The following is a 57,671-nucleotide window of genomic DNA, read 5'->3' on the forward strand; positions in this document are numbered from 1 at the left end:
TTGTTCTCTTAGACCTTCTTCTAATAAGAAGTATCCATATTCCTGTAAAAAATCTCGTTGTTCCTTGAAAAAATTATATGCAAGTTGATAATGGTTTAATGCCTGTGTATACTCTTCTTTTTGATGATAAGCTCGTGCTAAATTCCATTCAAACTGTGGGTCTTCTTCTCCATATCGTTTACTTTCATTTATAAGGTCAATCACATCATCATATCTTTCGTCTTGAAGAAAGATATGTGACAGTGTAATCGCTGCTTCAATATGTCCAGGGTCGATAGCAAGAGATTCACGTAATAATTGTTCAGCCTCTTCCATTTGACCAGATTTTATAGCTACTTTTCCTCCAAATAAGAAAAGATCTTTATTATACTCATCTACCTTTATTCCTTCTTGTACAGTTTCTAAGCTTTCTTGTAATAATTCTTCATGTTCATAAGCTTTCGCTAAGTATAAATATAATGATGTATAATATGGATCGGCTTCCTTTAGTGCAAGGAATTGTTGAATAGAAGTTTTGTAAAAGCCTCCTTGAAAAGCTGTAAAGCCATATCCAAAAAGAGTATCTGCATCTTCCTGTATGTCTATAGCTTCCTTATAATGCTCCATGGCATCCTCAAATTCACCATTTGCGCTTAAACATTCTGCCAGCCTTTGATGAATATTAACGCCCGAAACTGTAGTATGTTCGTTTACAAGCATTTCGAAGTAAGGAATTGCTTGCTTGTACTTACCCTGATGAAAATAAAGTTCTCCAAGAGCAAAATCAAGAATAGGCTCCTGCGGTAATAACAGCTTAGCTTCTTTTAGCTTTTGTTCACTTACTTCTGCTAGTCCTTGCATTTGATACAAATCTGCCAATAAAAGAAGTGCCTGTGGATAGGACTCATTATCATTCGTGATCGTGTTAAGCAAATCAATGGCTTCTTCCTCATTTTCTAAATCTAATTTTAGTTCAGCTAAAAACAAGGTTACTTGTGTTTCCTCGGGATAAAGGAAATGAAGTTCTTCAACCATTTCATGTGCACGGTCGACAATACCCCATTGATAATATTGATCAGCTAAATGCAGTTTTTCCTCATCATGTAGAGTAGGTGTTATATTTTCTAATAAGTTTAATCCTTCTTCAGTTTGACCCTTATTTACAAGATTAATTGCTTCGGTTAATACTTGGTTAAACATACATTTTCCTTTCTCTTCTAACAATGGTTTATTTATTTCATATATACTCAATCTTTATCATACATCAAAAGGAAACAGTTTGTGGTATAAAACGACCTGAGATTGGGATAAAACATTCTTCCCCGGTGCCAGGCTGGAAGGTGATGTCACCATTAACATTAATGATCTTGCCATGATGTGATGTAAATGCTGGAAAATTCAGTTCATTATTTATCAATGGCTTCCCATCAGTATGATAGTTCATTTCATCTAGTAGATATAAATTATAATTGAGTTGTCCACCTACGCGAATATCGCCTTTCGCAGGATATACTCCTAATCTCATCAAAACATTCTTAGAAAGGGGCACCCCAGGCTCTAAACAGGTATCAATGGATGAAAGGCGATTTTCTTTCATTTGTTTTACCCATTCCTGCAAAAGTTTTTGTTTTTTATAAGATGTTAATTCTTCATCTGCTATATAAGGGATAAGCGTTATTGGATTTGAAAACATAGCATCTCTTATCCAGCCCCATGACTTTGAATCTATCTTATCACCTTTGCCCAGTTCAACAAAAATAATGGATATATTTTGTTGTTTACACTTTCTAATAAGTGATGGGGTAAGAGTTTTTAATGAAAGCTTAACTCCAATATAGTAATCAATTGGCGAGTTAATCATAAGATGCCTTCTTTGCTTTAATTTTGACAACAATCCCTTTTCATAATCAATATCTACCACTGTGAGAAGAGTTGTGCAGCCTTTTGCTAAGTACTGCATAAATGTACGTTTGAATTCTTTAAATGGAAGTAGTGAATGAAGATTAAAATCCAGCATAACATAGCCAGGGGTTAACAAATACGAACTTAAATCCATCCTTACAAACTTTATGTTATCCATAGAATGACGCATAAACTCAATTTTGTCTTGGTTGATTAATAAAGATGTTTTTTCAATTGAATCGTTTTTTAACAACTTTACTTTGTCCATAATATAACACACGATAAGGCGTCCCTCCTTCCATCTCCTTAAGACAAGCTATGATGAAAAATAAGCATTTATTCACATTGTTTCAACTTGATAAAACGCCTTAAAAGAAGAGAAAGAAAGTTTATAAATTAAAAAAGAAAGAGGGGGATTCGAAGACTTGGTCTAAGGAGAACGGGCACCTACAATAAAAAACAATGTTAGTTTTTAATTAACTCAAAAAAAAAAGAGATTGCTTTTGCACCCAAAAGCAATCTCTTTTACTTATTTGCTTAAGCCAGTTAAATGATCAAAAAAGTTAGGATAAGAAACGTCGATTGACTCTGCATTTAATAGTTCAATCGGCTCTTCCGTTATACAAGACGCAATAGCAAGCATCATACCAATTCGATGGTCACCATGACTTGAAACTGTCGCATTTCCCTTTAAGTTTGTTTTGCCAGTAATAATCATTCCGTCGTCAGTAGCTTTTATTGCAGCTCCTATTTTTGTCAACTCACCTACAACTGTATCAATACGATTTGTTTCTTTAACTTTAAGCTCACTTGCATCCTTAATAATCGTTTCTCCCTCAGCTTGAGTTGCTAACAAGGCGATAACAGGAATTTCGTCTATTAGTTTTGGAATTAAATCACCACTTATGGTTGTTCCCTTTAGAGAAGATGTTTTTATAATGATATCTGCCACTGGCTCAAAGGTTTCTTCTTTGCTTGGTATGATCTCCATTGTGGCACCCATCATTTCTAAAACATCAAGGATACCTGTTCTTGTAGGATTAACCCCAACGTTCTTCAAACGAATTTCACTGTTTGGAACGATGGCACCAGCTACAAGGAAGAATGCAGCTGAAGAAATATCACCTGGAACAAAAATATTTGTTGCTTGTAAAGTTTGACCACCACGAACGGTTGCTGATCTTTCATCTTCCTTTACATCAACCCCGAAAGCTCGTAGCATTCTTTCCGTATGATCTCTTGATTTATGTGGCTCAGTTACAGTTGTTTCTTCACCAACTGTGTTTAATCCGGCCAAAAGGATGGCAGATTTAACTTGTGCACTTGCTACTGGGGAGTCATATTGAATACCTTTTAGACTGCCACCTCTAATTGAAATAGGGGTATATTGACCATTTTCTCTTCCATCAATATTTGCTCCCATCATTGTCAGAGGTTTTGTTACTCTCGACATTGGTCTTTTAGCAATTGATTCATCCCCAATAATACAAGAATGAAACGGAGTCCCTGCTAATATCCCCATCATTAGTCTAGTTGTTGTTCCAGAGTTACCAACATCTAATATATCAGATGGTTCTTGTAAACCATCCAACCCCTTTCCTTCAACTGTAACAAGGTCTTTTGATACATCAATTGATACACCCATTTTCTTAAAACAAGAAACCGTACTTAGGCAGTCCGCACCCATTAGAAAGTTTGAAATTTCGGTTTTTCCGTTAGCGATAGCTCCGAACATAACAGCTCGGTGTGAAATAGATTTATCACCAGGTATGTTAATTGAGCCAGTTAAACTAGTAACTTTTGATAATCTTTGAACTTCTGACATAATTCCACCTCTTCGATTATTAGAAAAAACTATGACAAAAACCTTAGTTTTTTAGTCCTGTCATCCATAAAAACTTGTAATTAAAGATCATAAAAATAATTATTTTTTATTTAGATCTACATAATAAATGTTTCATAAGCACAATACTTGTTAATACAGTCAATCGCTAGTTCACGATCTCGTTCTGTCTGAAAGCTTAACCTTAATACCCCATAGATTTCTTCACGTGTTTCAATAATTCGGATATTCGTTAAACTGATCTTTTCTTTTGCCAGATATCCAGTTATCTCAGAAATAACCCCGGGATAATCAGGTACATCAACAAATAAGTCATAAAATGACGGAATAGCTCCCTTTTGCTTCTCTGGCAGACCATCTCGATAATTCTTTGCATATTGAAAATATGAAAATAGATTATCAGCTTCTTCATTTGCAACAAACGCTTTTACACGCTCCATCTCTGAAATCCATTCATCAAATAAGTGTAATAAAGGTTCTTTATTATGGAGAAGAATATCTCGCCACATCGAAGGACTACTTGAGGCAATTCTCGTTATATCTCGAAACCCTCCAGCAGCCAGCCTCTTGACAAGTGGAAATTGCTCTTCATGATTTTTAGCCTGATAAACAAGGCTCGCAGCAACAATATGGGGAAAATGACTAATTACCCCGGTAACTTCATCATGTTCATTTGGCGTCATTTCAATGAAATTAGCTTTCGTTCCTTCAAGAACACTTTTTAATAAATCAACATCATTCTGAGTTACATATTTGGAAGGAGTTAATATGTAAAAAGCATTCTCGAACAAATGTGGTTTAGCTGCTAATATTCCTGATTTATGAGAGCCAGCCATAGGATGACCGCCGATAAACTTAATTTTTCCATTTAAATGCTGATTTGCACATTCAACAATTTTCACTTTCGTACTTCCAACATCAGTTACAATAACATCTTTCTTCAGTTGTTCTGATTTTAATTGTTCTATAATTTGAGTTGTTTGTTGAACAGGGGTTGAGAGAAAAATCATATCTACCGTTGATAGATCCGGGAAAAGCTTGGTGGCAATTTCATCAATGGCCCCAATCCTTTTTGCTAGATTAGCCTGATCTTCATTTATGTCAAAACCTAATATATGTATTGAAGGATCTTTTTGCTTAATTGATAATGCTATTGAGCCCCCAATTAATCCAAGACCTATTATATAAACTTTTTTCACCATAAAATATCACCTTTTTGTCCTATCATAAATTGAGGGTATATATCATTGCCTAAGAAAGAAGGTACTAATAATATGAGAATCAAATCTATCATATAAATTAGTACCCTTAAGATAAAGTTTATTGAACAAATTCCCTTAATGCTTCGATGATTTCTTCGTTTTGTTGACGATCTCCAACAGTTATACGTAGGTGAGTAGGAAACCCAAGAGCATTTCCGGACCTTACGATATATCCTTTTTTCAGTAATGCATTAAAAACTTCGTCAGAATCTCGATTAAAGTCAATTAAAATGAAGTTACCTTCAGAAGGATAATATGGCAGCTTCAGTTCCTCACAGAAAGAGTAAAATTGCTGTAACCCTTCCTTATTTTTCCCCCGACATTCTTCCACAAACTGAGCATCATCTAAAGCTGCAATAGCGGCCACCTGAGCAACTCTGCTTGTATTAAAAGGTTCCCTAGCCGGTTCAATTTTTTGAATTAATTCTGCATTTGCAATGCCATAACCAATTCTTAACGATGCTAAGCCATAAGCTTTTGAGAATGTACGTAGAATCATTAAGTTAGGATAGTCGTTAATGAATTCAACAGTTTCTGGATAATCTTCAGCTAAAACATATTCATAGTAGGCTTCATCTACTACAACAAGCACATGTTTAGGCACTTTATTTAAGAAGTTTACTAAACTGTCTTTAGTAACATATGTACCTGTAGGGTTATTCGGTGTACAAACCCATACAACCGTCGTATTTTCATCTATTTGCAGAAGCATATTCTCTAAATCATGATTACCATCTACTAATGGGACCTCACGGATTTCAGATCCTTCAATTACAGCATTATGCTTATATTGAGGGAATGTTGGTGTGGCCATTACAGTATTAGAATCTGGGCTTAGTAACGCTCTACAAATAATTTGAACAACTTCATCTGATCCATTCCCAAAAATTAATTCTTGTTCTTGAACGCCTACGTGAGAAGCTAGTTTTGTACGAAGTTCAGCACTATATCCATCTGGATAAATCGCGAGCTGACTCAATTCATCTACAATGGCTTGTTTAGCCTTAGGAGAACAACCATATGGGTTTTCATTAGACGCAAGCTTCACAACTTTTGTTAAATTATATTCTTTTTTAACTTCTTCCATTGGTTTTCCTGGCTGATAAGGCTTTAGACTTAATAATTGTTCTTTTACACGCATAAATTACACCTCTTTTAAATAGAGGCTTTGTTAAACTTTACGGAAAATACTAAATTTCTCTTGTATTTATCCATAAGTTTAACTAAGCCATTAATAAGTAAACATTTCTAATGTTTATTATCATAAAGTTTCATTTCATCTAAAGCAATTAAAATTTTGCTTTTCATTAAGAAACAAAGGTACGTGCAAAATTCTTAAATTCTTCTACAGCATCTCTTCGTGAATTCTCATCTAATAAAGAAGGTTGAAGTCGTTCAATTTCTCGAACTAAAGCACTACCAACAACAACTCCATCACACATATGTGCAAGCTGCTCCACCTGTTCCCTTGAAGAAACACCAAACCCTACAGCAACAGGAACTTTACTATGCTTTCTTACTTCCTCTAGAAAGGATGCAATAGAATCATCGAAATTTTTGCGTACTCCTGTTACGCCTAATGATGAAACACAATAAATAAAACCTTCTGCTGCTTCTGCAATCATCTTAATTCTACTAGAAGAAGTTGGAGCTACTAGAGAAATAAATGCAATAGAATACTCCTTACATTTTTCTCGAAGTTCCTCACTTTCTTCAAACGGAATATCAGGAATTAATAAACCGTCTATCGTGTTTTCCCGCAGTAAAGCGAAAAAGGATTCCTGATCTAATTGTAACACAGGATTATAATACGTAAATAGAATTATTGGAATATTCAACCCTTTTTTTCGCATTTCCGGCACAAGTTTGATTGCTTTTACAATATTCATACCATTTTTTAGTGATCGACTTGAGGCCTTCTGAATGACAGGGCCATCTGCAACAGGGTCCGAGTATGGTATCCCTAATTCAATTGCCGATGCTCCAGCTTCTTGTAAGGCAAGGGCTAAATCGATTGTTGCCTCAGAATTTGGATCTCCTGCAGTTATAAATGGAATGAATAATTGATTATTTATAGGTTGCTTAAATAGGGCTGTCATGCTTTTCCAACCTCCTTATAATGAGACATTAATGTGTGGACATCTTTATCTCCCCGACCGGATAAACAAATTAAGATGCTTTCCTCATTACCCATGTTTTTAGCATGTTCGAAAGCTGCTGAAAGGGCATGTGCTGACTCAATTGCTGCTAAAATCCCTTCTTCACGTGCTAAAAATTCTAATGCGTCTAACGCTTCCTGATCTGTCACACTTTCATATTTAACGCGGCCTGTATTAGCTAAGTGTGCATGTTCAGGACCTATTCCAGGATAATCGAGTCCGGCTGAGATGGAATAAGGTTCCGTTATTTGTCCATATTCATCTTGTAGTAGATAAGTTAATGAACCGTGAAGGACACCCCTTGTTCCTTTTGTAATTGTGGCTGCATGCATATCAGTTTCAACACCTTTTCCTGCAGCCTCAACACCTACTAAATCTACGTCTTCAGGTATAAAAGCAGCGAACATTCCAATTGCATTACTTCCACCACCAACACAAGCTATTACTTTAGTTGGTAGACTGCCTTCAATATGATAGAATTGATCCTTTGCTTCATCCCCTATGACCCTTTGAAACTCTCTCACAATATATGGATAAGGATGTGGACCAACCACTGAGCCTATAATGTAAAAATGATCTTCACAATGCTGTACCCAATATCTCATCGCTTCATTTGTAGCATCTTTTAGTGTTTTGTTTCCGCTTGTCACTGGAATTACTTCAGCTCCTAACAGCTGCATCCGAAAAACGTTTAATTCCTGACGGCGTACATCTTCTTCCCCCATAAACACTTTACATTCCATTCCAAATTTAGCCGCAACTGTTGCTGTTGCAACACCATGTTGACCAGCACCCGTTTCAGCAATCACCTTTGTTTTTCCCATTCGCTTTGCCAAAAGAACCTGACCAATGGCGTTATTAATTTTATGAGCTCCCGTATGATTTAAATCCTCACGCTTTAGATATACTTTTGCTCCACCTAATTTTCTTGTTATATTTCCTGCAAAAGTGACCGTTGTTGGTCTGCCAGAGTATTCTTTTAATAAGTATGAATATTCCTCTAAAAAGCTTGGATCTTGCATTGCTTCTTTATGTGCTTGTTCAATTTCAGCTAATGGACTCATTAATGTTTCTGGCACAAAGCGACCTCCGAAATCGCCGTAACGTCCATTTTTATCAGGATATATGTTCATGTTGTAACACCCTTTCCTCTATCAGTCTAATCTTTTCTTTACTTTTTTTTCGGTCAACTTCAATGCCACTAGATAGATCAATAGCCTGTGGATGATAGTTTAAGAGATTAGAAATATTCTCTTCATTAACACCGCCTGCAATAAAACAAATTTTATTATATTTTGCAGCAAATTCAAGGTAAACAGGTACCGCATCCCAGTCAAAACTAACACCGGTACCTCCCCATTGACCCTTCGTTCTTGAATCTACAACAAATCCATCAACTAACTCTACATACTTTTTCATTTCTTCTAAAGTATGGTCATGATGGTGAAGAGCTTTCCAAATAAAACCTGGATATATCTCACGGACTTGATTAATTTGTTCGATTGTCTCATTTCCATGGAATTGAATCACATCAACTGGAACATGTTTTAAAACAGAATGAACTTCTTCTACAGTAGGATTTACGAATACAGCAGCGACTTTCTTCTTTGTATTAACTTCTTTTAACCATTGTCCAACCAAATGTGGATTAACTTTTCTTTTACTTTCTGCAAAAATGAATCCAATGTATTGAGCAATAGAATCTGAGACTACTTGAAGATCTTCAAGACTTTGGACTCCACAAAATTTCAATGCGATCTTAGACATTAAGACTCTCTCCAAATAATTGTTGTACAGCCAACGTTTGATTTTCTTTTCTCATTAACGACTCTCCTACTAGTACAGCTTTAGCTCCGTACTGTTTCACTAAATCTAAATCCTCCTTTGTATAAATTCCACTCTCACTTACCAGTAAAGTTTCTTCTGGAATTGAAGAAGCCATTCCTTCTAATTGTTGAATATTCGTTTCAAATGTTTTTAGGTTTCGGTTATTTACTCCAAGTATTTTTGGAGTAATAACATTTAAAACTTGCTCTAAGTTATGCTGGTCATGCACTTCTACTAAGACATCCAATCCTAATTCATAAGAATATTGATAAAGATCTTTTAACAAAGCGGGTTCAAGAGCTTCGCTTATTAATAATACCGCATCAGCACCTATCCGTTTCGCTTCATCAATTTGGATAGAATCGATAATAAAGTCTTTTCTCAAAACAGGTAAATTTACAGTTTTCTTGATAGCAGTTAAATACTCTCGTTTACCTTGAAAGTAAGGAGAATCTGTCAAAACGGATAAACAATCTGCTCCTCCTTTTTCATATGCAAGAGCAATTTCCACTGGATCAAAGTTTTCCTTAATTAAACCCTTTGATGGCGATGCTTTTTTCACTTCAGCAATTAATGCCATATCCCTGTTAGAGGAAATTAGGGCCTCAAGAAAAGAGTGATTTGGTAAGCCTTCATCTTCCGGCAGAATCAAATTTTTAACTTCTTCTTTTTTTGTTTCAATTATTTTTTCAAGCATAATTTTCCTCCTGCTGATGCTGCAATGATTTTAATTGCTTTAAAGCTGTACCATTTTTAATCGCTTCTTTGGCATATAACACGCCCATATCTAATGATTGAACATGATTTGCAACATAAAGGGCTGCACCTGCATTTAAAGCCACAATATTCTCTGCACTTTCTGGTGCTTCACCTCTAAATATTTTTTCGATAAGCTCTGCACTATCATCTGAATTTTGGACCTGTATCTCATCCATAACACCTTCTACAAGTCCAACATCAGTTGGATGAAGAACGTATCTGGATATATGTCCATTTTTAAGCTCTACGACATCAGTTGCTGTTGTTATAGATATTTCGTCCAAGCCGTCACGTCCTGTAACGAGTAAAACATGCTCTGCGCCTAACCGTTTTAACGCTTCTGCCATTTTTTCTGCATAATTCGTAGAAAAAACACCAATTATTTGACGTTTTGCATTTGCTGGATTTGATAATGGACCAAGTAGATTAAAAACAGTCCGAAACCCAATTTCTTTACGAGGATTCACTGCATGCTTCATTGAAGAATGAAACATAGGTGCAAATAAAAAGCTCATGTTTTTTTCGTCTAAGCTTTTTATCGCTTCCTCCTTTGATGTTTGAATATTAACGCCTAGTTTCTCAAGAACATCTGCACTTCCACTTTTAGAAGAAACAGCACGATTTCCGTGTTTTGCTACCTTCACCTTTAATGAGGATGCAACGATTGCTGCTGCAGTTGAGATATTAAAGGTTGAGGAGCCGTCTCCACCAGTACCACAGGTGTCTACAATATCAAAATCATAGTTAATAGAAGACATGTGTTTTTTCATTGATTTTGTAAAGCCAACCAATTCATCAACCGTTTCGCCTCTTAGACGCATAATGGACACTAAACTTGCGATTTGACTAGGTGTTGCTTGACCAGACATGATCGAATTCATTACTTCCTCAGCCTGCTCCTCAGTCAAAGTATGACCCTCAATACACGTTGCTAGAAGTTCTTTCATCACGTTTCTCCTCCTCAGAAAAGACTTTTTCAGCCAATTGGATTGCTTTTAACATAGCGCTCGCTTTATTACATGTTTCCTTCCATTCAAGTTCAGGTACACTGTCCACAACGATACCTGCCCCAGCTTGAACATATGCTACATTATTTTTGACTGTAATCGTTCGAATCGTAATACAAGAATCTACATTTCCATCAAAACCTACGTAGGCAACACAACCTGCATAACTTCCTCTCGCTGTCGGTTCTAATTCTTGAATAATTTGCATGGCTCGTATTTTCGGGGCTCCTGAAACAGTACCAGCAGGAAACGAAGATAATAATGCATCCATTGGGTGTACTTCTTCTTTTAGTTGAGCCGTAACCTTAGAAATTAGGTGCATCACGTGTGAAAAACGACCAACTTCCATTAACGTAGGAGTATTAACCGTTCCGTAATCAGCAACTCTACCTAAATCATTTCGTGCCAAATCAACCAACATATAATGCTCTGCTCTTTCCTTTTCATCGTTCTTTAATTCTTCTTCGAAAAATAAGTCTTCTTCAACAGTTTTTCCTCTTCTTCTTGTCCCGGCAATTGGATGAATTTCAAGATGTTTATTTTGAATATAAATAAGTCTTTCAGGAGAACTGCCGACAAGCTCTGTGTCATTAATTCGAATATAAAATAAATATGGTGAAGGATTTACGATACGTAAAATTCGGTAAAGTGAAAAACCGTCTGTTGAAATTGGAATTTCAAACCTTTGTGATAGTACTCCTTGAAAAATATCTCCTGCACGAATGTATTCTTTTACCTTCTCAACATCTTCTAAAAACTTGCCTTTTTCATAGTTTGATTGAATTTCATCAAAATTGACATCAAACGAGTCCGAAACTGCTAGTGGTAAATGCTCTGATTGAGGTTTTTGTTTTAGCATGCTTTCAAATTTGTTCAGCTTTGCTTCAGCTAGTTGATACGTAGCCTTTAACCTTGACTCATCTTCGGTACCATTTACTCTTTCGTAGTGAATAAAATAAAGCTGTTTTTCTTGATGATCAAATGCAATAACTGTTTCACAAACAAAAAACATACAATTTTGCTGATTTAAATCATTCGTCTCATGCTTTTTAACTTTTTCAATGATAGAAACTGTATCATATCCAATATATCCTACAGCTCCCCCAACAAAAGGTATCTCTAAATCTGGCAACTTAATGGCTAAATGATCCTGAAGTTGTTTAAAGGTTGTTGTAATGGAATTTGATTTTGATATCGTTTTTCTTTGTTCGTTCAGGATAGAAAACTCTCCGTGGTTTTCTTCTATAAATAAAAATGGATTTAAACCAATAAAAGAATATCTGGACCAGCTAGATTCTGAGTCCTTACTTTCCAGTAAATAAACAGCCTCTTCTTTAAAAAGTTGAAATAATTGAATAGGCGTGAACGTATCCACGATATATTTTTTTACGATGGGGATGGTGCGATAATGCTTGCTATCTTCACAAAAAGTGGAAAAAGAAGAAAAATTCATAGTAACTCACTCCTCCAATATGTTTTGGAGAACGAGTATTTAGGAGGTTATTAAAGGTTGAAGATTATTAAAGCACTTGCCTCTTGACATATATACTTAAACAAGGCTTAGGTGTTGTTAATATTTAACTAACAACATAACCTTTGCAAGCTATATGAATTAAAATAAAAACCCAAAAACACGATGGTTTTTGGGTAGACTTGTGCCTTTACGAAAAAAACCTCAACTAAACTTGACTCATTCTCTGCTACCCTAAACTATTTAACTCTACTCATCTACTTAATCATAATCTTCTACATTATGTTATTATAACTTTCTCTTTACTGTCAAGAATGATATAACACTGTTCCGAATTTTCTAACTACTTTTAAGAGAACCAAATACTGTTAGGACTTTGATAAATCTGGTCTTAACACTGTCGCACCTTCTAAATAAGCATGATAAATTTGTTCTTGCTTTATTGGTGTTTCTACTGTCATCATAATTCTTATGCATTTTTCGAGGCTTCCTGGAACTGGTATTTCTTGCATACACATGACCGGTACATAGACCCAACCTTCAAAATTTCTTAATGCTTTTGCAGGAAATGTTGATATCAAATCATGTGTTACCGTTATAAGGACCTGTGCGACGTTCTCAGGATCTACATTGTTTTTTTGAATCATTTCTTGTAACAGTTTTTCTGTTGCATCAATAACAGTTGGTTCATTATCTTCACCAACTGTTATTGCTCCTCGAATTCCCCTAATCAACGCTCTCCCCCCGTTCCTGCTCTCTCCACTCGTTAAGTAAGCATTGGAGCTCTTCTTTGCTGAAAGTTGCAGAAGTTGTTTCTCCAATACGTTCTAATAAAATCATTTTAATTTGATTAGATTTTGTTTTTTTATCTTTAACCATTTTGGCTATTAATTGCTCGGTTGTATATGAATCAGGGACCTCTACTGGAAAACCAATCGTAGCAAACCATGTTTTCAACTCACGGTATGGTAAGTCAGCTTGTAATAATTTATTACTTAACCAGGTAGCAAATAACATCCCAACTGCTACGCAGTCTCCATGTGAGAGTTTTCCATAGCCAGCCTCTGCCTCAACTGCATGACCTAGAGTATGGCCAAAGTTCAAAATTTCACGTAAACCTAACTCTCTTTCATCTTTTGTTACAACGTCTGCTTTGATTTGAATACCTTCAAGTATCATTCGTTGTAACCTTTCAGTTGTAATGTCTTCTAACTGTTGTATTTCTTTTACCAAAAATTCATAGAAGGATTCACTTTTAATAAGTGAATGTTTAATAACCTCTGCAAATCCAGATCGTAATTCTGTTACAGGAAGACTTTTTAAAAACTTACTATCATATACTACCGCTTTAGGCTGATAAAAAGCCCCAATCATATTTTTTCCTTCAGGATGATTGATTGCCACTTTTCCTCCAACGGCACTATCATGTGCTAGCAATGTTGTAGGTACTTGTATATAAGGAATTCCTCTCATATAGGTTGCTGCAACAAAACCTGTTAAATCACCTACTACTCCTCCACCAAACGCAATAACAACAGATTTACGATCTAATTGCTGCTTTAATGCAAAGGTTTGTACGTCATAAAAAACATCAAAAGACTTAGCCTCTTCCCCGCTATTGATAACATATTTACTGATCGTATAAGTAGGTTTAATCTTGTCTATTAAGAAATCACTATATAAACGATCAACATTTGTATCTGTTACAACAAGTACTTTAGAAGGCTCTAGATTTTTTAGTATCCCTAAGAGTTCATTTATTGCATCTTCACCGACAATAACTGGATAAGTTGAGTCTTGTGTATGGATAACAATTGACTTCATTAGAAATCCCTCGAATATTTTCGCATTTCTTCAACGTTTTCTTTAATAAGATCCATACGATCCAAACCAAACTGTTCAACAATCGCGTTTGCGATCTCCCAAGCAACTACAGCTTCCGCAACAACACTTGCTGCTGGCACAGCACAGCTATCAGAACGTTCAATACTAGCAGTGAAAGGTTCTTTTGTATCAATATCAACACTTTGTAATGGTTTATATAGTGTTGGAATTGGCTTCATAACTCCTCGAACTACAACTGGCATTCCAGTTGTCATTCCGCCTTCAAAACCACCTAATCTATTTGTTCTTCTTGTATATCCTTCTTCCTCATTCCACAGTATCTCATCGTGAACTTGGCTTCCAAACTTCCGAGCAGCTTCAAACCCTATACCAAATTCAACACCTTTAAATGCATTAATGCTCACGATGGCACCTGCAATTTTGCTATCAAGCTTGCGATCATAATGAACATAACTGCCTATTCCAGCAGGTAAGCCCTCAACAACAACTTCAACAATTCCTCCAATAGAATCTCCATTTGCTTTAGCGTTGTCAATTGCTTCCATCATTTTCGTTTCAGCTTCACGGTCATAACATCTAACCGGTGACTCTTCCGTTACTGCTAACAAATCATCAATATCTTGATATTCATTGTTCTCTGCTCTAACTCCACCTATCTCAAGGACGTGACCTACCACTTTAATCCCTAATTCAGCTAGAATTTGTTTAGCTAACGAACCAACAGCCACACGAACTGTTGTTTCACGAGCAGAGGAACGCTCTAAAACATTCCTCATATCTCTATGTCCATATTTCATAGCACCAATTAAATCTGCATGGCCTGGACGAGGACGAGTTATTTGGCGTTTTACCTCTTGCTCTTCTTCTGGAGTTATTGGTTCGGCACCCATAATTTTTGTCCAATGCTTCCAATCTTTATTCTCAACAACAAGGGAGATTGGTGATCCTAGCGCTTTCCCATGTCTTACTCCACCTAAAATTTGAACTTGATCTTTTTCAATTTGCATTCTTCTTCCGCGGCCATACCCTTTTTGTCTTCTTGCTAAATCGATGTTAATAGCTTCCGCAGTTAAATTTAATCCTGATGGAACACCTTCGACTATAGCTGTTAATTGTGGCCCGTGAGATTCACCAGCTGTTAAATATCTCATTTGCTCTCTCTCCCTTCAACGCACTAACGCTTTTAAGTACAAATATATCATAAGTTACTTTAAAAAAATAGCAAGTTTTTACTTCTTTTGATAAAAAAATGTATCTACTGAAGTAAAGTTAAAACGGTCAGCATTAAAAATCTGCTCAGTGCTTCCAACAAAGAAAACCCCTTGAGATTTTAATGCGTTACTAAATTTCATATATAAGCCTTCTTTAGCTTCTTCCGTAAAATAAATTAAAACATTGCGACATACTATTAAGTCAAAATTTGAATCAAAAGAATCTGACAATAAATTTTGCTTTTTAAATTGCACCGTTTTTTTAATATCCTCGTTCACAATATAATTGGTTCCTTCCTGCTTGAAGTGCTTCCGCTTAATATCGTCAGGAACCTCATTTAAGGAACGTTCGGGATAAATTCCAAGCTTAGCTCTTGCAATGACATTTTCGTCAATATCTGTTGCAAGAACCTTTACTTTTGAAAGTGGAATCAATTTAGAAAGAATCATCGCAATTGTATATGGCTCTTCACCTGTGGAGCATGCAGCACTCCAGACTTTCAGATTACTGTTCTTTTCTAATAGTCTGGGAAGAATCTTTTCTTCAAGCACCTGCCATCTTTTATAATTTCGGTAGAATTCTGAAACATTTATTGTCATTCGATCTAAGAACTCAAAGTAAAGCTCGTTTTGCTTACTTATTCCTTCAAAAAACTCTGAGAAGGTTGAAAATCCCCTCTTTTCATAAAGTGAAATCAATCTTCTTTTCATTTGAGCTTCTTTGTAAAGTGAAAGATCAATTCCTGATTTTTTCTTGATGTTTTTAATAAACAGTTCGTAATCTTGATCAACCATGGGCCAACTCTCCTATTACATTTCCTTTTATCCAATAGATGTTTGAAGATCGTTCTAATAAATCAGGGGTTTGTTATATTACCCTGTAATCAACATTATGGGTCTCTATTAAAACTTCTGATTTCAAATACCTTAGAAATAAGAATAATAATTTATAGTATAGCTTAAAATTCAAAGAATTTGCTCAATTTTTATAGAAAAGTGTGGAAACTTGTCAAAATGCGATTTTCTGTCTTAGTGTATATAAAAAGAAGCTGGCATATGCCAGCTTCCATATTATTAATAAATCCAAGTATTTAATGCCTTATCATATTCCACTAGTTCATTGTCTTGGAAAAAAAGTGAGATCTCTCTTTCTGCGCTTTCAGTTGAATCCGAGCCGTGAATGATGTTCTTGCTTACAAACATCGTATAATCTCCTCTTATTGTTCCAGGTTCAGCATCTTTTGGATTTGTTTTTCCCATCATTTTTCTTGATAACTCAATTACATTTTCACCTTGCCAAACCATTGCAAACACTGGTCCGGAAGTTATAAATTGAACTAATTCATCATAAAAGGGTTTTCCTTTATGTTCTCCATAATGCTTCTCAGCAAGTTCAACAGGAATGGTCATTAGTTTTGCACCAACCAATTGAAAGCCCTTTCTTTCGAATCTACCGACAATTTCCCCAATAAGTTGTCGTTGAACCCCATCAGGTTTAACCATTAAAAATGTTTTTTCCATAATAACATCTCCACCCCATAAAAATTTATGTATAGGCTTTCATACCCCAAAAGAATAATATCATGAGAGGTAAAATATTTCAATCATGGGATGGAGAATTTTAGAAAAGATTAAAATTTTCTTTTTCCAATATATTTTGCAATACTTTGTAGAGTCGATCGCGCTCGATTTTTAGGTAATTCGTCTAAAATACGAAATGCCTTATGAAGATATCTTTCACTAACTTGCGCCGATCTCTCTATCACTCCGGAATTTAATATTTTCTCTAGAATTTGCTGTATATCCTCCGGTGTAGTTTTCATTGATATTTTTTCTATATCTCTTTTCATGATTGGGTCTTCAAGTGCAAATAGTACTGGTAGTGTGATATTGCCTTGTAAAAGATCACTTCCTACTGGCTTGCCTAATTCTTCCGCGGTCGAAGTGAAATCTAAAATATCATCGGTAATTTGAAAGGACATCCCAACATAATAGCCGAACCAATAGAGCTTGCGATGTACATCCTCAGAAGCACCTGCCGAAACAGCTCCTAATTGACAACTAACAGCAATTAACAATGCAGTTTTTCTCTTAATACGTCTTAAATAGGTTCTTAGTGTTTGATCAAATTGATACTTGTCTTTTATTTGCTCAATTTCCCCTAAACAAACGTCAACAATGGCTTGAGACAAAATTTTGTGAGCCAATGGATCCTCAATATTTGTCATCACTTCTAATGAACGTGCCAATAAATAATCACCTGTGTACATCGCAATACGATTATCATATCTTGATTTAACAGTTGGTTTGCCCCTTCTTAATTCTGCATCATCTATCACATCATCATGTACGAGAGATGCCATATGTATTGTTTCAAGCGCAACAGCAACATGCTTTACTCGTTGAATGTCATAGTTACCAAACATTGCTGAGAGCAAAACAAAAACAGGACGAATTCGCTTCCCTCCTGCTTGCAGCAACTCCAAATTTGCTTGTCTTAAAAGAGGATACTCTGAAACAGCAGTCTTCTCAAGCTCTTTTTCAATTATTGTTAGATCATTATTTAAAAATGAATACATTGCTTTTAGTTTCATACGTTTTCACCTTAAACCCTGAATTAATGAATTCTCCTTACTTCCACGATATACCATATAAATAGGAATGACCACTATGTTAAAAGAGCAAGCAATATTACTCACATTTCTTAAAACATAAAAGTGGTCATGCCGTATATTTTTTAATTATTTTCTTTTTCCTTGACTCCTAAATGCATAGCAGCAACTCCGCCGGTAAACGCTTTGACTTCAACTTGTTTAAACCCTGCTGCTTCAAACATCTTTGCTAATTCAACCATTCCAGGGAAATCCCGTGCAGATTCTTGTAGCCAAGAATATTCTTTATAGCTTTTAGCAAATATCTTCCCAAACATAGGCATGATATAACGAAAATAAATAGTGAAAAATTGTTTAAAAATCGGTAAGGTAGGTTGGGAAGTTTCTATACATACTGCTCTTCCACCCGGCTTTAAGACACGATTCATTTCCTGTAGCACTTGCATATAATCTGGTACATTTCTTAAACCAAACCCAATAGTCACAAAATCAAAAGAATTATCTTCAAATGGAAGCATCATCGCATTTCCATGAATAAGATTTACATTTTGTAAATCAAGGTCCTTGATCTTTTGTTGACCAATTTTAAGCATGTTTTGACTAAAGTCAAGACCGGTAACACTGCCTTTTGGTCCCACAGCTTCTGAAAGTGCAATGCTCCAATCAGCTGTGCCACAACAAACGTCAAGTGCTTTTTGGCCCGGTTTAACGTTCATCCGTTTCATTGTCTCTTTTCTCCATGCCTTATGGCGCTGAAAGCTTATAACAGAGTTCATTTGATCGTAATTTTGATAGATTTTCTCAAATACTCCATGCACTCTTTCTTCTTTAGACTGATTCATATATTACAAACCTTCTTCCACTGTCTTTTTATCATGTAGTAATGCTTCGTGAAAACGAATTGTATGAAGTCGTTCTATCAACAAAGTTTTTAAAGAAGGAGCCTTTTGAAATCCTTTATCAAGTAGTGATGCAGTTTTCTCGAAGTACATATTACATGCTTCTGTTAAAAAGTGAATAGAAAACGAGGTTTTTTTAACAGAATGATCAAAACCTCCATCTTGTACAAACTGAAATTTCTCATGAGATAGTCTTTTATATGTTAAAAAATGTGTACTGAGCATGTTATAAAAGTCAAGTTTAAAATGATCAGCTACACGTTGAAAAAGACTTGTTTCAACTACTTGAAGACTATTAATAGATGAACTCATTTTTTCTTCATCATGATAATAAAGTCTTATTTTATGTTCATTGATTTCCTTAATAGCTAAGGCTAATGTTCGAACCATCTTAATATCCTTAACTTCTGATAGTAATAAATAATATAGTCCACTAAAATAATCACCTGCAAGAACAGTTAACTGTCTTTGTACAAATTCTCCAGGTTCGATATTAGTCTTTGTCGAAACATCATCATGTGTATCAAGGGCAATCTGAACAAGCATAGCTGTCACTATATAACTTTCTTTTAATTTCTCCGAAAGGTCTATCTCATCAAAAATTGCATAAAAAAGTAGCAATTTATCTTCGTCGATTGTAGGTGAAGGTAAATGTTTTGCTAAATAGGGATGTGAAAGTTTCTCCTCTAGTGCTGTTTTTAATTTTGCTAAATGTACTTCGATGTCCTGCAAATAAATCACCCTTGTCCCCAAAATAACATTCTATCTCTAATTTATTACATGTATTGTTTTCTTAAACTAAACTTTGTACTCGCCTCGTCTAGAAAAGGGGACAATTGCATACTTTTCACTCCACTTTTCTAATTCTGCCTACCAATGTTACTTTATATATTATATATCATTTTTCTAGAAGAAATTTAAGCCTGTACCATTATACCACAATTATAGGCAATTGTTATTTATTGATATGTAATCTTAAACTTCGTTAAACGCAAAGAAAAGCAGGAGAACCTGCTTATTTACGAGAATCACTCTCTATTTCACCAATTCCAGATTGAATTTGTGCTTTACCTCTTATTTTGATTGCCGATGTATGCTCAGTAAATTGCGCAATCATCACTTCACCCTTATCTAGTTTCTCCGAATGATGGAAACGTGTATCAGAACCCCTTGTCAGTCCGATTACATGAACGCCATCTTCAATTGCTTTAATCACAACAAAGTCATTTTTTTGATTCATCCCTGCACCTGCCTATTTACAGAATGTTGTCTTATCTATCATACCATTCCTGTTAAGTAAAACCTATTAATATGTTTTTACTTCCAACCTGTATAGGTACTTATCCTTTTATCAAAGATAGTACCTCTGCTCTTGATGCCTCATCTTTTCGGAATACCCCTCTTACAGCAGACGTAACCGTTTGTGCCCCAGGTTTTTTTATCCCTCTCATTGTCATACACATATGCTCGGCTTCAACAACGACCATTACTCCGTGTGGATCGAGTGATTCATTAATACTATTAGCTATGGTCGATGTAATCCGCTCCTGTAATTGTGGTCGTTTCGCTACTGCCTCTACTGCACGTGCAAGTTTACTCAATCCTGTTACTTTTCCACCTTTAGGTATATATGCTACATGAGCTTTTCCGTAGAAAGGTACGAGGTGGTGTTCACACATTGAATAAAACGGGATATCCTTTACTAATACAAGTTCTTCATGATCTTCCCCAAAAATCGTTTGAAAATGTTCAGATGGATCTTCATTTAACCCGCTAAATACCTCAGCATACATTTTCGCCACTCGCTTTGGTGTATCTATCAAACCCTCGCGATTAGGATCTTCCCCTACCGCTTCAAGAATCAATTTTACAGCGTGTTCAATCTGTTCAAAATTAACTTCACTCATGTTGGGACCTCCTGGACATTCTTTTGTAGAGATTCTAGCATAATCAAAGGATGAAAAGCAAAGTGGATTAACTAAGAGGAATTTGTTTTCTTACAAATGAAAAGCCCCTTAAATAAGGGGCTCTGTGAAGAAAGCTTGTATGTAATAGTAATTACATGACAAATTAAACTTATTTTCCTGCTACTGCATCTTTAAGTGCTTTACCTGGTTTGAAAGCAGGCACCTTGCTTGCAGCAATTTCAATCTCTTCACCAGTTTGTGGGTTACGACCTTTACGAGCCGCACGCTCACGAACTTCAAAGTTACCGAAACCGATAAGTTGTACTTTATCACCGTCTTTTAGTGCATCTAAAATTGTATCGAAAACAGCATCAACTGCTTTAGTTGCGTCTTTTTTAGATAACTCACTAGCTTCTGCTACTGCGTTGATAAGTTCTGTTTTATTCATGCCTTTCACCTCCTCCCAAAGGGATGGAACTCTTATTAGTCTTCATTTCTTCACAGTTTTGATTAATTGTATACATGATATCGTGATATTACTATCAACACGCTTATCTTATACGATTTTTCTACATATTTCAATGATTTTCATCATGAATATTGGTTATTTAGGAAGAATCGACCAATAGAGAAAACAATTTCTTTAAAAAGATTAACACAATCATTCAAGCGAATCAAGCAATTACCGAATAAAAAACCACTTGTATCAAGGATTTACGCTTTTTTTACGAACGTACGTTTTGACACAAGGAGATTTTTGACATTATTTATTTCTAATAAAACAAAAAAAGACCTCTTAGAATAGAGGTCAAATCTTTACAATATGATGGCAATTAATCCGCCAGAGCCTTCATTGATAATTCTTTCTAATGTTTCTTTTAGCTTGTAACGAGCATTTTCAGGCATTAATGATAATTTAGCTTGTATACCTTCTCGTACAATTGAACTTAAACTGCGTCCGAAAATATCCGAATTCCAGATAGAAAGTGGGTTATCTTCAAAGTCTTGCATAAGGTATCGAACAAGTTCTTCTGACTGTTTTTCTGTGCCTATAATTGGCGCAAATTCTGATTCAACATCCACTTTGATCATATGGATGGAAGGTGCAACAGCTTTTAAGCGAACTCCAAATCTAGAACCTTGACGAATAATTTCAGGTTCATCAAGACTCATATCCGCAAGGGCTGGTGCTGCAATACCATAACCAGTTTGCTTCACCATTCGGAGTGCATCAGAAACTTGATCATATTCTGCCTTCGCATAAGCAAAGTCTTGCATTAACTGTAGTAAATGATCCTTACCACGAATTTCAACCCCTACAACTTCTTTAAGGATTTGATCATAAAGATCATCTGGAGCATATAGGTCAATCTCGGCAATTCCTTGCCCCATTTCAATACCAGCCAAGCTTGCTCTATTAATAAAGTCATACTCGCTGAATTGACCTACAACACGGTCTACATCGCGTAACCTCTTAATATCTTTAACTGTATCTTTAACAGCCTCTTGATAGCTTTGTCTTAACCAATGATCCTCTCGTAATACCATAACCCAGCTTGGAAGATTTACATTCACCTCAAGTACAGGGAACTCGTATAGAGATTCTCTAAGTACACTCATGACATCTGTTTCTCTCATGCTTTCAACACTCATTGCGAGGACAGGAATATCATATTTTTCATTTAATTCTTTGCGAAGGGCTTCTGTTTCTGGGTGATGAGGATGAACCGTATTAATAATCATAATAAACGGCTTTCCTACTTCTTTTAACTCTTCAATAACTCTAGCTTCAGCTTCTAAATAGTCATGGCGTGGAATGTCACCGATAGAACCATCTGTCGTAATGACACATCCTAGTGTTGAATGTTCTTGAATTACTTTACGTGTACCAATTTCTGCTGCTTCATGAAAAGGTATTGGCTCTTCATACCACGGAGTGTTGATCATGCGAGGACCATTTTCATCCTCATACCCTTTGGCTCCTGGAACTGTGTAACCTACACAATCTACTAATCTAATATTGACATCAAGCCCCTCATCTACATGAATAGAAACTGCTTGATTCGGGACAAATTTCGGCTCAGTAGTCATAATTGTTTTACCAGCTGCACTTTGTGGTAATTCATCTTGAGCTCTAGCTTTGTCAGATTCATTGTCAATGTTAGGTAGTACGACTAATTCCATGAACTTTTTAATAAAAGTAGATTTACCTGTTCTAACTGCACCAACTACTCCTAAATATATATCGCCACCAGTTCGTTCAGCGATATCCTTGAAAATATCTACTTTTTCCAAGTGATCCCCTCCCGATCATACAATATTGGGATAAAGCTTATCCGTTTTCTTATAGGACACTATATATGTATGACATTGTCCTATTTATTTATGACTTTGTTTCTAAATTTTTTTAGGTATTCTCCAAATTAGTCATTGGTCATAAAAGCGAAAAAAGAAAACCCTTCTTTTAGAGTGTATTCTCCAAAGAAGGGTTCATGACTTATTTTTAAAATTTTTTAAAAAGAATTTATTGGCCATCTGTATCAAAGATCGGTTCCCCAGCATCATTTATTGTATAAGGTAAGGAATAGGCAGGTACAAAAGGTTTCCCGTCTAAAAGAACACCGCGAATATCATCGCCGGGCTTAAAGCTGTGCGTACTATCTTGTAAAGCTTTGGATAAATCGATGCGATAATCCACATAAATTTTTGCCTCTTTATCTATAACTAGAGGTAAATATTCTCCTGAATATGGACTCTCAATCATCGGTGGCTCTTTATACCCTAATTTTTCATAGTTTAATGTATAGATATCATTTGTAATAAGATCTTCAAATGGTGGATATCCGTTCGCTTGACGATAGACATTTAATTTGATCGTCAACTCATGTATCTCCTCAGAAATACGTAAATCAATTAATTTAACAGTAGGATCTTCTTCTACATCCACTAACACATACTGGTAAATCCCACCGCTTTCATAGGCTGTACCAGGTGGCTCAGCCATATATTTAGGTGTTATTGCAGAAAAATCAATAGGATACTTTTGATAAATAGGTGTTGACATATCCTTTGTTTTGATCGGCAGCAACCCACCTGTATCTTGTTGGTATTGATCTACAGACTTCTGCACAGCAGCTATTTGGTCATCATAAGGTACTGTGTTTTTCTGTAATTTCTCTTCCGGGTAAAGACATCCAGATAAAAGGATGCAACCAAAAATCACTAGCAAAATTTTATAGAATTTCATTCTAAATAACATCCTTTTATTAAGTATTATTCCGATACAGGTCCAGTAAAAACAACGAACAAAATAATTAACCCTGCTAGAATCATAAAAAGATAGGCAAAAACTGAAACGATTACTTTAAATATACCTTTTAACTTAAATCGACTTAAATAAATGAGTAAAATTGAGATAAACATAAAAGCCATTGATGCAAATGAAATCCACATCTTCATAAGGGCTACACTCATAAAGACTCCTCCTCATACAAAAAGCTCAGGGAAATATTAAGACTTAAACAATAAAATAAATAATGTCGAACTCCATGGTTGATTATATTATACTTTTAGAGGCTTGTCCAAGGAGGTAAAGTTCATTTAAATACTCTAAGTAAACGTTTAAACAAAAAAGCTGAAGTAAAGAGGGGACGAACTTTACTTCAGCCACAGAACCGACTAAATAGTACCCAAACTATAAGAACAACTCTTATTTGACTACCATGCATTTTATGCGGAAGTATTATGTTTTGTATCATCTAATGCCTAGTTACGCCATTAAACTTTCACTTTAGATAATGTACAGGCTTTTAGGATTAAATTGACAAAAATCATACGATCCACAAACGAAGTAATCATAAACCTTATAGGATATTGTTTCTTTGTTTTTATTTCTTGTTATCATATGCTGATTGATGATTATACGTCACCTAAATTAACGATTCTCCATGATATTTACCAGGTCTTCCATTTCATGAGTTTTAACACGAGCCATTAACGAATCAACCGCTTCTTTTGGAGATTTACCGTTAAATAACACTTCATATAACGCCTCAGTAATTGGCATCTTCACATGGTATTTTTGAGCAAGCTGATAGGCTGCTTTTGTCGTTCTTACCCCTTCAACAACCATCCCCATGTTTTCTAACACTTCGTCCAGGTTATGCCCCTTACCTAAAAGATTACCAGCACGCCAGTTTCTCGAATGAACGCTTGTACACGTTACAATTAAATCTCCAATTCCTGTTAGCCCAGAGAAAGTTAAAGGGTTTCCTCCCATTTTACTACCTAGACGTGCAATTTCGGCCAATCCCCTTGTGATAAGGGCAGCTTTCGCATTATCTCCATAGCCAAGTCCATCTGTAATCCCCGCGGCTAGCGCAATAATATTTTTTAATGCCCCACCAATTTCCACACCGATAATATCTGGATTTGTATAAACACGAAAATTTTGATTAATAAATAGATCTTGTATGTATTCAGCCGCTTTCATATTTTTTGAAGAAGAAGTCACGGTAGTGATATGGCGTTGACTAACTTCCTCTGCATGACTTGGTCCAGATAAGACAACAATATCTCTTAATAGCTGAGATGGCACTTCTTCTTCAATAATTTCTGAAATTCGCAGCAAAGTATCCGGTTCAATTCCTTTACTAACATGAACAAACGTTACGCGTTCTTTTATAACCTTAATTATATCTTTAAGAACTTCACGTATTGCTTTTGTTGGTACGGCTAATATAACAGTCTTTACATCTTTTAAACTTTCTTCAAAATCTGAATAACCAACAATGTTTTCTGGGAGGTCAATACCTGGGAGATACTTTTCATTTCTTCGTGTCGAATTAATTTCGCTTATTAATTCAGGACGATGCCCCCATAACTTTACACGATGTCCATTATCAGAAAGAACGATGGCTAGTGCTGTTCCCCAGCTCCCCGCACCTACTACCGTAATTTGTTCCATGTTATCACACCTTTCAGAACAATTTTAACAAAAAGTAACAGGATTACCTGTTACTTTACCTTTAAAACATTACTAACCCTTGAAGGTAAACAATTAGATTTGGCTATTATTTGCGTTCTCTAGCAAAAATCTTAATAGGTGTACCATCAAATTCAAATGCAGCCCTAATACGGTTTTCTAAAAAGCGTTCGTACGAAAAGTGCATTAATTCCGGATCATTAACGAAAACAACAAAAGTAGGTGGTTTTACAGCTACTTGTGCTGTATAGAATATTTTTAATCGTTTGCCTTTATGAGTTGGAGTTGGATTCATTGCAACAGCATCCATTACCACATCATTTAAAACATTTGTCTGAACCCTTCTTGAGTGATTCTCACTAGCTAGAATAATATGAGGCATTAACGTATGAATTCTCTTTTTAGTTAAAGCTGAAAGGAATACAATTGGAGCATAATCTAAGAACTTAAAGTGATCACGTATATTAACTTCAAATTCCTTCATTGTTTTCTCATCTTTTTCTACAGCATCCCATTTATTCACAACAATTACTACTGCTTTTCCAGCTTCATGAGCATATCCGGCAATATGCTTGTCCTGCTCAATAATTCCTTCTTCTCCATTTATTACGACTAAGATAACATCTGAGCGATCAATTGCTTTTAACGCTCGAAGGACACTATACTTTTCAGTTGTTTCATATACTTTTCCTTTTTTTCGCATACCTGCAGTATCAATGATAACAAATTCTTGTCCTTCATATTTATAAACTGTATCAATCGCATCCCGAGTAGTACCTGCGATGTCACTTACGATAACACGGTCTTCTCCTAAGATCGCGTTAACGAGAGAGGATTTCCCAACATTAGGTCTGCCAATAAGGGAAAATTTTATTGTTGTTTCATCGTAATCGTCAGTCCCTGGACTTTTAAAATGTTTTGCAACTTCGTCTAATAAGTCACCCAAACCTAAACCGTGAGAGCCTGAGATCGGAAATGGCTCTCCAAATCCTAACGAATAAAAATCATAAATATTTGCACGCATTTCAGGATTATCTACCTTGTTAACCGCCAATACAACCGGTTTATTGGATCGGTATAAAATTTTAGCTACTTCTTCATCAGCAGCCGTAACCCCTTCACGAACATTCGTTAAAAACACAATAACATCAGCTTCATCGATAGCTATTTCTGCTTGATGACGGATTTGCTCTAAGAAAGGCTCGTCCCCAATATCTATTCCACCCGTATCAATAATATTAAATTGATAAGTCAACCATTCCCCAGAACTATATATTCTGTCCCTAGTAACACCTGGGATATCTTCGACAATAGACACACGCTCTCCTACAATACGATTAAAGATTGTTGACTTACCTACATTCGGTCTTCCAACTATTGCTATAACTGGTTTTGCCATTAGTTACACCATCCTGACTTATATAAACTCAATTTTTTATCATAAGAGTTACAATTATGGTAATGTTCATATCAAACCCGTTTCATAATACACCACTTTCTTGGACAATTCCCAAAAAAAGCAAAAAGAAAGCAACGATTATAAAAGGCTAGTTAGACATCTTGTTACAAACGTATACGAAAAATTTCTACAAACGTTTCGGTCCATTATCTGATACCACCATTCATTTTCTGATAGTGTGATAAAATTGGACTTAAAGTTAAGCTCATATATGTATTCATTAGCCTATATGGCTAAATATAAACTACCACAAAATACTAAAATAAAATCTCTTATAAAAGAAACCCTTCTGCTTTTAAAGAAGGGCTTAACTTTTATATATTATCAGACATTACTTCATTTCACAACTTAGTGTTTAACAACGACAAACATGTCTTCTCCGATACCATGTGCAATTCCATCTAATATTGCTTCTAAATTTTTGGCGTAAAAGTGCATTTCTTCCTGTGTTTTACAAATAAAAATTGCGGTTCCACCAGCTGCTTTTGTTTTATCAGTTGTAATAATAGCCAATATGTATTTTTCAAGTGCACTCAATTTATTCCCCTCCTTGACGGTTCGCCTTCGCTTCAGATGGCATTCTTATTGCATTTTCAAGGGTCGGTGTATCTCCAATCACTTGTATGGCTTTGTCAACATCTCGATCTTGAGGTAAAACAAACACCCCAAGGCGTCCGTCATCTAAATCTCTTTTAGCTAAGGGCACAAGTGCAGGCTCTCCGGAATCACGAACAACTCCTAATGCAGTGGACACATCATGAAGAATGGCTTGTCGTTGCCCCAAGTTAGCAATGGTTGTTTTTGAGTTGGCATTCTTAGGTGTTAATATAAACCCCATTCCATATTTAAGGATAGCCTGTTGCTTGTCAGGAATACCTATGTTCATAATATAAATATTGTCAACATATAGTCCAGCACCTTCAAAATGAGGTTCTACAAATTTTATGTCTACAAGATCTTTTATTCTACTTCCGGACATGAGTTTACGACAAGCAATGAAGCAAATAATTCCAACAATAATAGCGACATAAATATTAAGGACCAAGTAAGCAAAAGTAGTTAAAAGTGAAGTGAATATGACAAGATAATTTCTGCTTTCAAAAGCAATGGCAATTCCTTCTATATATGTATTCCCTCTAGGGACAAGTTCATAGCCATCTAAAACAGTTAATGTATTTCTTTCCATATTCCTTACATCCCTAAATTGAGAAGCAGCTAAAGTAAGAAACGTAATCGCTGTAAAATCTTCTTCCATTATGGAAGGAACAGCAACTGTCCCTAAGCCAGCTGCAATGAAGCCAAGGGCAACATGGATGATTTTCCCATGCAAGTAAGTGGGGTATTGTCTATAATCAGTTTTAAGCATATGAAGTCTGGTTAATACTCCAACAACAACTCCAAAAAGCACTGGTATCGTATATTCACTCATATTATCCCTGCTTCTCCTTTGTTTGTTTTTGAAATCTGTGTAGTGATTGTTCTACTAATAATGTAAACTGTTGCAAAATGGTCCATAAGTAAATCATTGCACAACCAATTACTATCATATCTAAAAAGGCAGCAGTACCAAATGTTAACTGATCATGGAATTTACTCATAATCAACCAATATAAAAACTCCCCTTGAGAGACTGAAATCAAATAAAATGTAAATCGTTGGGAAGGATCCTTGCCCAAGTAAATAGCAAGTAAGCTGACAATCAGACTTACAATTATGCGGTAATCAAATATAAACCAAACAGGATCATAAATGTGAAATAACATGATACCTGCGTATGCAAATGTTAATGTTAAATTGGTCAAATAAAAAGTAACCAGTTTGCGTTTATTTTTCACGGCTAAATAATATCCTAATAACAAAAACATGATTAATGAACAATTGATATAAAAAGTAGATACAACCAGAAAAACCTTACTTATTAATATTGTTACTAATAGGAAAAACGCTAATTTCACTCGACTTTTGTTTTTTCTCATTATGAAAGTGACCACAACCCACCCTAACCACATAAACCAGTAAAAAATGATTCCTTCCATCTCACTCCTCCTACTATTCCCATTATGTCTATTTCCAATTAGCTTTAATCGAAAATTAGTAAAAAATAGTACTTATGATTAACATGAAAAAGACAAAAGTTAAGGTATACCTTATATAGGGAGGTTATGTAAATGGGAAAAGATCGACAAGAAAAGAAATTAAGAAAAAGTCAACGTGTTGAGTCAGATCGTGATCAATCTTTAACTTATCCTGGTGCAACAAGAGTAGAGGGACCAGAAGCCGCAAGAGAAAGAAACAGATAATTAGAAAAGCTTATACTTTTTGATAAGTAAAATAAAAAGCTGGTCAAGTTTTAGACTAACCTAGTTAAATGAGACACTATAAAACACCTTCGAAATGGTACACTTAAACAAAGTGCTAATTCGGAGGTGTTTTTGCGTGGGCAAAAACGTATATTCAAGTGAAACAAAGTGGGCAGTAGTAAAGGACAAGATGAGTGGTCAGTTTACAAATGAAGAAATTATGAAGAAGTATGGAATAAAGAATGTATCTCAAATTAAAACTTGGATGAAATGGTATCGCGAAAATCAAGTACATAGATTTAATCAGCCTATAGGTAAACAGTATACTTATGGAAAAGGGCCGGATACTCAGAGTGACGATGAAAAGAAAGAGAGACAAATTACACATTTAAAACAGGAGAATGAAATCCTAAAAAAGTATTTGGAACTCGAAAAGGAGTTGAAAAAGAAGTAGTTCTTCAGTTGGTTCTGAAGTTGCGCAAAAAATATACGGTTACAGCCATTTTGGCGGCTTTAAACATTCCTAGGGCTACCTACTATCGTTGGGCATCATCACAACCAAGAGAACTATCTACCAAAGAAAAGGCGATTATTTCACTCTGTGAAGCGACTAAATATCGTTATGGGTACAGAAAAATCAAAAAATTATTAAAGCATAAGTATCGAATTGAGTTAAATCGCAACACAGTTCAACAAATAATGCAAAAACATAATCTACAATGTCGAGTGAAGCCTAAACGCAAATGGAAGTCTCAAGGAGAATCAGTTATAGTCGCACCGAACCTCTTACAACGAGACTTTACTGCATCTATGCATAACCAGAAGTGGGTAACGGATATAACTTATATTCAATATGGTTCATCTACATTGTATTTATCAACCATTATAGACCTATACAATAATCAAATTGTGTCTTACAAACTATATACACATCAACAAACTCCTTTAGTTATAGACACTTTAAAAGAAGCTTTAGAAGTAAGGGGTAATCCCAAAGGAGTTATCATACATTCTGATCAAGGCAGTGTATATACTTCATACTCGTTCCAAAACTTTGTGAAAGAAAATAATTTAGTGAGTAGTATGTCAAGAAGAGGAAACTGTTGGGATAATGCAGTAATTGAGTCATTTCACTCAAATTTAAAATCTGAGGAATTTCAATATATAAAGTTTAACTCAATGTCTCTGGAAAAGGTTAGAGAGCATGTAGATCAATATATGAAATATTACAATGAAGAGCGTATCCAAGAAAAATTAGGCTACCACACACCAATAGAGTTTGGTAATATGGCAGCCTAAGAGGGTGTTTTATACCTGTCTCAAATGACTATGTCAGTCTATTTGACCAGCTTTTTACCTTCTACTATAGGATGATGTTTCGATACCCCTTTCATTTAGCCAATGATGTGTATTTCCACTTATGACAAGGGGAGCCTCCTGAAGCCCTTTAATTGTTTTCACTCCAAGGGCTGTCATGATATAGGTTAAATCTGTATGTATCTGTTTTATTTCTTGAACTAACTCATCATATCCTTTTTCAATAAATATTTTCAGAAAATAACCGGCTACTCCAACAGCAGAAGCACCCAAGCCTATTGCTTTAGCCACATCAAGAGAGTGTCGAATACCTCCAGACCCGATGATAGACATATCATGCTGTCCATGTTTCACCTCAGCAATTGAAGCTGCAGTAGAAATACCCCAAGAATTAAAATAACTTAAAACTTGTTCACGACGCATATTTTCAATCTTAGAAAAGTTTGTCCCGCCAAAACCGCCTACATCTATTGCAGATACGCCAATCTCTGCTAAGTGTGTTGCTACTTCACGATTCATCCCAAAGCCAACTTCTTTCACAATAACAGGTACTTTTACGTTCTTAACAATGTTCTCAATTCTTTTAATAGCATTTGTAAAATCTCGATCACCTTCTGGCATAACTAGTTCCTGAACAACATTTATATGAATTTGCAAAGCGTTTGCTTCAATCATATCAATAGCTGTTTTAGCTTGATCAACTGTAGCCTCACTACCCAAATTAGCTAGTATGATTCCTTTTGAATTAACTTTCCTCATAATCTCATAGGAAGGTCTTTCACTACTGTCCTTGATTGCAGACATTTGTGAACCAACTGCTACAGCGATTTTTGTTTCTGCAGCAGCTTTTGCCAGTGCTTCGTTAATGATAACCGTGTCCTCACCGCCACCACCTGTCATTGCATTTATAAAAAGAGGCGAACTCAAGGAAAGTTCGCCAACATTAGATGATAAATTTATATCATCAACAGACAGGTTTGGTAAGCTTTGGTGAACAAAGGTAACATCATCAAATCCATTGGAACGTTGCTGTCCAGTAGATAATGCATGCTGAATATGTTCTATTTTCCTTTGCGCTCTTTTACTCACCATATCACCGTTTTATTTTAATTTTTTTAATTGATCTCCAATCATTTCACCTAATTGAAAACCCGAAGAAGATTCTTCTTGTGCTGCTTGATAATTTGTCAAATCTTCATTTGATGCTTTTGTCGTTTCTTCTAATTCACGAATACTTAGAGAAATACGTTTATCAGATTCATTTATATCTAGTACTTTTACTTTCACTTCTTGATTTTCTTCAAGAACTTCTTGTGGAGTACCAATATGTTTGTTTGAAATTTGTGAAATATGAACAAGTCCTTCTACACCAGGTTGAATTTCAACAAATGCACCAAACGATACTAAACGTTTAACTACACCATCTAGAACATCACCAGGTTTTACATTATTAGTAACGTTAGCCCAAGGTCCAGGCAGAGTTTCTTTAATTGATAATGATATTCTTTCATTATCACGATCTATTCCAAGAACTTTAACGGTTACTTTTTGTCCTTCTTCCACTACATCAGATGGTTTGTCAATATGACTATGTGATAATTGTGAGATGTGAACCAACCCATCAATTCCACCAATATCAACAAATGCACCAAAATCCGTTAGGCGTTGAACTGTTCCTTCGATTGTGGAACCAACATTTATAGAATCAAGTATTTCTGATTTCTTTTCATTTTGCTCTTTTTCAATTACTGCACGATGCGAGAGAATAACACGATTTTTTTCACGATCTAATTCTACAACAATTAAAGAAAGAGTTTTCCCCATATAATCAGAGAAGTCCTCAACAAAATGAGCTTCGACTAAAGATGCAGGAATAAAGCCTCTGACACCTAAATCAACAACAAGTCCGCCTTTTACAACATCTTTAACTTCTGCATTAAAAACTTCTTTAGATTCATATTTTTGTTCTAATGCATCCCATGCTTTTTCAGCATCAACGGCTCTTTTTGAAAGCACCAACGCTTCTTCTTCCACCTTTAAAACTTTTAATTCTAGTTCATCATTTTCATTTATTACATCAGAAGCCTTTTCCACATGAAGACTAGAAAGTTCGCTGATTGGAATGATACCGGAATGCTTACAATTTTCTATTTCGACAATCACCTGTTTTTCTTCAACCTTTGTTACGATTCCTTTTACAACATCACCAACTTCAGGTGTTTCCACTTGAACACTGTTTAGTTCTTCTACCATCTCAATTACCTCCTTGTCAAAACCTGTGCGACTTTTGATAAAATATATGTATGCTTTCATTTTATTAAAGAATCATAAATTCCCCCAAAAATAAAATGAAAAATACGTCCTACTTAAACTTCTAATAAATGCTACTTTTTGTCAAGTAAGAAGTATTAAGATTTACATTATTTTTGGATAAGTTTACCTATTTCTTCCATAATAATAGATGTCATTTCTTCTGTACTAATTTTTTTCTCACGATATTCTTCCATATTTATTGGCTTTCCGTATACAACTCTTAGCGTTGAAAAAGATTTATATGGTCCTATTATAGCACAAGGAACAACTGCAGCTGTAGAACGAAGCGCAAAGAAACCGGCACCAGGCATACCCTTACCGAGTTTTCCATCTTTGCTTCTTGTACCTTCTGGGAATAATCCTAATACATTTCCTTCTTTAAGAACTTTTAATCCAGCTCTTAACGCTTCACGGTCGCCTCCACCACGCTTAACAGGAAATGTACCAAAATTGTTCAGTAATTGTTTCAAAACCGGCACTTGAAAAAGTTCGTCTTTTGCCATGAACAATACTTTTCTTGGAGCTGTAACCCCAACAACCGGTGGATCTAAATTACTAATATGATTGGTACACAATAAGACCCCGCCCTCTTTGGGGAAATGCTCAAGTCCTTCTACTTTAATACGAAACGTTGGTTTTAAAATACCAGCAACAACTGACCGGGCAAATGGATATAATGACACGTTATCAAAGCCTTTCTTCTAAATAATCTTCTATTTTTCTAACAACATCTTGGATAGACAAAGCTGTGGTGTCAATTTCAATCGCATCTTCTGCCTTCTTCAGAGGAGCAACCTCTCTTTCGGAATCAAGCTTGTCACGATTTGCAATTTCTTGCTTTAGTTGTTCATAGTTAGATGAAAATCCTTTTTTTACATTTTCCTCATGGCGTCTTTTTGCTCTCTCTTCAACAGATGCTCTTAAAAATATTTTTAATTCAGCATTAGGTAACACATGTGTACCTATATCTCGTCCGTCCATAACAACTCCGCCTTCAATTGCTAATTGACGTTGGCGTTTTAGCATTTCTTCTCTTACTAATGAATGCATAGCAACAAAGGAAACATTATTTGTTACTTCATTTGTTCGAATCACATCTGATACATTCTCACCATTTATCATGACAAGTTGTCCGTCTTTTGAAGGATGTAATTCTATTTTCATTTTAGATAGTATATCTGCTACAGCTTTTTCGTCTTTTAAATCGATCCCCTCTTGTAGCGCTTTAAATGTTAAAGCCCTGTACATGGCACCAGTATCTATGTATATATATGAGTAATCTTCTGCAATTATTTTAGCAACTGTACTTTTTCCAGCAGCCGCTGGTCCATCAATGGCCACCGATAATTTTTTTTGCTCCATTATTTCCTCCAAATAGGTTTTTAGTCTAGTAGTCTTTTACGCCTTTGCTGGTGTAAAGAACTTATTTGGTATGAGAACTTAAAGAATTGAATCTGTAAATATAGGGTAGGTAGTTTTTACATATGGTTTTTGCTTAGACTAATTGAAAAACAAATAAATGAAGCAGGCTTGAAGACACCTGCATCATGTTATTGACTAAACGTTTCTAGCCATTCAGTAATGGTTATTTTGTTTACACCTTCATACTGGACAACTCGTGATAAGTATGGTTGAACCGTGGTATTTTGTATAAGTACCTGTACACATACTAGGGCAATGAATTGAATAACAATTAGTTTAATTAAAATTCGCTCAAATCGTTTCAATCCGCTCAACTCCGGTATTTTTTTACTAGTATGCTTAAAAATACCAAAAATTATTCGACTGTTAACCCTTTTCTACGAATGAGTATTTGTTGATTAAAGCAAAAGCGAATTAAAACCTGCCTGGTATCTTCATCGATATTTTGAAACTCAATAGGTGCCTTAACAAACAAATCATGATCTGCAGGAATAAACCGAATGATCTTACCTTTTACTTTAATGTATTCAATTCCTTCATTTTGAAATGGTAGGGAGAACCAAATAACAATTTCCTGTTTTTCTTTTAATTTGATAGATTTCGGAAGAAGTAATGCTGTTCCTCCTGCACTAATGTCAGCTGTAACTGCAGTAAAAGCTTGAAACTCATTTTGCAAAGAATAAATGGCTACATCTAGATTTGCATCAATACGTACAAATTGTCTTCTTTGAATTTTGATTAATTGGTCATCACCAGGATACGTAAGTGAGATCATTGGAATATTTTCTTTTATTCGTCCTGTAACCTCTGTTTGAAAACGAAAAACACTTTCATTCGAAACAAACGAAGCAACAAGTTGTGTCCCTAACATTAAGAAGGCTGAACGGCCTGTCTCTTGGTTTATAGGGTAATCAATATATAGTTTATTGCCCTTTTTTTCTACTAGTTTACATTTTAGTCTCTCTAATTTTGCGCCCTTCGTTTCTAACGAAATAACATCCCCAATTTTTATCACAATATCACTCTTTCTTATTGCTCTCTTTCTTATTAAAGCATGGACATATCCGTTGTGCAAGAGTGCAAATATTTATTCAACATTCTTATAGTGGAGATCAAATTAACTTATAAACATCCTACATGTATTTTGATATTCGTCCAAAACAAAAAATACTCGTTTTAACATAAAAAAGGATACCCAAGTCATAGTAAAAAAAGGGTATCCTTGCTCGTTTACATATTAAACATCTTGGAAGATTGGCTCTGGATTTTTTAATATCTCTACCTTTTCTTCCGTTCCATCTTCTGCATTAATAAAAATCCTGTAAGTATCGTTTTCGATCGTTCCTAAAAATTCGTAGCAAAGTACTTCCTCTTTAAACTCATTTAAAATAAGAGCCAATCGGTCTTCTTGTACTTCTAAGCTAGGATTTAACATTTTAGCTGCTTCTTCTTTAGAAATCTTTGGTTTAGAAATATCACGTTTTTTATGAGCAGCTAAATAATCTCTTGCTGAGAAGCCAATCACTTGACCATCGTCCAACGCTACTTTCATGCGAAGAGCATCGGGATATATTCTGACCCCATTCTCAATAGAAACAAATGAAAATACACCAACATTATCATATTGAGCACTTTCGAAAAGATCTAAATCTTTAAACCCGTGTTCATTTAAAAACTTCCTAGCATTTTCTGTTGCTTGGTTCAAGCTAATTTTCTTTTCCGCAACCTCTCTATTCTGCACTAAGAATATTGGGTATCCACCCTTTTTCGTAATGTCCATGTTTATGTCTACTTTTTGCTGTTTATCATCCATGGAAACACTGAAAAATCCATAATCTGCACCGTCACCATTTTCGGTTACTTTTATGTCAGTTACTTTATTCTCTACAAACTTCTTTGCTATTTTCTCAGCTTCTTTTGCATTTATTTCTTTTCCTTCTAAATTATCAAAACCTAAGTTTTTCTTCATGGAAGTAAGTGATGCACCAAATTGAGATTCAGAGTAACTTTTGACGTTTTCTTCGACTGTTTTTAACCCATCGACAATTGTATTATCCATTTGCTTTTGTCCTGAGGCTAAAGCAAGCTCAACATCCATCCATCTTAAGTTATTCTCTAAAACAAGACTTTGAACTTTACGTAACTCTTTTTGAACATCAGCAGCTTCTGAATACATTGATTTTAGTGTTTTATATTCTTTTTCGGTAAGCGGATCTTTTTCTAAATCACGAACAGCTGCTTTGTAGCTAAAATCGCTAATTCCAGCTAAAAACTCCTCTGTCTTATTGAAAGGTAATAAAGCTAAAGGTAACTGACCTACGTCTGATTGTGCTTCAGAAGTAATTCTCCAAACGTCTGCTAAAGCTGGAGATAACGATTCCCTTGAGTTCATAGCTAGAGTTGCACCGATTCTATCATGTAGCTGATCAACACGATAGGTTAAATCATGAAATGCGCGTTGATAACTATTTTCTGCTTGAATCAATACTGCACTTTTTTCTTGATGTTCTTTGTACCCCCAGTAAGAAGTACCAATCACAGCGATTGATAAAATTCCAATCAAAATTCCACGTATCATTGATCATCACCCCTTCTATTCACAGAAAATATGCTTCCCGATACGTTTAATCTGTGGTCTTCCCCAAATCCAAGAACTGGTTGCTGTATCTGGGTTAAAGTAATACACTGCATTTCCGGTCGGGTCAAATCCATTAATTGCATCTAAAACAGCTTTTTTTGCTGATTCATTTGGAGTTAACCAAATTTGCCCATCTGCTACTGCAGTAAAGGCTCGTGGTTCAAATATAACCCCTGAAACAGTATTTGGGAAAGTTGCACTATTAACTCGGTTTAAAATGACAGCCGCAACAGCAACTTGTCCGATATATGGCTCACCACGTGCTTCTCCATAAACAGCATTTGCCATTAGCTTAATATCATTTTGTGAAAATCCGTTCGGCATGTTTACTGCAGTTGAATCCTTTTGATCTTGCTTCTTTTGCTGCTGTTGTTGCTGTTGATTCTGTTGCACTTGATTCTGTTGTTGTTGTTCTTGTTGCTGCTGATTCTGTTGCTGTTGATTCTGTTGTTGTTGTTCTTTTTGCTGTTGATTCTGCTGTTGTTGTTCTTGTTGCTGCTGATTCTGTTGCTGTTGTTCTTGTTGCTGCTGATTCTGTTGCTGTTGTTTTTGTTGCTGCTGATTCTGTTGCTGTTGTTTTTGTTCCTGCTGATTCTGTTGCTGTTGTTTTTGTTCCTGCTGATTCTGTTGCTGTTGTTTTTGTTGCTGCTGATTCTGTTGCTGTTGTTTTTGTTCCTGCTGATTCTGTTGCTGTTGTTTTTGTTGCTGCTGATTCTGTTGCTGTTGTTTTTGTTGCTGTTGTTTTTGTTGCTGTTGTTGCTGTTGTTGCTGTTGATTCTGTTGTTGCTGCTGGTTATTTGCTTGAGCTTTATATTGCTTTTCTTGCTGAATTCGTCTTTGCTCCGCAATCTTCCTCGCTTTTTGAATTTGCTGCTCTGAAGGTGCAGATTGAATATCTAACGGGACTCCGCCATAATGTGTGAATCTTCTTCCTTGGTTAATTTGTTTGTAAACCCAATCACTATAAAATTTAGTTGATCTTTGTAACATATCCTTTGTTTTTTGTCCAACTAAGCCATCAACTTCCTCTAGACCAAACATATCTTGGAAATTCTTAACTGCCCAATACGTACTCCATCCGTAGACTCCATCAATCGGGCCATGATAATATCCGTTATATTGAAGCCTTGCCTGCAATTCAATTACATCACTTCCCGTTGCACCTCTTTGAATGGTTTGATCTGAAAAAGCATGTGCTACAGAAACGCCTTGTGAAAGAAATTGAAATGTGATAGATGTAAAAGCCATTACCACAACTATCAGCATTATGCGCATGTTTTTCATGTTGCTGCCTCCTCAAGTAGATGTAGTTGCTTAAACGTATTTTTTGTAGTCTTTGGTATTTTATTCATACTAAATAAAGACTTATCCAAAAGAAACAATTGATGGCAGCAAATCCTTTCAAAGATGATTTCTTAAAAACTCTTTAGAATCACAATGTTATCAAAATAAAAAAACTGCCATTAAGGCAGTTTTGAATCAAATATCTTAATTCTTGCTTTTTTGGCTTTGTGTAGAGCGAACCACCAAAGAAACAGCATAAATGGAACCATAATATATTTCCAGTTAAAGTAATTTAATAAAATTGAATCATAAACAGTGTGTAATAAGATAGGGATTGAACAAGATAGAACTATCCACTTTGTTCGATTTTTGATAATTGAAAATTTCCCTTTCCCTAAATAATACCCCATAATAACTCCAAATAGAGCATGACTTGATACCGGTAAAATAGCGCGGCCTAATGCGTATTCGACTCCATTTGCAAATAAATAAATAATATTCTCTAAAGTCGCAAATCCAAGAGAAACAGCAACACCATAGACAATACCATCGTAATGTTCATTAAATTGAACATGTTGATAGATCGTAAAAAATAAGACGAACCATTTGAAAAACTCTTCTAAAAATCCTACAGCAATAAAAGTATATAAAAATTCAGAAGTAAAAACTTTTTCAACTTCTAAAACATATTGAATAAACATTATCGGAAAAACAAGCAGAGCCCCAAAGATAAATGAACGCAACACTAAATAGACCGGCTCTGATTCATACTGATCTCTTAAGTAAAAATAACTTAATAGTGCCAGACCCGGGGCAATGCCCGCAGATATAATTTCAATCATTTACAGGCCTCTTCTCCAAAATATCTTTTTATCTATTTAAAAGATTTTTTTATTCATGTAAGATTAACTTTATTAATCGTATCATGTTATCGTAGAATTGAAAATGACAGAATAAAGCAGAATTTTATAGATTGAAGGAGTTTTCGTCATGTCGAGAAAAAACATACTACTTATTCACACTGGTGGAACCATTTCAATGAAGGAAGACGAAGAAACAGGAGAGGTTAAACCTGGAGAAAAAAACCCTCTAGTTGAACATATTAAAGAGGTACCTGATATTAACCTCATCTCAACAGAACTGTTTCACTTACCTTCCCCACATATTACACCATTAAATATGTTACAAATTAAAAATTATATAGAAGAAATGAAAAAAATAAAAAATATTGATGGGGTTGTTATTACACATGGAACAGATACGTTAGAGGAAACTGCCTATTTCCTTGATGTAACGTTATCTTTATCAATTCCAATCGTTCTTACAGGTGCGATGAGATCAAGTAATGAGCTAGGATCAGATGGGCTTTATAATCTTTTATCAGCCCTAAAAGTAGCTGCATCAGATTATGCCAAAAACATGGGAGTTTTGGTGGTAATGAATGATGAAATTCATACTGCAAAAAACGTAACAAAAACACATACAAGTAATGTGGCAACTTTCCAAAGTCCGCAATATGGACCAATCGGAATGGTAAACAAAGGGGGCGTTTTCTTCCATCACACCCCTATTGTTACTAATCCACTACATGTTGAATCTCTAGATAAAAATGTTTTCTTAATCAAAGTGTTTGCTGGAATGGACGACAGTCTGCTAAATGGGATAGAACAGTTACAACCTGATGGATTAGTGATAGAAGCTTTAGGACAAGGCAACGTGCCACCTATGATGGTGCCAGGGATCAAGAACTTACTAAATAAGAAAATACCGATTATTCTTGTATCTCGCTGTTTTAATGGCATTGCTCAAGATGTGTATGGATATGAAGGTGGAGGACGACAGTTAAAAGAATTAGGTGTTATTTTTAGCAATGGACTAAATGGACAAAAAGCAAGAATCAAGCTAATGATTGCACTAGAAACAACAAAAGATCAACAAACTCTTGAAACGATTTTTGCAACGTAAACACTATAAAAAAACAGGGAGCACGTATCTGTCTCCCTGTTATTGTTTATTGCGGAGTGCTTCATATATTAACTGACCGTGAAATCGTCCATTCTCAATGAATATTTCGTTTGCATTATTTCCAGCTGCAATAACACCTGCAATAAAAATCCCTTCAATATTTGTCTCCATTGTGTCTGGGTTGTGAGTCGGTCGACCACTTTCAGCATTGATTGTTACGCCCATATTTTTGAGAAATTTATGATCTGGATGATAGCCCGTCATAGCAAAAACAAAATCATTCTTTATCTGCTTCTCTTCATCATTCACAATATATTTAACGGATGTTTCTCCAATCTCAAGAACATGTGCTTGAAACTCCATTTTTATTATTTCATTTCTAACAAGTGATTCAAATTCAGGTAAAATCCATGGTTTTACACTTTTAGAGTACTCAGCTCCCCTGTATAAAACAGTTACCCTTGCTCCTGCTTTAACCAATTCTAACGCAGCATCAACACTTGAGTTCTTACCACCTATAACGACGACATCTTTATCAAAGTATGGATGTGCTTCCTTAAAATAATGAAAAACTTTTGGTAAATCTTCACCAGGTATATTCATTAAATTTGGATGATCATAATACCCTGTTGCGATCACAATCTGTCTTGCTTCATACGTTTGTTTATTTGTTATAACTATAAATTTTTGATTTTCATTTTTTTCGATCTTTTCAACTTTTTCAAAAGCATGAATTCTCAGTTGTTTTCTTTTTACAACTTCACGATAATAAGCCAGAGCTTGGTTACGAACCGGCTTACGATTTTCAGTAATAAAAGGTATATTTCCAATTTCTAATTTTTCACTAGAACTGAAAAATGTTTGATGTGTAGGATAGTGATAGATTGCATTTACGATATTTCCTTTTTCTATAACAAGTGGTTTAGTACCAAGTTCTTCTAATTCAATGGCGGCAGACAATCCACATGGACCTCCACCTACAATAATTATTTCTTCCCTTTTCAATGAATTTCTCTCCCAACTTTAAGGGTTATTGTTTAAACATAAATTTCGATACTTACCAAGAAAAATAAAAAAGAGAATGACCAAGTCAGCCCTCCTACTCGAGTTAATTACTCTATTGTGAAGAGTAAAGAGTATGAGCGGCTAGACATATAAGTCACCCTCTTATATCATGTAAGATTTTTCTTAAATCCAGCCTCTAAACCTAGATGCTTCAGCCATCTTTCGTACACCAACCATATATGCTGCCAAACGCATGTCAACTCGTCTATTCTGACTCGTTTCATATATGTTGTTAAATGACTTAACCATTACTTGTTCAAGCTTCTCTTCGACTTCTTCTTCTGTCCAGTAATAACCTTGATTATTTTGGACCCATTCAAAATAAGAAACCGTTACTCCACCAGCACTTGCCAACACATCTGGTACTAGTAAAATACCTCGATCTGAAAGAATTTTTGTTGCTTCAAGTGTAGTTGGGCCATTCGCAGCTTCTACTACAATGCTAGCACGAATGTTCCCGGCATTTTCCTCAGTAATTTGATTTTCAATGGCAGCAGGAACAAGAATATCACAATCTAGTTCAAGTAATTCTTTGTTTGTAATTGTATCATTAAATAATTTCGTAACAGTTCCAAAACTATCACGTCGATCAAGTAAATAATCAATATCTAGACCATTCGGATCGTGAAGACCACCATAAGCATCAGAAATACCTACAATTTTAGCTCCTGCATCATGCATAAATTTTGATAAATAACTTCCTGCATTACCAAATCCCTGTACAACAACACGAGCCCCTTCAAGTTCAATTCCCTTTTTCTTAGCTGCTTCACGAATACAAATAGTTACACCTTTTGCTGTAGCCGATTCACGACCATGTGAACCACCTAATACCAAGGGCTTACCTGTTATAAAACCAGGATTATTAAATTCATCAATTCGACTGTATTCATCCATCATCCATGCCATGATTTGTGAATTAGTAAATACATCAGGCGCTGGAATGTCCTTTGTTGGTCCAACAATTTGACTTATTGCTCGGACATATCCTCGGCTTAGTCGCTCCAACTCTCTAAATGACATATCCCTAGGGTCACAAACAATTCCACCTTTTCCTCCACCATATGGAAGGTCTACTATTCCACATTTTAAGCTCATCCAAATGGATAATGCCTTAACCTCTTTTTCAGTTACATTTGGATGGAAGCGAATTCCTCCTTTTGTAGGGCCAACGGCATCGTTATGTTGAGCACGGTATCCAGTAAATATTTTAACGGAACCATCATCCATTCGAACAGGAATTTTCACCGTCATTAATCTTATTGGTTCTTTTAATAATTCATATACTTCCTCGGGGTACCCAAGTTTATCAAGGGCATTATGTATCACCGTTTGTGTTGATTTCAACACGTCCAATTTATCATTTTGTGCATCGGTGTTTTTCTCGGCTACCATTAAAGTTAACCTCCTAGATCTAATCAGTAAATGAAAGAATGTCCACCTTTCATGACATAGTATACACTCTCAAGCCTCTTATGCAAAGAAGAAAAACGATATTCTTTATAAATTCACAACAACTAATGTAACGTTTACTTCACTTGTTATTTTTAATTCATCCTAATTAAATTAAAGACGTTCTTATCGTTTGTTATTTGAATTATTTCATACAACAAATAAGAAAAAGAGGTGACTTTAGCTAGCAGCCTTTCACAATGACTGTCAGCATAAACTCACCTATATCTTCATAACTTATTATAAAAAGTTATGAATCTCTATTTATTTAACCAAAAGTGGTTGTAAATTTGCTCAATGGCATTATTTTGCATAATTTTTTTTCCATACTCTTTTAATCTATGGACCGTCAAAGTTGATGGACTTCCATACTCTGCTAAGATAGCTACTAAATCATCAATATTCATAGGCTGATCGTCACTTAATAACAAGTAATATCTTTCTTGAAAATAAACGACCATTCCATCTAAGATGTCTTGGTGGTATAAATAATGTGATAACTGAATAATAGCTTCAAATGACTCAAATTCATAAATAACATCGAAGCTTTCATCCACCTTCACTTGCATCTCAATATAATCGTCTGAAAAGTCATCTTCTAGATCATCAGCATCTTTGGAATTTGTAACTATAATAACCATCCCTTGAGCATGAAGTGAATACACCTCAACAGCGATTGGTCCATGCGCCTCAAAGCCCAGCTCAACACTAGCTTCATTCATCATATCTCTAAATAATTGATGGACTTTTAATGAGTCTTTCCAGAGATCTTCTTTAGTTAAACCTCTGTCTCGTAAGTCATCTGTAGTTAAAAAAATTTTTATTTTATCATAGTTTAGTCGCTCTAGCCGCATCCCATACCCTCCTGCCGTGAGACCGCTCAATATACAATCATTGTATGATTTACATACGAGATGGTTCTAATATTTTTTAACAGTTTACACTCTTCAGCAGATTTAGACAAGAAATAACTACTGATTTTTCATACCCAATTTATCCTTTAACCAAGCTTCCCATTGTTGTTTATTTTCTCCAAGTAAAAAGCATTCGTAAGGTTCAAGTATTTGCGGAGTTACTTTAGAGAACGCTTTTCCTCCTATTCCAATTTGCAAGTTATTATATTTTAAAGAAAGCTCATCTACTAGCTCCAAAGTTTTTTTTACATTTCTGACTAAAGTGCAAGATAAGAACAAAAATTCAGGCTTTACTTCATTTAAAACAATATCAATATCTCCTTCAGCGATACTTGCTCCTAAGTAGATAACTTCAAAACCCTTCCTTCTTAAAAATAATGTAAAGATTAAAAGACCTAATTCATGTGATTCTTCCGGTCCGCATACCCCTATTACTTTAGGTAACAAACCATCTACAGGTAATGTATGCAAAATCATCCCTATACGGGAACGTAAGAATGAAGATGCAAAGTGTTCATGTGCTGAAGTTATCTTTCCATTTTCCCATTTGTCTCCAATTTTCACTAACAAAGTACCTAATATCTCGATTACTACTTTATCAACTGAATATATACTGAATGCCTTATTTAGAAGATCATGTGCTTTGCTTTCATCAAATCTTAGGAGAGCATAAAGTAATTCATCCATTAAATCTTCTGAGTAATCAACCTGTTCTCCATCTGTTTTCAACTCAACTTGTTCGTCGTTAATCGATGCTTGGTTCGTTTCTAATAAATTAACCGCTTGACTTATCGTAAAGCCCTTATCAACTTTTGCAATAAGCCACTTTAAGATTTTTATATGCTCATCTGTATATAATCGGTGACCTGAGTCATTCCTTATAGGTGCAATCATATTGTATCTTCGTTCCCAAGCTCGTAATGTTCCTGCTTGAATTCCAAGCATTTTTGAAACTGCCTTTATATTATATTTGCCTTCATAATTCGACATGGTAAATCCCCCAATATGTACTTATATAGAAATTATATAAGATAGATCAATTTGTGTAAACTTTGTATAACAAATGAATAAACCATGCTTAATCACAGCATGGTTTAGTAAAGGTAAAGATAATCGAATCTCATATTCTCTAAAATTTATGGATTTTCACATCTGTATTATTCTAATTCGATGTTAAAACTATATAATTTGCCTCAGCCGGTGCTCCTAATCGTAAAGGTAAAGAAGTTGTACCATACCCATTGCTTACTAATAAATATGAGTTTTCAAGGTTGTGTAATTTTCCTTTTTCATGTAAACCTAGTCCGAAAAACCTTATTTGTCCTCCATGAGTATGCCCACTTAAAATGATAGAAATACCATCTTTTGGACCGATTTTTTTGTAAATGTCAGGGTTGTGGCTTACTAAAATTTTAAAATCAGAGGGTGATGTATGTTCTAAGGCATGATGTAATTTGTCTCTTCTTTTACTAGTATCCTCTACCCCTACTAAGACAATCTTCTCTCCATTTGCCGAGGTGAAAGATGTTGAAGTATTGTTAAGGAATACAATATTATTTTTAAAAAGCAGATTTTCCAGCTCATTTTTTCCTACTTCATAATCATTATTACCAAACACAAAAAAAGTAGGACCCAATTTTCTTAGCAATTTAATATTTCCCTCAACTCTAGAAAACGGAACTCCTGATTCTGTCAAGTCTCCGCCTATAATGACAAGATCAACTTTATCTGGTATTTTTTCCAATAAACGTGAAGAAATTGTTCTTTTATGAATATCTGAAATAAAAAAAATTGAAAGTGATCCAACACTTTTAGGAAAATCATTAAATACTATATGATGCTTTGTTAAATGATTTTTTCGAGCCTCTATATACATGAAAAGTAACAACACAAAAGAACATAATAAAAATAAACTGACTATGATTAATAACAGTTCAATCACCTCTACATAAAAGAAACTCTTTTCTTATAAGAAAAACTTATACTTGTGATAGTATAACAAAAAAACCCTTCCTTTCCAAAATAGAAAGAAGGGCCATTTACTTGCTTTCATGAAACAAGTTTATATCAAATTCTGATTTCATCATTTTATAAACTTCGTGTCTGCTTTGCCATTGAGTTGGTTGCGGCCATAGTTCAGAACTTTTCCTAATAACTTCACATCTTAAATTTTGATATTCGGTTTCTGCTTTATCTTCCTTTTTCTTAAAATATTGCGCTGTTGCATAACCACCGACAATGAGTAAGATCAAAAAGATATGCATTTCGCCGTCAAATAATAAGTGAAAGAAAGCATCAGCCTGGCCGCCAGTTGGTTTAATAATAAACACATAAAGGTACGCTATAAAACCCATTAACAAAATGAAAGTGATAAACTGTGCTCGAAAACACTTGACTTTATACTTTTCAAATTTTCTTTTTTTCTCAACTAAACTGTCAAGCATTTGTTTTGTTGGCTCGTCAGTATGATTCTTTAACTGCTGAATTTTTATTTCAATCGTGGTCACGCCCTCTCATCCACAATACATTTCGATTAATACATTGTATGAGGTCGTCCACAACGTTATGAAAGCAAATATGCTACTTAATAGGGATTTTTAATACCTGTCCTTCATAAATTTCATTCCCCGTTATTCCATTATAGGTACGGATAATTTCCATCCCAGCTTTACTGTTGTAATATTCAATTGCAATAGTAAATAATGTTTCACCAGATGTTACTTTATGTGTTTTGATTTCCTTATACTCTTCAACACCAGTTTCTTCGCTGTTCGTTTGTAAAGTATCCTCAGTTATTTGATCTTCTTGGCCAACTTTTGCTTCATTCTCACTGCTAGAAGTATTAGTTGATACCACTTCTTCACTCTCTAGATCTGAAGAATCTTGTTCTTCAACAGTTGAGTCGCTACTATTTACTTCCTCTGATTCATTAGTAGACTCCTGCCCATTTGAAATAAACACTGTATCTACCCCAACAACTTGATCACCTTGAGTTATTTGAGCATTTTTCCCATTAAAATATACGTTCATAGATAGAATGAAAATAGGTAGTAGAATAAAAAACAAAGCTAAAAGTCTAATAACAGGATATTTCATTTTCACCTTAGCTTTTGTCGACTTCTGCCCTTTATGAACTTCACTCCGGGGCGGATAATCTCCATGCTCTTGTTTATATTCATCAATCATTTTCGTCCGTAAGCCCTCTGCTTGATCTGACTGTCTTTTTTGGTCGTTCATCTATTCTTTCCCCCTCTTACAAATTGCCATCTAATTTGAATAGCAAAGACTAGATCAATTAAGTAATGAGCCAATATGGTTGTAAAAAGGTTAGCTGTTAATTCATAAACATATCCTAATAAAATACTTATAGAAATAACCATTAAAAATAATAGCCATTTCGAGAGGTATCGAAAATGTAGCACCGCAAAAATAATACTAGCGGCCCATAAACCCACATGCGTTTGGATGACTCCTCTAAATAATATTTCTTCTGATATCGCTATAACTGCAGTAAGAAAAAAGATATGTGGTATAGATCTTTTCTCAAAGATCTTCTCATTAATACCACCATCATCAACTAAATCTTTAGGTGCCAATTTAAACACACTAAAATCTACAATGATTACCAATAAAGCTGTTCCGACTCCAAATAAAATAAAATCATAGTTTCTAATATGGAAAAGCCCAAAAAATTCTTGTACATTATCAAAGAGAAAAAAACCTAAAATAACGGAAACACCAATAAGGAGAAATTGTGTGAAATATAAATTTTGTACGATTTGCTTGTCTGTTAATTGATTAATTAATTCATTTTGTTTCTTAAACAAATTTTATTCACTCACCTTGCAAAAGATCAGCCTTAATTCTTCTTCCCAACTTCTATCTTTCTCTTTTATTTCAAGGATAGCCTCCCGTTTATATAACTCATAATCTATTCCACATACGTCACAGCAATTTGTTTGTTTATTATCATATGTTTCATTGAAGTATGAAAGTAAATTTTTTCTTCTACATGTTTCTCCGGCCAGCCACTTGGACATATCTGTTAGTTTTCCATGCTTTAGAGCTACCCTTTTCTCTATTTCCTGCCAAATTATAGCTATTAAGTTTTCAGGTGGAACAGAAAGTGTTCGATGCTTATAAAAAGCATTCTCAACATAACGCGATTGAGTTTCAGTTAAACCAAAAAGCTGCTGAATTTGTTCAATAGTTACTTTTTCATTTTGGAACATATAATGAATTGTTTGATTTAAGGCATCATAACTTGGAAATTCCGACTCAACGAGTGACTTCGGTATTTCATAGTCTGCATCTGTAACTAATGTAATGGCAACACTGTTTTTACCATCGCGGCCTGCCCTACCTATTTCCTGCATATAAGATTCTAATTGTGAGGGAAAATGAAAATGAAGGACAAATCTTATATTTTGTTTATTAATCCCCATCCCGAACGCATTCGTACAACAAACAATCTGTAATTGATCATATAGAAACTGCTGTTGAATTAGAATCCTCTGCTCTTGCTCCATTCCCCCATGATAGTAGGCAACATCTGTTAATCCTGAATCAATTAGTAGCTGTGCTACCTTTTCTGTCCATAATCTACTAGAGCAATAAATAATTCCCGGCCCCTTTAAAGTGCGGACCAAATGGTGTACACGATCAATTTTTTCTTCTAATGAATAGCATCTTTCCACTGAGATTCCAATGTTAGGTCGATTTATAGAAAAAATAAATGTTTTAAAATCTGCATCAAATCGAAGAATATGATAGATATCCTCTAAAACCTCTTTTGTCGCTGTAGCCGTTAACGCTAAACAAGGAGGATTTAAAAGTTCTTCTTTTATTTCACCAAGCTTGGAATAATCTGGTCTAAAATCATGTCCCCATTGAGAAATACAATGTGCTTCATCAACTACAAACAGAGATATTCCAGCATGTCTTAAAGCATTTAATACATAGTCATATTGAAGAATTTCTGGAGAAACATAAATATAGCGATATTTTCTTAATTCTTGTAGAACTTGCCTTCTTTTTAGGAGTGAAATTGTACTATTAAGGGCAACAACTCTTTTTTCTCCTCTTTTCTTGATTTGCTCCACCTGATCTTCCATTAAAGAAAGCAAAGGAGAGACGATCAATATTGGCCCTTTTAGAAAATAACCTGGAAGTTGATAACACAACGACTTCCCGCCACCTGTCGGGAGCATAGCAACTACATCATTGCCTTGAAGAACTGCATCGATAATTTCTCTCTGGCCTTCGCGAAAGTGTTGTAATTGAAAGTGGGACTGTAACACATGTTCTAGACTTTGGATGTTTCTCCCCTCCCAATGAGCGCATAAGTAAGTCTAATTTGAAAGTAACTGTATTCGTTATTTAAAAATTCTCTCACTTTTTTTAACTGATGTGTTTTTAGCTTTGTAATAGCTCCCATTATTTTGTTGTAATCTTCCTCATTCAAAAATGGTGTTGGGATATACTGTTGATCATGTAATGTAATCTCAACAATATGGTCTTCAATTGTACTTTGCTTAAGTCTTCTAACTGTAGCAATTTCAGCAGGATCCAATCCTTGCAGCAAATAAGACCTGGTTATTTTCGTTGAAGAGGTAAACCCTTCAATATGCCATTTATCTTGTATTATTTCGTTTAATAACAAATATTTATCTTTGTTAGTTTGAAGAGACTGAATGATGGAATGAACAACATTCCAAAATAATAAGTATGTGTAAATGGAATCCTCATCATGCTTATATGCTATCTGTTCAAAAGTTAATCCAATTTTTTGACTCGATGTTAATCTTTGAACAAAAATAGTGGCATCCTTGCTTAATTGTGTATTTAATATATCCTTAAGTTCTTTATACAAGCAATTCGTTAGCTCATTATTGGAACGATCTTGCTGTTTCAGGAATATTTTGACCCACTGTAAGTCTTCTTGATTTTTGGTTACAGGTAAGTAGTCTTTTTTTTCATAAGTATAATTTGATAATACTTGAACGAGAAGAGAAAGCCTCCTCCAAAAGACTCTTCCAATATCTCCATAATTCCAACCATTTAATTGCTCAGGAATTGGTTTATTCCCGATACTTTCTTTTAAAAATTCTTTTCCTTCAATTGTTAATTTACACTTATTATCAGGAAGCTGCTCAATCAATCCCTGTTTTAGAAGAGCATTCCATGTTTCATCGCTTTGTATTCTTGATAACTTCGGAAATAAGCTAAAAAGGAAAGTAACATTAAAAAGTTTGCCATCTTGAATTGTTTGTGAAGATTTTTTCCCATTAAGTAAATGATAAATAGCGGAGACAGTTCTTTCTCCATTAAATTGCTCTAAGCAATAGAGCATGACAGTATGGAAATAATCTAGCTTCATTATACCACCCTACAATGTTTGACAATATTCGATTTCCTTTTTTATTTTAACAAATTTATGGACTTTCGTTTAGAAATTAATCAATTTATTCTCATGATAAGTAAGAAACTTAGCGATGAGAACGATTATCAAAAGAGTTTTTTATTGAAATGTCAAAAAAACCGTTTTACAATACAAGATAGGCGTAACAGAGAAAATGAAGTTTTTCGATTTAAGAATCACTCATTTTATCAGTTCTACCATATAATATGGTATGATTTTTATCAGGAGGTTTGTTTAATGGCAAAATATACAATAGTTGACAAGGATACATGCATTGCATGTGGAGCTTGTGGAGCGGCTGCACCAGACATTTATGATTACGATGATGAAGGTATCGCATTTGTTACCTTAGATGATAACCAAGGGGTTGTTGAAGTACCTGAAGCCCTTGAAGAAGATATGATGGATGCTTTCGAAGGTTGCCCAACAGATTCAATCAAAATTGCTGATGAAAAATTTGATGGCGATGCTTTAAAATTTGAATAATAATGAAGAACCCCTCTTAGGTAAAGAGGGGTTTTTTATCTTTATATTGATCTTGTATTGAATTGCAATTGGTTGGTTAACCATAATTTTAGCCTTGAAGTAATAAGAAGTAATATCAAGGTCATAAGTATCCCCTTTATTAAATTAAACGGCATAATTGATGCAACAACAAGTTGTTTAGTTGCCTCAGCAGTCATAGCCGGTGAATTTAAAAACAGTGTATAAGCAGGCATAATTACATAATAATTTAAGACGCTCATAACAATTGTCATAAGTAACGTCCCAATAACTAGTCCTATCAAAAGACCCTTTATTGATTTATAACGTCTAAACATGTACGAGGAGGGTAATATAAATAAAGCCCCCGCTATAAAATTAGCTACCTGACCAACAGGTACACCTGTAGCACTCCCTTGAATTAGGTAATGTAAGACGTTTTTTATCGCTTCAACCATTAAGCCAGCTGCTGGTCCAAAAACGATTGCTGCAATTAATGCAGGAGCATCACTAAAATCGATTTGCAAAAAGACCGGAAATCCTGGAAATGGAAAATCAAGCATCATAAGCACATATGCTATACTGCTTAACATCCCGACTGTCACATGCTTTCTTACCTTACTTTGATTCATTTTACTTCTCTCCCTTTTCTGATCGCACCCGAAAAAGAAGAAGCTCTTAGACTTCGATTTTTGATAAGTTTCTTCCAAAAAAACTCATCAAAAAACCCTGACAATAATGATTCTTTTAAAATCATTATCAATCAGGGCGTTTTTTTGAAAAGTCTAAATAAACGTTTAAAAACTAATTCTTTAAACGTTTGAACCTCCATCTTCTCACATCCAGACTATACTGTCGGCTCTGGAGTCGCACCAGATCCTGCCACTATTACGGCTCGCGGACTTAGAAATACATATTTCATCACCGCCGGTCGGGAATTGCACCCTGCCCCGAAGATTGATCATATTATTTTTTTATACGTATTTATTATATAAGGAAATGAAATATATGTATAGAAGAATGATTTATACAATTTTCTTAATATATCCTTCCCTCATTATCATTTATTTCTAAGTTATAAAATGTTGCACAATTCCCCCCAAGTACTCTTTCTTTTATTTCAGAAGGAAATCTTTCAAGATAACGTATAACAATATTCATTGTTGTCTGATAATCACTGCTAACGGTACAAACAGGCCAATCAGAACCAATCATTACTCTTTTTGAACCAAATGATTCAAAAATATGGTCAAGATAAGGGTAAAAGTCTGTCTCTTTCCAGTTCAACCAATCTGCCTCCGTTACCATACCTGATAATTTACAGTACACATTGCCATAAGAAGCAAGAGTTGTAACATCTTCAGCCCAACCTTTTATGACCTGATTTTTTATATCTGGTTTTGCAAGATGATCCAGGACAAATTTTTGATTAGGAAATTTTTCTACTAATTGGATGGCATTAGGAATATGCTTGGGGAAAATTAATAAATCATAGGTTAAGCCGTAAATTGAAAGTAATTCTATGCCTTTTTGAAAGTGCTTTCTTAGTATAAATTTGTCATCAAGTTCATCATGTAAAACATGGCGAACTCCTTTAAAATATGGATTTTTTGCATACATTTCTAATTGATGTTGTAGAGAAGTGGAACATAGATCCACCCACCCTACTACCCCCTTAACTATATCGCTCTTTTCTGCAAGATCTAAAAGAAACTCATTTTCCTCTAAACACTGCCTAGCTTGAACAGCGATACATCCATCAAAATTTAATTTCTTTATAGCTGGTTCTAAATCTTTTGGAAAAAATGACCTTCTTAACTGGCACATTTCATTTGAAATCCAACTATATTCCAACTCATTATATTCCCAGAAATGCTGGTGTGAATCGATACGCATTTTAAACCTCCATATTTTTTTACTCTATCTTATGATTGTTTTACTTGACTCTAATCAGCCTAATACTCCCTTTTTCAAAATCATATTTGCATACAAAGCCTTTTCTCCAGTTGCTACAATAGCGTAAGCAGTTTTTGCTCGTTCATAAAAAGCAAATCGTTCCATCATTTCTATATTTACTGGTTCACCGTTCTTTTCATTTATTATCTTTTTATATTCTTCCCAAATTGTTGGCTTAACCGAATCTCCTGGCGTAACAGCCATAAGAGCTACTGGTTTGTCAACATAGCTATCTAATGGATATAATTGTAAAATCGCAGTTAATAACTCGGGAATACCATGACCATCACATCTTATTAATTTTTTACTATGGCTCGCCGAAGGGAAATTCCCGTCGGCAATGACTATTTCATCACTATGTCCCATCTCCATTAACACTTTTAATAGCTCTGGTGATAAAATACTTGGAATACCTTTTAACATGATTAAATACCTCCATGATCTGTATTTTTATATCTTAATATTTTACAAAAAGCTATAATTCTACCAATGCTTTAATTACTCTAGATTCTGGTAGTAACCAACTTTCAAATAAATCTACCATTTTATCAAATGTGCAACGATGGCTTATAAATTCATCTGCATTTATCTCGCCTGATTTTAAGACATCTAATACATATTCAAAATCTTCTCTAGTTGCGTTTCGACTCCCCATAAGAGTTAATTCTTTCTTATGAAAATCAGGGTCAGAAAATGTTATGTCACCCTTTACCAACCCAACATATACTAATCTTCCACCATGGGCCACATAGTTAAAAGATTTTGTCATTGAATACAAATTCCCAGTTGCATCGTATACGACTGTTGGGTATTCACCATCTGTTAATTCGAAAAGCCTTTCAAGCGGATTATTGAGTCCATTAACCGTATGATCTACTTTTGCCCATCTTTTACAAAACCCTAGTCTTTCTTCATTAATGTCCATCGCTATTACATTGGCACCTTTCTGTTTGGCAAATTTCATAACTCCTAAACCGATTGGTCCAGCACCAATTACTAAAGCATTTTCACCTTTTACAATCGATGACCGATTTACTGCATGAGCACCTATACTTAGTGGCTCAATAAGTGCAGCTAAATCTAATGAAATATCATTTACTTTAACTAAATGATCAGTAGGAATCGAAACACTTTCACACATGCCCCCGTCTATATGAACACCAAAAACTTTCATATTTGTACAACAGTTTGTTTTTGAATTTTTACAAGCTATACAATTCCCACATTCGAGATACGGAATTACTGTAACTTGATCTCCCTTGACCAAACCTTCTTGGTTTACTCCAATTTCTTCTATAATTCCAGACAATTCATGTCCTAACACTCTTGGATATGTAAAATATGGTTGATTCCCTTTATACGCATGTAAGTCTGTTCCACAGATTCCAATTCTGCGTATTTTTACTAATGCTTCACCGTCTTTAAATTCTGGATTATCTAGGGTAATCATCTTAAGTTCATTTGGTTGTTCACACACAATTCCTTTCAAAGTAGCTTCTCCCCTTTTATTCATTAAATTAATATAAAAACTCCAACTCTACCATGTTTGGTTATGTATTGGAGCAAGTATTTTTAATACTTCTTCCAAAAGTTTTTGATCGATTGGTTCTGATGCCCACCGTATATTTTTAGCAATATTATCTGAACTTGCAGTACTTACTAGTGTTGTTGGAATCACTTTATTAGAAACTGAAAATTGTATTGCTAATTTGGCAATATCTTCTCCGTTTTCTCTACAAAATGTTGCCGCTTTATTACATAATTGTTTGATTTCTTCACTAGCAGGATGCCAAGATGGAACACCTTTATTTGTTAACAACCCCATTGAAAGAGGTGAAGCATTTATTAACCCGACTTTCCTTTCTTCAAGTAAAGGTGTAATATCTAGTAAAGAAGTATCGTTTAATGAGTAGTGACAATATGAGAGAATAACATCTAAATTTGTCTGTTCGAGAGTTTTATTGAAGATATCCAAAGGTAAACCAGAGACCCCAAAATAACGTATTTTCCCCTCTTTTTTTAGTTTCTGTAATGTAGGAATTCCTTCTTCTACTATTTGGTTAAAAGAACCAAACTCAATATCGTGTAATAATAAAACGTCAACATAATCTGTTTTTAACCTTTTTAAGCTTTCTTCCAAACTTTCAGTAATATGGTCACCTGAAAAATCAAATTCACTATCTCCAAACCTTCCTGCTTTTGTAGAAAGGAAAAATTTCTCACGCTGAATACCCTGAATAGCCCTTCCAAGAACAGTTTCCGCTTTTGTTAATCCATAATATGGCGATACATCAATAAGATTAATTCCCATATCTATTGCCGTATGAACTGTACGAATTCCTTCCTCTTCATTTATCTCTCGAAAGACAGAGCCTAAAGAAGATGCACCAAAACTTAAATTTGATACCTTCAAGTCAGTGTTACCGATTTTCCGATAATCCATTTTCATCTCTCCTAAATCTGTATTAGTTTTTCATTAATTTTCCATAGATTTTTTTGGTGAATTTGTTGCGTATTAGGTAGGTTGATTGAAAAATTATCTTTTATGTTTTACAAATATGAGTAGAACTTAGAGGTGATTTTAATAGTAGACTTAGTAAATTGAAGAGAAATATAGTAATTGAGAATTTTAATTATATTAGAAACACAATCAAATAATAGACTGTGTTTCCAATAGTTCAAAACTAATTTAAGACTTGTGCTTTTAATTGTTTAAGTTTTTTCATAATATTATTTTTCCCTCGACCGAAATAATCATATAAATTCAGGTATTCTTTGTACATTTCATCATAGATCTTTACATGATTTGGATTAGGGACAAATGACTCCTCTTTTAAACGCGCCATGCTTGATGCCGCCTCCGTAATTGTTGAATAACCACCTCGTTCAGTACCTGCTACTACGGCACCAAACATCGCTGAGCCTATTGCAGGTGTTAAAGTAGTATCGGAAATTTTTATTTCCATATTTGTTACATCAGCATAAATTTGCATTAACATACGGTTCCTATGTGGTAAACCGCCACATGCAACTAACTCATGAATGTCTACTCCTTGACTCTTCAACGTATCAATAATTAAACGTGTTCCAAATGCAGTTGCTTCAATTAAAGCACGATAAATTTCTTCCGGCTTCGTTAACAATGTTTGACCTACTATTAATCCTGAAAGTTCGGTATCTACTAATGGTGTTCTATTTCCATTATGCCAATCTAATGCTAACAAGCCACTTTGACCCGGTATAAATGTATCCGCTTTCTTTTCTAGTAACTGATGTATACTAATTCCACATTCTTTCGCTTCTTCCATGACAGAAGTTGGAACACTGTTTTCGACAAACCATGCAAATATATCTCCAACAGCAGCTTGCCCTGCTTCATATCCATAAAACCCTGGAATAATCCCATCTTCTACAACACCACTTATACCATCAACAAGTACTTCTTTCTCACTGATTAACATATGACACGTCGAAGTTCCCATAACCATTACCATTCTGCCTGGTGTGGCAACTCCTGCTCCTGGTACACCAGCATGTGCATCAATTGCACCAACTGCGACAGCCGTTCCCTTTTTTAAGCCTACTAAATTAGCAAACTCTTCTGTTAATTCACCTGCTTTTGTACCAAGGGAAACTACATCCCCTCGAAGCTTTGTCTCATAGAGATCAGAAAGATCTGGGTGCAAAGCATTTAAAAATTCTTGTGATACATATCCTTTTTGTTTATGCCAAGTTCCTTTATATCCGGCAGCACAACTATTTCGCACCACATTTCCTGTCATTTGTGCAGTAACCCAATCTGCAGCTTCCAAAAATAGATATGTAGCTTCATAAACGTCTGGAGCTTCATCTAATACCTGCCAAACTTTTGGGATAGCCCATTCTGAAGAGATTTTCCCACCATAACGCTTTAACCACTCTTCACCTCTTTGTTCCGCAAGTTGATTCATTTTTGTTGCTTCATCTTGGGCAGCATGGTGTTTCCAAAGCTTTACCCAAGAATGTGGATTATAGTTCCACTCTTCTTTTGTACAAAGAGGAACTAAATCTTGATCTACTGGAAGGATTGTACATGCAGTAAAGTCAATACCTACTCCAATTACATCTTCAGCTCTTACTCCAGATTGATTAAGAATGTTAGGGATTGATTCTTTTAATACAAGCAGATAATCGTCTGGGTGTTGCAAAGCAAAATCATTTGGTAATTTTTCTAACGAATTAGGAAGCTTCTCATCAATTACCCCATGTGGATAAGGAGTAGTGTGTTTCGCCACTACTACTCCCGACTTGATATCAACAAGAACAGCTCTTCCCGATTCTGTTCCATAATCAACCCCAATTGTATATTTTGACTGTCCCAATTTACATCCCTCACCTTTGGTATAGTTAATTGCTAATAACCACTTCTATCCCCTGATTTTCAATTGATTTTACAAGAGCGTCTTCTATCCCATTGTCCGTAATGATTCTATGGATTTTTTCTAAAGGTGCAGTTTGTATTAGTGCTTTTACATTTAACTTACTACTATCGACCAGTAAATTCACTTGACCGGCAATTGAAAGTAACTTCCTTTTAAACATTGCTTGCTGCTCATGACTTTCACTAATACCCCAATTCACATCAAATCCCTTACACGATAGAAATAATTTTCCGATATGAAGGCCTTCTATTGAATTTTCAGCTGAATGGCCAAAAAACGCGTGATGGTCTGCATTATAGTAACCTCCTGTACAAAGCACAGAGACATCTTGCTTTTGACCTAACTCTTGAACGACAAAGAATCCATTTGTGAGAACAGAAACCTTTTTATCACCAATATTTTTTGCTAACTCAAGACAGGTTGAACTCGAGTCCAATGCGATAATATCCCGATCATTAACATAATTAGCAGCCATTTGACCAATCTTTATTTTTTGCTCAATGTTTTTGACCGTTCGTTCTAAAAACGGCAATTCAATTGAACTTTCACTTAAAGGAACAGCACCTCCGTGAACTCTTTTCAGTTGACCCTCAG

General features: G+C 35.0%; 60 protein-coding genes and 1 riboswitch (2 of these 61 running past the window's edge). Of the genes, 4 read left to right on the forward strand and 56 right to left on the reverse strand.

Annotation, left to right across the window (positions count from 1 at the left end; genetic code table 11):
- The 30 genes from LPC09_RS16010 to LPC09_RS16155 form a co-directional block, all read right to left on the reverse strand.
- Positions 1 to 1,179, reverse strand: the 5' portion of a protein-coding gene (locus LPC09_RS16010; RefSeq protein ID WP_231307774.1) for a tetratricopeptide repeat protein. 90 nt of this gene lie to the left of the window's left edge; only the first 1,179 of its 1,269 coding nucleotides appear in the window; the start codon lies at positions 1,177 to 1,179; the stop codon falls past the left edge of the window.
- 64 nt (positions 1,180 to 1,243) lie between these two features.
- Positions 1,244 to 2,161: a hypothetical protein gene (locus LPC09_RS16015; RefSeq protein ID WP_231307775.1), complete on the reverse strand. Its 918-nt coding sequence runs from the start codon at positions 2,159 to 2,161 to the stop codon at positions 1,244 to 1,246.
- 249 nt (positions 2,162 to 2,410) lie between these two features.
- The gene (gene aroA, locus LPC09_RS16020) at positions 2,411 to 3,706 is read right to left on the reverse strand and encodes a 3-phosphoshikimate 1-carboxyvinyltransferase (RefSeq protein WP_231307776.1); all 1,296 of its coding nucleotides are present in this window, start codon (positions 3,704 to 3,706) and stop codon (positions 2,411 to 2,413) included.
- 116 nt (positions 3,707 to 3,822) lie between these two features.
- Complete coding sequence (locus tag LPC09_RS16025) at positions 3,823 to 4,926, reverse strand: prephenate dehydrogenase (protein WP_231307777.1); 1,104 nt, start codon at positions 4,924 to 4,926, stop codon at positions 3,823 to 3,825.
- Between the two features lie 118 nt (positions 4,927 to 5,044).
- Positions 5,045 to 6,127 (reverse strand): histidinol-phosphate transaminase, encoded by a 1,083-nt coding sequence (gene hisC, locus LPC09_RS16030; RefSeq protein WP_231307778.1) that lies wholly within the window; start codon positions 6,125 to 6,127, stop codon positions 5,045 to 5,047.
- Between the two features lie 166 nt (positions 6,128 to 6,293).
- Positions 6,294 to 7,085 (reverse strand): tryptophan synthase subunit alpha, encoded by a 792-nt coding sequence (gene trpA / locus LPC09_RS16035; protein ID WP_098796145.1) that lies wholly within the window; start codon positions 7,083 to 7,085, stop codon positions 6,294 to 6,296.
- Entirely contained in the window at positions 7,082 to 8,278 is a 1,197-nt protein-coding gene (gene trpB, locus LPC09_RS16040) for a tryptophan synthase subunit beta (RefSeq protein ID WP_098796146.1), read from the reverse strand. Before trpB ends, trpA begins: the two co-directional genes overlap by 4 nt.
- A complete protein-coding gene (locus LPC09_RS16045; protein ID WP_121662588.1) occupies positions 8,262 to 8,912 on the reverse strand; it encodes a phosphoribosylanthranilate isomerase in 651 nt (216 codons plus the stop codon). The genes trpB and LPC09_RS16045 overlap by 17 nt, the downstream gene beginning before the upstream one ends.
- The gene (gene trpC / locus LPC09_RS16050) at positions 8,905 to 9,669 is read right to left on the reverse strand and encodes an indole-3-glycerol phosphate synthase TrpC (RefSeq protein ID WP_231307779.1); all 765 of its coding nucleotides are present in this window, start codon (positions 9,667 to 9,669) and stop codon (positions 8,905 to 8,907) included. The genes LPC09_RS16045 and trpC overlap by 8 nt, the downstream gene beginning before the upstream one ends.
- Positions 9,662 to 10,681: an anthranilate phosphoribosyltransferase gene (gene trpD, locus LPC09_RS16055; protein ID WP_212138382.1), complete on the reverse strand. Its 1,020-nt coding sequence runs from the start codon at positions 10,679 to 10,681 to the stop codon at positions 9,662 to 9,664. The genes trpC and trpD overlap by 8 nt, the downstream gene beginning before the upstream one ends.
- Positions 10,650 to 12,191 (reverse strand): anthranilate synthase component I, encoded by a 1,542-nt coding sequence (trpE, locus tag LPC09_RS16060; protein ID WP_098796150.1) that lies wholly within the window; start codon positions 12,189 to 12,191, stop codon positions 10,650 to 10,652. Before trpE ends, trpD begins: the two co-directional genes overlap by 32 nt.
- Before the next feature lie 386 nt (positions 12,192 to 12,577).
- On the reverse strand, positions 12,578 to 12,943 hold the full coding sequence (aroH, locus tag LPC09_RS16065; protein WP_098796151.1) for a chorismate mutase: 366 nt from the start codon (positions 12,941 to 12,943) through the stop codon (positions 12,578 to 12,580).
- On the reverse strand, positions 12,936 to 14,033 hold the full coding sequence (gene aroB / locus LPC09_RS16070) for a 3-dehydroquinate synthase (RefSeq protein ID WP_098796152.1): 1,098 nt from the start codon (positions 14,031 to 14,033) through the stop codon (positions 12,936 to 12,938). The genes aroH and aroB overlap by 8 nt, the downstream gene beginning before the upstream one ends.
- Entirely contained in the window at positions 14,033 to 15,205 is a 1,173-nt protein-coding gene (aroC, locus tag LPC09_RS16075; RefSeq protein WP_098796153.1) for a chorismate synthase, read from the reverse strand. Before aroC ends, aroB begins: the two co-directional genes overlap by 1 nt.
- Before the next feature lie 78 nt (positions 15,206 to 15,283).
- Positions 15,284 to 16,060 (reverse strand): CheR family methyltransferase, encoded by a 777-nt coding sequence (locus tag LPC09_RS16080; protein ID WP_098796154.1) that lies wholly within the window; start codon positions 16,058 to 16,060, stop codon positions 15,284 to 15,286.
- 279 nt (positions 16,061 to 16,339) lie between these two features.
- Entirely contained in the window at positions 16,340 to 16,786 is a 447-nt protein-coding gene (ndk, locus tag LPC09_RS16085; protein WP_098796155.1) for a nucleoside-diphosphate kinase, read from the reverse strand.
- Positions 16,787 to 16,896: 110 nt separating this feature from the next.
- The gene (gene hepT / locus LPC09_RS16090; RefSeq protein ID WP_098796156.1) at positions 16,897 to 17,859 is read right to left on the reverse strand and encodes a heptaprenyl diphosphate synthase component II; all 963 of its coding nucleotides are present in this window, start codon (positions 17,857 to 17,859) and stop codon (positions 16,897 to 16,899) included.
- Between the two features lie 143 nt (positions 17,860 to 18,002).
- Positions 18,003 to 18,719, reverse strand: a complete 717-nt coding sequence (locus LPC09_RS16095) for a demethylmenaquinone methyltransferase (protein ID WP_231307780.1) — start codon at positions 18,717 to 18,719, stop codon at positions 18,003 to 18,005.
- Positions 18,720 to 18,722: 3 nt separating this feature from the next.
- The gene (locus LPC09_RS16100; RefSeq protein WP_098796158.1) at positions 18,723 to 19,508 is read right to left on the reverse strand and encodes a heptaprenyl diphosphate synthase component 1; all 786 of its coding nucleotides are present in this window, start codon (positions 19,506 to 19,508) and stop codon (positions 18,723 to 18,725) included.
- Positions 19,509 to 19,791: 283 nt separating this feature from the next.
- The gene (mtrB, locus tag LPC09_RS16105) at positions 19,792 to 20,016 is read right to left on the reverse strand and encodes a trp RNA-binding attenuation protein MtrB (RefSeq protein WP_098796159.1); all 225 of its coding nucleotides are present in this window, start codon (positions 20,014 to 20,016) and stop codon (positions 19,792 to 19,794) included.
- Positions 20,017 to 20,116: 100 nt separating this feature from the next.
- A complete protein-coding gene (gene folE, locus LPC09_RS16110; RefSeq protein ID WP_098796160.1) occupies positions 20,117 to 20,683 on the reverse strand; it encodes a GTP cyclohydrolase I FolE in 567 nt (188 codons plus the stop codon).
- A gap of 169 nt (positions 20,684 to 20,852) precedes the next feature.
- Positions 20,853 to 21,131 (reverse strand): non-specific DNA-binding protein Hbs, encoded by a 279-nt coding sequence (gene hbs, locus LPC09_RS16115; protein ID WP_034332307.1) that lies wholly within the window; start codon positions 21,129 to 21,131, stop codon positions 20,853 to 20,855.
- Positions 21,132 to 21,499: 368 nt separating this feature from the next.
- Positions 21,500 to 22,978 carry a stage IV sporulation protein A gene (gene spoIVA / locus LPC09_RS16120; RefSeq protein WP_098796162.1) on the reverse strand — a complete coding sequence of 493 codons (1,479 nt, stop codon included), beginning with the start codon at positions 22,976 to 22,978 and terminating at the stop codon, positions 21,500 to 21,502.
- Between the two features lie 229 nt (positions 22,979 to 23,207).
- The gene (locus LPC09_RS16125; RefSeq protein WP_098796163.1) at positions 23,208 to 23,930 is read right to left on the reverse strand and encodes a hypothetical protein; all 723 of its coding nucleotides are present in this window, start codon (positions 23,928 to 23,930) and stop codon (positions 23,208 to 23,210) included.
- A gap of 26 nt (positions 23,931 to 23,956) precedes the next feature.
- Positions 23,957 to 24,157: a DUF2768 domain-containing protein gene (locus LPC09_RS16130; protein WP_098796164.1), complete on the reverse strand. Its 201-nt coding sequence runs from the start codon at positions 24,155 to 24,157 to the stop codon at positions 23,957 to 23,959.
- Positions 24,158 to 24,617: 460 nt separating this feature from the next.
- Complete coding sequence (locus LPC09_RS16135; RefSeq protein ID WP_098796165.1) at positions 24,618 to 25,649, reverse strand: NAD(P)H-dependent glycerol-3-phosphate dehydrogenase; 1,032 nt, start codon at positions 25,647 to 25,649, stop codon at positions 24,618 to 24,620.
- A 106-nt stretch (positions 25,650 to 25,755) separates the two neighbouring features.
- On the reverse strand, positions 25,756 to 27,066 hold the full coding sequence (gene der, locus LPC09_RS16140; RefSeq protein WP_098796166.1) for a ribosome biogenesis GTPase Der: 1,311 nt from the start codon (positions 27,064 to 27,066) through the stop codon (positions 25,756 to 25,758).
- A gap of 408 nt (positions 27,067 to 27,474) precedes the next feature.
- Positions 27,475 to 27,663 carry a capping complex subunit for YIEGIA gene (locus LPC09_RS16145; RefSeq protein WP_098796167.1) on the reverse strand — a complete coding sequence of 63 codons (189 nt, stop codon included), beginning with the start codon at positions 27,661 to 27,663 and terminating at the stop codon, positions 27,475 to 27,477.
- 1 nt (position 27,664) lies between these two features.
- Positions 27,665 to 28,555, reverse strand: coding sequence for a YIEGIA family protein (locus LPC09_RS16150; protein WP_098796168.1), 891 nt, complete (start codon positions 28,553 to 28,555; stop codon positions 27,665 to 27,667).
- A gap of 1 nt (position 28,556) precedes the next feature.
- Complete coding sequence (locus LPC09_RS16155) at positions 28,557 to 29,162, reverse strand: YphA family membrane protein (protein ID WP_231307781.1); 606 nt, start codon at positions 29,160 to 29,162, stop codon at positions 28,557 to 28,559.
- A 132-nt stretch (positions 29,163 to 29,294) separates the two neighbouring features.
- Here LPC09_RS16155 and LPC09_RS16160 point away from each other — a divergent pair, with 132 nt between their 5' ends.
- Positions 29,295 to 29,426: a YpzI family protein gene (locus tag LPC09_RS16160; protein ID WP_121662610.1), complete on the forward strand. Its 132-nt coding sequence runs from the start codon at positions 29,295 to 29,297 to the stop codon at positions 29,424 to 29,426.
- Between the two features lie 136 nt (positions 29,427 to 29,562).
- A protein-coding gene (locus tag LPC09_RS16165) for an IS3 family transposase (protein WP_231307782.1) occupies positions 29,563 to 30,725 on the forward strand; the annotation gives its coding sequence in 2 pieces (ribosomal slippage) (positions 29,563 to 29,839 and positions 29,839 to 30,725; 1,164 coding nt in all).
- Between the two features lie 54 nt (positions 30,726 to 30,779).
- On the opposite strand, the gene fni is transcribed toward LPC09_RS16165, so the two are convergent.
- From fni to prsW, 9 genes are all read right to left on the reverse strand, one after another.
- Positions 30,780 to 31,835 (reverse strand): type 2 isopentenyl-diphosphate Delta-isomerase, encoded by a 1,056-nt coding sequence (fni, locus tag LPC09_RS16170; RefSeq protein WP_231307783.1) that lies wholly within the window; start codon positions 31,833 to 31,835, stop codon positions 30,780 to 30,782.
- A gap of 9 nt (positions 31,836 to 31,844) precedes the next feature.
- On the reverse strand, positions 31,845 to 32,996 hold the full coding sequence (gene rpsA, locus LPC09_RS16175) for a 30S ribosomal protein S1 (RefSeq protein WP_231307784.1): 1,152 nt from the start codon (positions 32,994 to 32,996) through the stop codon (positions 31,845 to 31,847).
- A gap of 167 nt (positions 32,997 to 33,163) precedes the next feature.
- On the reverse strand, positions 33,164 to 33,739 hold the full coding sequence (locus tag LPC09_RS16180) for a lysophospholipid acyltransferase family protein (RefSeq protein WP_231307785.1): 576 nt from the start codon (positions 33,737 to 33,739) through the stop codon (positions 33,164 to 33,166).
- A gap of 4 nt (positions 33,740 to 33,743) precedes the next feature.
- Positions 33,744 to 34,418 carry a (d)CMP kinase gene (gene cmk, locus LPC09_RS16185; protein WP_231307786.1) on the reverse strand — a complete coding sequence of 225 codons (675 nt, stop codon included), beginning with the start codon at positions 34,416 to 34,418 and terminating at the stop codon, positions 33,744 to 33,746.
- A 188-nt stretch (positions 34,419 to 34,606) separates the two neighbouring features.
- Entirely contained in the window at positions 34,607 to 34,783 is a 177-nt protein-coding gene (locus LPC09_RS16190) for a YpfB family protein (protein ID WP_231307787.1), read from the reverse strand.
- 50 nt (positions 34,784 to 34,833) lie between these two features.
- Positions 34,834 to 35,493, reverse strand: coding sequence for a flagellar brake protein (locus LPC09_RS16195; protein WP_231307788.1), 660 nt, complete (start codon positions 35,491 to 35,493; stop codon positions 34,834 to 34,836).
- Positions 35,494 to 35,715: 222 nt separating this feature from the next.
- Complete coding sequence (ypeB, locus tag LPC09_RS16200) at positions 35,716 to 37,056, reverse strand: germination protein YpeB (RefSeq protein WP_231307789.1); 1,341 nt, start codon at positions 37,054 to 37,056, stop codon at positions 35,716 to 35,718.
- A 15-nt stretch (positions 37,057 to 37,071) separates the two neighbouring features.
- Positions 37,072 to 38,400: a spore cortex-lytic enzyme gene (gene sleB, locus LPC09_RS16205; RefSeq protein WP_331275777.1), complete on the reverse strand. Its 1,329-nt coding sequence runs from the start codon at positions 38,398 to 38,400 to the stop codon at positions 37,072 to 37,074.
- Between the two features lie 179 nt (positions 38,401 to 38,579).
- Positions 38,580 to 39,242, reverse strand: a complete 663-nt coding sequence (gene prsW, locus LPC09_RS16210; RefSeq protein WP_231307790.1) for a glutamic-type intramembrane protease PrsW — start codon at positions 39,240 to 39,242, stop codon at positions 38,580 to 38,582.
- A 148-nt stretch (positions 39,243 to 39,390) separates the two neighbouring features.
- Between prsW and LPC09_RS16215 the strand changes: the two genes are divergently transcribed.
- Positions 39,391 to 40,365, forward strand: a complete 975-nt coding sequence (locus LPC09_RS16215; RefSeq protein ID WP_231307791.1) for an asparaginase — start codon at positions 39,391 to 39,393, stop codon at positions 40,363 to 40,365.
- 39 nt (positions 40,366 to 40,404) lie between these two features.
- On the opposite strand, the gene LPC09_RS16220 is transcribed toward LPC09_RS16215, so the two are convergent.
- The 10 genes from LPC09_RS16220 to LPC09_RS16265 form a co-directional block, all read right to left on the reverse strand.
- Positions 40,405 to 41,370 (reverse strand): YpdA family putative bacillithiol disulfide reductase, encoded by a 966-nt coding sequence (locus LPC09_RS16220; RefSeq protein WP_231307792.1) that lies wholly within the window; start codon positions 41,368 to 41,370, stop codon positions 40,405 to 40,407.
- Positions 41,371 to 41,553: 183 nt separating this feature from the next.
- On the reverse strand, positions 41,554 to 42,825 hold the full coding sequence (locus LPC09_RS16225) for a Glu/Leu/Phe/Val family dehydrogenase (RefSeq protein WP_098796194.1): 1,272 nt from the start codon (positions 42,823 to 42,825) through the stop codon (positions 41,554 to 41,556).
- Positions 42,826 to 43,142: 317 nt separating this feature from the next.
- Complete coding sequence (locus tag LPC09_RS16230) at positions 43,143 to 43,736, reverse strand: genetic competence negative regulator (RefSeq protein ID WP_231307793.1); 594 nt, start codon at positions 43,734 to 43,736, stop codon at positions 43,143 to 43,145.
- A gap of 117 nt (positions 43,737 to 43,853) precedes the next feature.
- On the reverse strand, positions 43,854 to 44,786 hold the full coding sequence (locus LPC09_RS16235) for a MerR family transcriptional regulator (RefSeq protein ID WP_231307794.1): 933 nt from the start codon (positions 44,784 to 44,786) through the stop codon (positions 43,854 to 43,856).
- 172 nt (positions 44,787 to 44,958) lie between these two features.
- Complete coding sequence (locus LPC09_RS16240; protein ID WP_231307795.1) at positions 44,959 to 45,672, reverse strand: metallophosphoesterase; 714 nt, start codon at positions 45,670 to 45,672, stop codon at positions 44,959 to 44,961.
- Between the two features lie 163 nt (positions 45,673 to 45,835).
- Positions 45,836 to 46,303 carry a YpbF family protein gene (locus LPC09_RS16245; protein WP_231307796.1) on the reverse strand — a complete coding sequence of 156 codons (468 nt, stop codon included), beginning with the start codon at positions 46,301 to 46,303 and terminating at the stop codon, positions 45,836 to 45,838.
- A gap of 73 nt (positions 46,304 to 46,376) precedes the next feature.
- Complete coding sequence (locus LPC09_RS16250; RefSeq protein WP_231307797.1) at positions 46,377 to 47,033, reverse strand: LysM peptidoglycan-binding domain-containing protein; 657 nt, start codon at positions 47,031 to 47,033, stop codon at positions 46,377 to 46,379.
- Entirely contained in the window at positions 47,030 to 47,623 is a 594-nt protein-coding gene (locus LPC09_RS16255; RefSeq protein ID WP_231307798.1) for a CPBP family intramembrane glutamic endopeptidase, read from the reverse strand. Before LPC09_RS16255 ends, LPC09_RS16250 begins: the two co-directional genes overlap by 4 nt.
- Before the next feature lie 3 nt (positions 47,624 to 47,626).
- Positions 47,627 to 49,096: a RecQ family ATP-dependent DNA helicase gene (locus LPC09_RS16260; protein ID WP_231307799.1), complete on the reverse strand. Its 1,470-nt coding sequence runs from the start codon at positions 49,094 to 49,096 to the stop codon at positions 47,627 to 47,629.
- Between the two features lie 5 nt (positions 49,097 to 49,101).
- Positions 49,102 to 50,175: a YpbB family protein gene (locus tag LPC09_RS16265; RefSeq protein WP_231307800.1), complete on the reverse strand. Its 1,074-nt coding sequence runs from the start codon at positions 50,173 to 50,175 to the stop codon at positions 49,102 to 49,104.
- A 279-nt stretch (positions 50,176 to 50,454) separates the two neighbouring features.
- Here LPC09_RS16265 and LPC09_RS16270 point away from each other — a divergent pair, with 279 nt between their 5' ends.
- A complete protein-coding gene (locus LPC09_RS16270; protein ID WP_098796186.1) occupies positions 50,455 to 50,703 on the forward strand; it encodes a ferredoxin in 249 nt (82 codons plus the stop codon).
- Between the two features lie 41 nt (positions 50,704 to 50,744).
- Here the strand turns inward: LPC09_RS16270 and LPC09_RS16275 are convergent, their stop codons facing one another.
- The 7 genes from LPC09_RS16275 to LPC09_RS16305 all read right to left on the reverse strand — a co-directional run.
- The gene (locus LPC09_RS16275; RefSeq protein WP_231307801.1) at positions 50,745 to 51,332 is read right to left on the reverse strand and encodes an ECF transporter S component; all 588 of its coding nucleotides are present in this window, start codon (positions 51,330 to 51,332) and stop codon (positions 50,745 to 50,747) included.
- Between the two features lie 194 nt (positions 51,333 to 51,526).
- A riboswitch (FMN riboswitch) is annotated at positions 51,527 to 51,662 on the reverse strand.
- Between the two features lie 76 nt (positions 51,663 to 51,738).
- Positions 51,739 to 52,596 (reverse strand): amidohydrolase family protein, encoded by an 858-nt coding sequence (locus LPC09_RS16280; RefSeq protein ID WP_231307802.1) that lies wholly within the window; start codon positions 52,594 to 52,596, stop codon positions 51,739 to 51,741.
- A 54-nt stretch (positions 52,597 to 52,650) separates the two neighbouring features.
- Positions 52,651 to 53,079: an L-fucose mutarotase gene (gene fucU / locus LPC09_RS16285; RefSeq protein WP_231307803.1), complete on the reverse strand. Its 429-nt coding sequence runs from the start codon at positions 53,077 to 53,079 to the stop codon at positions 52,651 to 52,653.
- A gap of 52 nt (positions 53,080 to 53,131) precedes the next feature.
- On the reverse strand, positions 53,132 to 54,145 hold the full coding sequence (locus tag LPC09_RS16290) for a zinc-binding alcohol dehydrogenase family protein (RefSeq protein ID WP_231307804.1): 1,014 nt from the start codon (positions 54,143 to 54,145) through the stop codon (positions 53,132 to 53,134).
- A 48-nt stretch (positions 54,146 to 54,193) separates the two neighbouring features.
- Entirely contained in the window at positions 54,194 to 55,099 is a 906-nt protein-coding gene (locus LPC09_RS16295; RefSeq protein WP_231307805.1) for an aldo/keto reductase, read from the reverse strand.
- A 241-nt stretch (positions 55,100 to 55,340) separates the two neighbouring features.
- Positions 55,341 to 57,017: a ribulokinase gene (locus tag LPC09_RS16300; protein WP_231307806.1), complete on the reverse strand. Its 1,677-nt coding sequence runs from the start codon at positions 57,015 to 57,017 to the stop codon at positions 55,341 to 55,343.
- Positions 57,018 to 57,042: 25 nt separating this feature from the next.
- A protein-coding gene (locus tag LPC09_RS16305; RefSeq protein WP_231307807.1) for a DeoR/GlpR family DNA-binding transcription regulator crosses the window boundary here: on the reverse strand, positions 57,043 to 57,671 show its 3' portion. It continues 160 nt past the right edge of the window; only the last 629 of its 789 coding nucleotides appear in the window; its start codon lies beyond the right edge, outside the window; it ends in the stop codon at positions 57,043 to 57,045.

Source organism: Metabacillus sp. B2-18 (genome assembly GCF_021117275.1).
In the GTDB taxonomy this organism is placed as follows: Bacteria; Bacillota; Bacilli; order Bacillales; family Bacillaceae; genus Metabacillus.

Excerpts from the sequence above, each read along its gene's own strand:
- aroA (WP_231307776.1), bottom strand. The coding sequence starts at position 3,706 with ATGTCAGAAGTTCAAAGATTATCAAAAGTTACTAGTTTAACTGGCTCA.
- LPC09_RS16025 (WP_231307777.1), bottom strand. The coding sequence starts at position 4,926 with ATGGTGAAAAAAGTTTATATAATAGGTCTTGGATTAATTGGGGGCTCA.
- hisC (WP_231307778.1), bottom strand. The coding sequence starts at position 6,127 with ATGCGTGTAAAAGAACAATTATTAAGTCTAAAGCCTTATCAGCCAGGA.
- trpA (WP_098796145.1), bottom strand. The coding sequence starts at position 7,085 with ATGACAGCCCTATTTAAGCAACCTATAAATAATCAATTATTCATTCCA.
- trpB (WP_098796146.1), bottom strand. The coding sequence starts at position 8,278 with ATGAACATATATCCTGATAAAAATGGACGTTACGGCGATTTCGGAGGT.
- LPC09_RS16045 (WP_121662588.1), bottom strand. The coding sequence starts at position 8,912 with ATGTCTAAGATCGCATTGAAATTTTGTGGAGTCCAAAGTCTTGAAGAT.
- trpC (WP_231307779.1), bottom strand. The coding sequence starts at position 9,669 with ATGCTTGAAAAAATAATTGAAACAAAAAAAGAAGAAGTTAAAAATTTG.
- trpE (WP_098796150.1), bottom strand. The coding sequence starts at position 12,191 with ATGAATTTTTCTTCTTTTTCCACTTTTTGTGAAGATAGCAAGCATTAT.
- aroB (WP_098796152.1), bottom strand. The coding sequence starts at position 14,033 with ATGAAGTCAATTGTTATCCATACACAAGACTCAACTTATCCAGTTATT.
- aroC (WP_098796153.1), bottom strand. The coding sequence starts at position 15,205 with ATGAGATATTTAACAGCTGGTGAATCTCACGGGCCACAATTAACAGCT.
- LPC09_RS16080 (WP_098796154.1), bottom strand. The coding sequence starts at position 16,060 with ATGGTTGATCAAGATTACGAACTGTTTATTAAAAACATCAAGAAAAAA.
- ndk (WP_098796155.1), bottom strand. The coding sequence starts at position 16,786 with ATGGAAAAAACATTTTTAATGGTTAAACCTGATGGGGTTCAACGACAA.
- hepT (WP_098796156.1), bottom strand. The coding sequence starts at position 17,859 with ATGAAACTAAAAGCAATGTATTCATTTTTAAATAATGATCTAACAATA.
- LPC09_RS16095 (WP_231307780.1), bottom strand. The coding sequence starts at position 18,719 with ATGAATCAGTCTAAAGAAGAAAGAGTGCATGGAGTATTTGAGAAAATC.
- mtrB (WP_098796159.1), bottom strand. The coding sequence starts at position 20,016 with ATGAATCAAAAAAATGACTTTGTTGTGATTAAAGCAATTGAAGATGGC.
- folE (WP_098796160.1), bottom strand. The coding sequence starts at position 20,683 with ATGAGTGAAGTTAATTTTGAACAGATTGAACACGCTGTAAAATTGATT.
- hbs (WP_034332307.1), bottom strand. The coding sequence starts at position 21,131 with ATGAATAAAACAGAACTTATCAACGCAGTAGCAGAAGCTAGTGAGTTA.
- LPC09_RS16125 (WP_098796163.1), bottom strand. The coding sequence starts at position 23,930 with ATGAAATTCTATAAAATTTTGCTAGTGATTTTTGGTTGCATCCTTTTA.
- LPC09_RS16130 (WP_098796164.1), bottom strand. The coding sequence starts at position 24,157 with ATGAGTGTAGCCCTTATGAAGATGTGGATTTCATTTGCATCAATGGCT.
- LPC09_RS16135 (WP_098796165.1), bottom strand. The coding sequence starts at position 25,649 with ATGGAACAAATTACGGTAGTAGGTGCGGGGAGCTGGGGAACAGCACTA.
- der (WP_098796166.1), bottom strand. The coding sequence starts at position 27,066 with ATGGCAAAACCAGTTATAGCAATAGTTGGAAGACCGAATGTAGGTAAG.
- LPC09_RS16150 (WP_098796168.1), bottom strand. The coding sequence starts at position 28,555 with ATGAGTGAATATACGATACCAGTGCTTTTTGGAGTTGTTGTTGGAGTA.
- LPC09_RS16155 (WP_231307781.1), bottom strand. The coding sequence starts at position 29,162 with ATGGAAGGAATCATTTTTTACTGGTTTATGTGGTTAGGGTGGGTTGTG.
- LPC09_RS16160 (WP_121662610.1), top strand. The coding sequence starts at position 29,295 with ATGGGAAAAGATCGACAAGAAAAGAAATTAAGAAAAAGTCAACGTGTT.
- fni (WP_231307783.1), bottom strand. The coding sequence starts at position 31,835 with ATGGTGAGTAAAAGAGCGCAAAGGAAAATAGAACATATTCAGCATGCA.
- rpsA (WP_231307784.1), bottom strand. The coding sequence starts at position 32,996 with ATGGTAGAAGAACTAAACAGTGTTCAAGTGGAAACACCTGAAGTTGGT.
- cmk (WP_231307786.1), bottom strand. The coding sequence starts at position 34,418 with ATGGAGCAAAAAAAATTATCGGTGGCCATTGATGGACCAGCGGCTGCT.
- ypeB (WP_231307789.1), bottom strand. The coding sequence starts at position 37,056 with ATGATACGTGGAATTTTGATTGGAATTTTATCAATCGCTGTGATTGGT.
- sleB (WP_331275777.1), bottom strand. The coding sequence starts at position 38,400 with ATGAAAAACATGCGCATAATGCTGATAGTTGTGGTAATGGCTTTTACA.
- prsW (WP_231307790.1), bottom strand. The coding sequence starts at position 39,242 with ATGATTGAAATTATATCTGCGGGCATTGCCCCGGGTCTGGCACTATTA.
- LPC09_RS16215 (WP_231307791.1), top strand. The coding sequence starts at position 39,391 with ATGTCGAGAAAAAACATACTACTTATTCACACTGGTGGAACCATTTCA.
- LPC09_RS16225 (WP_098796194.1), bottom strand. The coding sequence starts at position 42,825 with ATGGTAGCCGAGAAAAACACCGATGCACAAAATGATAAATTGGACGTG.
- LPC09_RS16230 (WP_231307793.1), bottom strand. The coding sequence starts at position 43,736 with ATGCGGCTAGAGCGACTAAACTATGATAAAATAAAAATTTTTTTAACT.
- LPC09_RS16235 (WP_231307794.1), bottom strand. The coding sequence starts at position 44,786 with ATGTCGAATTATGAAGGCAAATATAATATAAAGGCAGTTTCAAAAATG.
- LPC09_RS16240 (WP_231307795.1), bottom strand. The coding sequence starts at position 45,672 with ATGTATATAGAGGCTCGAAAAAATCATTTAACAAAGCATCATATAGTA.
- LPC09_RS16250 (WP_231307797.1), bottom strand. The coding sequence starts at position 47,033 with ATGAACGACCAAAAAAGACAGTCAGATCAAGCAGAGGGCTTACGGACG.
- LPC09_RS16265 (WP_231307800.1), bottom strand. The coding sequence starts at position 50,175 with ATGAAGCTAGATTATTTCCATACTGTCATGCTCTATTGCTTAGAGCAA.
- LPC09_RS16270 (WP_098796186.1), top strand. The coding sequence starts at position 50,455 with ATGGCAAAATATACAATAGTTGACAAGGATACATGCATTGCATGTGGA.
- LPC09_RS16275 (WP_231307801.1), bottom strand. The coding sequence starts at position 51,332 with ATGAATCAAAGTAAGGTAAGAAAGCATGTGACAGTCGGGATGTTAAGC.
- LPC09_RS16280 (WP_231307802.1), bottom strand. The coding sequence starts at position 52,596 with ATGCGTATCGATTCACACCAGCATTTCTGGGAATATAATGAGTTGGAA.
- fucU (WP_231307803.1), bottom strand. The coding sequence starts at position 53,079 with ATGTTAAAAGGTATTCCAAGTATTTTATCACCAGAGCTATTAAAAGTG.
- LPC09_RS16295 (WP_231307805.1), bottom strand. The coding sequence starts at position 55,099 with ATGGATTATCGGAAAATCGGTAACACTGACTTGAAGGTATCAAATTTA.